Raw genomic sequence first — 48,946 nt, 5'->3', positions numbered from 1 at the left:
CAAATCTTAAAAGCCTCAAATCAGGCATTTAACAAAGAACCCTTGCAGTAACAACTGCAGGGGTTTCTGCGTTATCATAAAGTTGGAGGCACAAAGAGCAAGGAACAAAGACTAAAGGATAAAATGGAAAGCCAATAGGGCCAAAAACGAACTACTACAGACGAAAAACGGATAATGATGCTCAGTTAAAGAGATAAGCGGAAAAGCTAAAGCGGAAATAAAAAATGGAAAATAGATAAATGAAAGGCAAGCGAACCAAAAACGAACTACGACAGACGAAAAACGACTAACGATGCTCAGATAACCCCTCCTCTATCTCCAGGATTCTTCGAAAATAGAAAATGAAAGGCAAGCGAACTAAAAACGAACCACGACAGACGAAAAACGACTAACAATACTCAGATAATCCCTCCTCTATCTCCAGGATTCTTCGTATAATCCCTTCACGCGTCCTCCTGAACTTGTTTCAGGATCTTTTTAAATAAATGCAATACAAAGCAAGGATAACGACAGGCTAACATGCAATTAATAGCTATAATTTTAAAATATAGGTAATATATTAATTCTATAGTATTATGTTTTTCATTGTTAAAAAATGTAAATTATTCAAGTGTCAAGGTAATAAAACCGTATTATTGTAATATTACGTACATCTGGATATGACCAATTTAAACCAAACTAAAGTATTTCTAGTTACTTTTCTTCTCCTCATACAAACTGGTGTTTTTGCACAAAATAAAAATGTAAAACTTCCTGCCAACTGGTTTAATCTAGATTTAACGGAAAACGGATACTTTGGTATCAGCACTGAAAAAGCGTACCGTGAGATTTTGAAAGATAAACAGCCGAAAGAACGTATTATTGTAGCAGTGATTGATGGAGGTATAGATATCACTCATCCTGATTTACAGCCTGCGCTATGGACAAATAAGAAAGAAATTCCAGGCAATGGTATAGATGATGATCGTAATGGATATATTGATGATATTCATGGCTGGAATTTCATCGGTTCTAAAAAAGGCAATCTGGAGTTTGATAATTTAGAACTTATCAGATTACTTAGGATATATACTCCTAAATATCAATCAACCACTAACCTAACCCCACTTGATAGCAATCAAAAGGAAGAGTTTAGGTTATACAAGAAAATGGTTGGCGATTTTGGAAAAAAGTATGAGGATGCCAGTAATACTTTTTCCGTTTTAGTAGCCATCAATAAAGTCCTTGATTCTGTAGCTAAAGGAAGTAACAAAAAGGTTCCTTCATATGAAGATGTAGAAAGGTATAAAGCTGACGATGAGATGGAGGAACAAGTTAAAAATATTATCAAAAAGGGATCGAAAGAAGACGGAGGTTTTGAAAAATTCTATAAGAGTATTAAAGATGGATATAAGCAATATGATGCCATGCTTAAATATAACCTCAATCCTAAGTATGACATGAGGGCAGCGTTAGTTGGCGATGATTATTCAAATAGTAATGAACGCAAATATGGTAACGCTGATGTTAAAGGGCCTGATGCTATGCATGGAACCCACGTAGGCGGAATTATTGGAGCGGATCGAACCAATAATATCGGCATATCAGGAGTGGCGAATCAGGTGAGTATTATGGCTATCCGGGTTGTACCAACTGGTGATGAACGAGACAAAGATGTAGCAAACGGAATCAGATATGCAGTAGACAATGGCGCAAGAGTAATCAATATGAGTTTTGGTAAAGCATATAAATGGGATAAGAAAATAGTTGATGATGCTGTGAAATATGCAGAATTGAAAGGTGTTTTATTAGTTCACGCTGCTGGTAATGACAATCAAAATAACGACATCGAAGAAAATTTTCCTAATAAATATTTTGAAAGTCAGGAGGCAGAAGCCTATAAAGCAGCCCATCGGAAACCCGCCAAACCTGATTTCACACCGCCAAAGCCGGTAAGGCAAAATAGCATGGGAATGAGGCCTCCGGTGAATAGTGCTATTGTTAAGGCTGTTCCATTAGATTCGGCAAAATTTAAGCTTCCAAGTGCCGGTAATTGGATAGAAGTTGGTGCAAGTGCCTATAAGGATGATGAAACTTTAAAAGCAGATTTCTCTAATTATGGAAAATATAATGTTGATGTTTTTGCACCCGGTTTTTTAATTAATTCGACAGTTCCGGATGGTAAGTACGAAGATTTGGATGGGACCAGTATGGCTTCGCCGGTAGTTTCGGGTTTAGCTGCGCTAATTCTAAGTTATTATCCAGAGCTAAAGCCAGTTCAGGTACGGGAAATTATTATGAAATCTGTAACTAAGGTAAATCATAAAGTAAAATACAAAAATGAAAGGGGAGAAAATACCCGGGCTTTGTTTAGTGAAATTTGTGTGAGTGGTGGTATTGTGAATGCATACAACGCTTTAAAACTTGCGGAAACTTACTAAATAGGATTTGAACCCGATAACTTGCCAATGAATTCCTGGAAAGTTCCGAATTGGTAATTTCTGGATTTCATCCAGCTGATTAGGCTATCCATTCTTTTGATCATTTTTAATCCTGTATTTTTTCTCACGTATCCTGGAAAGCCAAACCGTTCAACCTGATCAAGATCAGTAAATTCCCAGGGATGGAAATAGATATTTAAGTACTGGTCTTTTTTATAAGTCCAGGCAGCAAGAAATTTATATAGTGCTAGTGGCAGATTGTGAAAGGAAAGCCAGAATAAAGGAAACCTGATTACAGGGCTGACCGAAGCAGGAATCTGCAACACATTTTGTTTCTTAAAATGTGTTCTCGAAATATTAAAATTATTATACCGCCCTGGTAGATAAGTAGGATTAATAGAGGTATTATAAGTGTAACCTGCTTTTTCTATTTCTTTTTCATCAACAGGCATCATCCTGGCCATTCGATAACCAGTTATTGCCTGTCCGGAAAGTTCTTCCAGCCTCACCTTAGATTGTAACAGATGCTCAGGTTTGAAATTTGAGTGATAGTAGCCGTGCGAAGCCAATTCATGTCCTGTTGTGGTGATCCGTTCAATCAAATCTGGTACATTTTCAGCAAAAGTAACGGTACAGAAAAAAGTTGCTTTGATTTCATGTTGATCCAGTAAATCCAGAATGGCAATTGTGCCTGCTCTTGAAATTGAAATCTGATCAGCAAAAGAAATCTCTTTCCCATACTCAAACGGCATGTCGAATTCTTCAATATCAAAACTTAAAAGAACCATTAGTGCTGCTGAATATTAGTTGAACGAATAATATAATTTGGCCGGTTTTTAGTTTGCATAAACATTTTACCTACGTAGATTCCGATGATACCCAAAATAATCAGTTGGAGGCCTCCAAAGAAAACAATCGTCATCAGCATCGAAGCCCAACCGGAAACCTCCACATTATTTGCAAAGGCATAAATAACATATGGAATATAGAGCACTGACGCAAATGAAAATATGAAACCTAAGTAAACTGCAGAATAAAGTGGTTTTATGCTGAATGAGGTTACACCGTGCAACGCAAGGCGAAACATTTTCTTAACTGTATATTTACTGTTACCTGAAAAACGGGCAGCAGGATTATATTTTATCGCGTGCTGTTTAAATCCAAGCCATTTAACCAAACCCCGGAGGAAGGGTTCATTTTCATGAAAATTTCTAAATACGTTAACCACCTTCTGGTCTAACAAACGAAAATCAGCAGCGCCTGGCTCGAGTTCTATATCCGACAGTAAATTAAGTGTTTTATAAAACAGGTTAGAGGATCCGCGTTTGCCTTTAGAAAGACTTTTATCATCTTCTCTAATGGTGTAAACCACTTCATTACCTTCTTCCCATTTTTTAAGCATTTCAGGAATAAGCGTTGGCGGATGTTGCATATCGCAATCCATTGAGATCACGCAATCGCCAAAAGCATGGTCCATACCTGCTTTAACAGCCAGTTGATGGCCGAAGTTTCTGGAGAATTCAAGAAAGAAAATGTTATCAGCGGTTGCTGCATAATCCTGAATCTTATTTAGGGTAGGGTCTGAGCTGCCATCATCAACAAGGATCACCTCATAATTGAAATTAATTTCAGCAAAAACATTTTTGAGGCTTTCACAAATCATAAAGATATTATCAGCTTCGTTATATGCTGGTATTACGATTGAAACTAATTTTTTCATTTTTCGGTCATGGAATAAGGCTCAAAATCCTCTTTTAGCATTTGGTAAATAATGGTAATCCAAATGATGACACAAGGTAGCGCTTTGAGCGAATATAGACGAATAAATTCTTTGACCGCTCTCGGCAAAACATCAGTTGGCGATAGACTGGTTAGTACAAATGCAAATATAAATAGCGCCATTACCCATGGTTTTTTAGGGTCTTGTTGTACGATAAACCAAATGGCCACGCCAGCAAAAGCGATAATGTAAGTTGGCGATTCAGAACCGCTACTAAAAATGACGGCAAAAATCAATGTGGATGCCAGTAACATTAACCTAAAAGCCAGATATTTGTATTGTTTAATTCGTAAATACGGAAGGGCAAAAAGTACCAGACCCGAAAGTAAAAAAGGGCTATTAGGAATATTCACATTGCCGCTTATCCTCCTGCACATACCCATAATGGAAATATCCTGAAATGAAGTTAAAGATGCATTGGAAGCATTTTTATGTACCAAAGAATGATACCAATCTATATAGGACTGGACCACAAAAGACGGCGATGAGATGGCCATAGGCAACACAAAAAGCAGTAAAAATGCCGCAATCCCTGCAAAAATGAATTTGACTTTGTGGTTTGTAAAGAAGAAAAACGCCAGGCCTACAACCCCGTATAATTTAATCATTGTACCCAAGGCAATGAAAAATGCTGATTTAACTTCTTCTTTTTTGATCAGATAAGAAAAACTCAATAACATCAATCCCGTCAGGGCGATGTTGAATTGAAAGCTAAATAAGGCGGTAAGTGTTTCATGTGCACATATCCAGGCCACTATAGTTCGCTTATTTAAAGAAACAGGTAAACTATAGATTCCCCAAAGCAGCACCAACACATTGGCTATATTCCATAAAATCATTGCCATACCGTCTGGTAGCAGCGCGAATGGCGCAATGATCAGGGAGAAAATTATTCCATAATGATTACTGTCGCCGTAATCTGTATAATTATTGTAAAGATTTTGAAGATCGACGGTATGCCAATAAACATATTTGAAAATGAGGTAATTGTTGTAAGAATGATGCAGATACTGTTTAGTACCGGCTATAATAGCCAGCAAAACATAGATGACTACGACGCATTGTTTTTTCCTTAAAATTGCAAAAATCTTGAGAAAGATTGAGTTTTTTGCTAGGCTCATATGATTAGTTCGGCGAATATAATGAATTTAACTATCCGTTTAATGCGATTCAAAATGGTTTTTCAAACCGTTCTTGAGTTGAATGTCACTATTTATTTATTCGAAAAATGAAAAATCCTTAAAGAAAACAAGGTTAAGTATGAAGTAATAAATCAGATACAGGTTAGATTTTTGCTGGTTTTTACTTTTCGAATGCCTATATTCATTTTTAATTGAACTAATTTGATTTGTTAAATGATTTAATCAGTTAGAATACTGTATTCAGCTTGTCTTTTTAGCGTCGGGTTTAGAAGATTAGATAATTTTTAATTAAAAGGCTATGAAAAACTTTGTAATTTCACATTTTGGCGTTTTTGAGGTTGATAATTATTTAGGTTCTGACGTTAGTAAGCCAATTGTTATTAACGAAAGGGAAAATTATTTCAATCACGACGGTAAAGCACAAAGTAGCTTAGCCCAAAAAAAACCATTTCAATGGTTTTTAAATCTGTTATTTCGAAAATTTTTTTAGCAACCATTTTAAAATTCGCGATCAGTCTCTCATTCAAAATGATCATCTTACTATTTTGCAGTTTACCATAATTAAGCTGATCCTTTACCAATTTTATCTAAATCGGCATAGAAGGTAAACCCTTAATCTTTTAAAGACTATTTTTGATTTACTCCAATCATCATCAGTTTTTAAAGTAAGTAACCATGAAAATCAAGATTAAAGCAACCTTCGGAAACCGGAAACTATTGCTGCAAAATATATTTCTCACCATTTCATTTTTTCTGATTTCGGGACTTGCCGGAGCACAATCACCCTGGCTTAATTTGGCTAAAAAGCCATCTACATTAGGTTTGGAGAATGGCTTAACTTCTTATGATGCCGGTGCTTTTAATTTAAAATTGGTGAAATCATCTCAAACGGTAGCCGGACTTCAGCCAAAAAATGTGAAGGATTTCGATTTCACACCAAGTGATAGTTTGAAAGTCAGGAGTTCGGATGGTTTGTACCATTTGGGTGATATTAATCTAAAAACCAGAACTGGAAGTGATGCAAGCTGGAAAAGTTTTAGCACAGCGGCCAGGCGAATGCCTGTTAAAGCGATTGAAGTAAAGGGTAAAGTACTGGCATCGGCAGATCTGGCTGCTACATTACCAGCAGATATACCGTTACAAATTATCCGTAGCTGGGAAATGAATGATGGTAAACTTACTTTAAAATTCGAAGTTAAAAATAAAACAGCTGGCAATGTAGAAATTGGCGCACTGGGAATTCCAATGATTTTTGATAATATTTTAGAAGGAAGAACCCTGGAGCAAACCCATGCAAAAAATGTTTTTTACGATCCTTACATTGGAAAAGATGCTGGCTACCTGCAAGTAACGAGGTTAAGCGGACATGCTCCTTCACTAATTGTAACTCCAGTTGGGAAAACGCCATTTGAAGCTTATAATCCGTTAAATGATGATCGTACACCGAGAGGAATTGCTTTCGAAGGATTTTATGAGTGGATGGTGTATAGCAAGGCTTACGCCGAAAACGAGTGGAAAAATGCTGACCAATGGAATGTTCCAACTTCTATTACTTTAAAACCAAATGAAACCAAAACTTATGCGCTTCAGTTTATCCTCTCCGGTAGTGCAAAAGACATAGAAAGTAAGTTAACAGAGAACAAACGGCCGGTTGCAGTGTCGGTTCCGGGGTATGTATTGCCTAAAGATGTAGATGCAAAGTTATACCTCAACTATGCGAAAAAAATTAAATCGATAACTTCATTTCCTGCTGATGCATTAATCGTAAATGCCGCGGGTTTTACTAAAAAAGGGTGGAAAAGTTATGCTGTTAAAGGCAATGCCTGGGGCAGAGCCAGGTTAACAATTGTTTATGAGGATGGCCTCGAACAAACGGTTAATTATAAAATTATCGAATCAGAAAGTAAAGTAATTGCCAGCTATGGCCATTTTTTAACAACCAAACAATGGTTTGATCAGCCTAAAGATGTTTTCAAAAGATCGCCATCTGTAATTACTTATGATAATGAAAAACAGCAACAGGTAGTACAGGATAACCGGGCATGGATTGCAGGTTTGAGCGATGAAGGCGGGGCGGGATCATGGCTGGGTGCCATTATGAAGCAGCTGGTAAATCCCGAAAAGGCAGAAATAGATAAGCTGCAAAAATTTGTAGATACAGTAATGTTTGGTAATATCCAGTTAAAAGACGGGCCTCAGAAATATGGCGTAAAGAAAAGTTTATTTTTTTATGAACCAGATTCGATGCCCAAAAATACTTACGATAAAGATATAAACTTTAAAACCTGGTCGGCGTGGCCAGGTAAGGAAGCAAATAACCTGGGCAGGTCATATAACTATCCGCACGTTGCGGCTGCACACTGGATGATGTATCGCCTGGCCAGAAATTACACCGGCCTGGTGGCACAAGACAGCTGGAAACAGCACCTTATCAATGCAGCGGAAACGGGAATGGCCATGGTTAATATTGCACCATATTATGCGCAGTTTGGTCAGATGGAGGGAACCATTTTTTACCTGATTCTAACTGATTTAAAAAATGAAGGTTTAATTGAAGAGGCCAATAAATTATCGGAAGCCATGAAAAAGCGTGCGGATCACTGGCGATCTCTGGAATATCCCTTTGGAAGTGAAATGCCCTGGGATTCTACTGGTCAGGAAGAGGTTTATGTATGGTCTGACTATTTTGGGTATCAGGATAAAGCCAGGGTAACGCTGGATGCTATTCTGGCTTATATGCCGGTAATGCCACATTGGGCCTACAATGGGAATGCCCGCCGTTACTGGGATTTCCTTTATGGAGGTAAGCTTCAGCGGATTGAAAGAATGATTCATCACTATGGTTCAGCTTTGAATGCCATTCCGGTATTGATGGATTACCGCAAAAATCCAAACGACTTTTATTTGCTTCGTGCAGGTTATGGCGGATTGTTAGGTTCCATTTCAAATATTACACAAGACGGCTTTGCGCCAGCAGCTTTTCATGCTTATCCGTCAACACTTAAAAATGACGGCATTACAGGTGATTACGGTTCGGGCTTTTTTGGCTACGCAATAAATACTTCATCTTACATTCTCGAGCATCCTGAATTTGGATGGCTGGCTTTTGGTGGAAACCTAAAGAAAGATAAAAATACAGTTACCGTTTCAATTACTACTGCAGCTAAATCGTCGGTTTACCTTGCGCCAGTCGGACTATGGATTTCATTAGATGCTGGTAAAATAGCGTCTGTAAGTTATGCTATTTCCACCGGAGAAGTCAGGTTAAAATTGGAGAAGGCTGATCAATACACACCAAATGCAGTTATTAGGGTTTCTCAACCAGCTAAACTGCCTGGCGTTGGCACGTACAGTATTAAAACGGCAGGTACAAAAGAAAGAGGCGCTACACTTGTTAATCTTTCTAAAACCGGAACAACTGAAGTGTTGATTCAGAAATAATTTTAGATTTCTTAAACCCTGGGGTTACAGTTTTTTTTTGAGCCCATTGTAGTAGATGCACTGTTTGCTGATTTAAAATGATCCTGGCACTGGTTCGGAAACGAGCGCGAGCTATATCTTAGCGCATGTTTGTAAATGATCGCGAGCTTTATATCATAACAAAAGCCAATTTTCACATTGAAAATTGGCTTTTGTTATGATGAAGAACTTTAAAATTCTTTAATTCACCGGTGTTAAGATGGCACACCAACCACCGCCTTTTTCCATTTTAATATCTATTTTGTCTGCTTTACTCACCTTCAAAGTGGTAATTTTATAATCAGCTGCATGCCTGTCTGCATTAATGCCATCACTTAAGAACTCCATCTGATAGTTCTTACCATCCAGAAAAGAAAGTTTTGATGTCAATGTTCTGGCATTCCAATCGGTCATTCCCGAAATGTACCACTTATCGTCTTTTTTCCTTGCAATTAGTGCGTATTCGCCCACTTGGCCATCAAGGGCAACTGTTTCATCCCAAACAGTAGGGATTTTAGAGATAAACGCTGTATATAATGTATCTTTCAAATAATTAGAAGGATTATCCGCAAGCATTTGTAACGGACTTTCATACATTACATACATGGCGGCCTGGTGTGCCCGGGTTCCCATACTCATGGGCTCGCTAAAAACAATATTGAAATTCTTTTTATTGGCATTAATCATCGCTCCGGGCGTATAATCCATTGGGCCGGCAGCCATTCTGATAAATGGCAAAGTTACATTGTGGGTAGGCGTAATCTCTGCACTCCATTTATTATTTTCCGCTCCCCGTACCCCCTCATAGCTCATTACATTCGGATATTTATGGTTCAAACCTACAGGCTTGTAAGCGCCATGCAAATCAACCATCAATTGATATTTCGCCGCAGTGGCCGCTACCCGCTCATAAAAGTTAACCATATATTGATCTGCTCTTGCCATAAAATCGATCTTAATTCCCACCGCTCCCCACTTTTTATATTTGGATAAGATGTTATCCATATCCTTATCCAAAGGCCCCCATAAGGTCCAAAGCCAAACGCCTACATTTTTTGATTTACCATAATCTATAATTTCCTGCAGGTTGATATCTGGCGTGGTATGAGTGAGGTCTGTAGTAGTTTTGGTCCAGCCTTCATCCAGCATAATGTACTCCAATCCAAATTTAGCCGCAAAATCGATGTAATATTTATAGGTTTTGGTATTGATGCCAGATTTAAAATCAACCCCGTAGATGTTGTTGTCATTCCACCAGTCCCAGGCTACTTTGCCAGGCTTAATCCATTTTAGGTCATTAATGACCGATGGACTTGATAACTTATAAGTGAGATTGGTAACGAGTAAATCCTTATCCTCAGCACAGATTGCAATACTTCTCCATGGAAATTTACGCTGGCCTGTGGTTTTTGCAATGTGACTTTCCAATTTGGTGATTTTGATATCACGATCTCTTACAGGTGTGCTTTCTGCAATATTTTTCGGATGCGCAGCAGTGAGTTTTCCGGTTCCGGTACCAAATAAAAACAGGTTTGGATAATCATAAAGATCGGCCTCGCTCACCAGCATTTTAATGCCAGATTTAGCATAAACCAGCATGGGTAAAGCAGCATGTTGCTGATTACTAAAAGCATTTAAAGTAGAATCTTTATATAAACTTTCGAAATGTGATAAATAGTTTGGATCACTTTCCTGGGGCCAGAATACGCGGTTATTTGTTCCAAAATCAAAATCTGCAATTTCATTTTCAACTTCTATCGTTTGCTTTCCGAGTGCTGTTTCAAAGCGATAAGCCACCCCATCATCGTATGCCCTGAAATAAATGCTGTAATTGCCTTTGAAAGTCAGTTTTAATTCATTGTAATTGTTGTTTATCTTTTTACTTTTTACCGGAATTTCAGCTGTCAGCACCTCCGCATGCATACTTTGCTTTTGATTGATTAAAGCCGGATTTACGCCTAGCTGAATATTGTTTTTAAGCAGCATCGCCAGCTGGCTCGGTTGCAGAATTGTGGCTGAACCATATTTAATGCTCCAGGTAATTTTCTGACCTAAACTGATATGAATTTTTATCTTCTTATCTGGAGAACTGATCTGGAGGTCTTTTCCAAATGCAGTTCCAAAAATGAAGATAGTGAAAAGAAAAGCAATGAGTTTTTTGTTCATAATGTTGTTTCTAAATGGATGATTGGAGGGGGATAATTTGCTCGCTGTAACTGATATTTGGTTAATTTGATTACGCCCTAAATTAGATAAAAGGAAGGGATTAGAAATGACTATAATTTGCAATTGTTGGGCGTATTTTAACCCAAATTTTTAACTATTGCTCAATTTTAAGTGATTTTAGTACCATAGTTCTTACCAATAATTGGCTAATTCATGCCGTATTTTATCCGATTAGATCAAAAATTATTTATTAAACACTGCTTTAGTCATCTTTGTATTTACAAACCTCATCACCATACTTTGTTTAATTCTTCTATGATGAAAAATTCGATACGTAGCATTCTGATCCTGATCATATTTTTCTGCAACCTTACTGCTTTTGCTCAGGTTAAGGAGCGCAGTTATTCACGGGCCGATACCCTTAGGGGAAGCCTGAATGCAGAAAGAACCTGGTGGGATGTTCAGCGGTACGAACTCGCCTTTAAGCCAGACTATACCCATAAAACAATATCAGGTTCAAATGAGATTTTGTACAAAGTGGTTATGGCGAATGATGGGAAGATCAGGATGCAAATTGATCTTCAGGAGCCGCTGACGATAGATAGCATCTGGTACAATGAAAAATCTAAGCTCCGGTTTGAACATGTTGGAAGTGTATGGTATGCAGATGTTCCGCCTCAAAAAAACACGGCATTAAACTGCGTAAAAATATTTTACCATGGTGCTGTTCACCAGGCGAAACGTGCGCCCTGGGATGGTGGATTTATCTTTACTACAGACTCATTGTCGCGGCCCTGGATGACTGTTGCCTGCCAGGGTTTAGGTGCTTCGGTTTGGTATCCTAACAAAGACCATCAAAGCGATGAGCCAGATTTGGGTGCATCTTTAACCATGACTATTCCTGATACACTTGTTGGCATTGGGAATGGAAAGCTCATTTTTAAAAAGAAAAATGATGATGGCACCGTAACCTATAAATACAACGTACAAAGCGCAATCAGTAACTATTGCATCATTCCTTATATCGGTAAATATGTTAACTTTAAGGAAGAATATCCGGGTGAAAAAGGAAAGCTCAATATTAATTACTGGGTGTTGGATTACAACTATAATAAGGCTAAAACTTATATGCCGGATCAGGTTCATAAAATGATGAAAAGTTTTGAGCACTGGTTTGGTCCATATCCTTTTTACGAAGATGGTTACCAGTTAATTGATGCTTCACACACAGGTATGGAACATCAGTCGGCTGTTTCTTACGGCAACAAATATAAGTTTGGCTATTTAGGAAGGGATATGTCTGGCAATGGCTGGGGTATAAAATGGGATTTCATTATTATTCACGAAAGCGGGCACGAATGGTTTGGCAATAACATTACCACCAAAGACCTTGCGGATATGTGGGTGCACGAAGGCTTTACCAACTATAGTGAAACCCTTTTTGTTGATTATATTTTTGGTAAGCAGGCAGGGAACGAATACAATTACGGCATTAGAAAAGGCATTAGGAATGATAGTCCGGTTATTCCTGCATATGGCGTAAATGCCCAGGGGAGTGGAGACATGTACCCAAAAGGCGGAAATATGCTCCACGCCATTAGGCACAGTATGGATAATGATGAACTTTTCAGATCTATATTGAGGGGTTTGAATAAAACTTTTTATCATCAAACTGTAACCACTGCGCAGATAGAAAATTATTTTTCAAAACAGGCAGGTTACGCTTACGCTAAAGTTTTCGATCAATATTTACGGACCACACAAATTCCGGTTTTTGAATATTATATTAAGAATAATGAAGTATTTTATCGCTATACAAATTGTGTAGACGGATTCAACCTGCCTTTAATCCTCAAGAAAGAAGGGGTTAAAACTTTAAAAATCATTCCAGCTCAAGAGTGGGGACATTTAAAATTATTACCCGGACAAGAATCTTTACTGGAGAAATCAGCAATTGAATTGATGTATTATCTCGGCGTAAAAAACAAGAATTAGATTTTAACTCAAATGGTCTATTTATAGTTGGTATCGGTTAAAATCTAACAATTGCGCCCTGAAGCTATGCCGTAACTTTGAAAATAATCGGGGATATCTAAGTAAAGAGACAGGTCTGGTATTATTAAAGTCCCGATGAATATTTCATCAGCAATCAAAAATAACATATATAAAATTAGATATAAAAATGGCAATAAAATGGACAGGGGTTTTCCCGGCTGTAACCACAAAATTTACAGCAAATGATGAATTAGATTTTGCAGCTTTTGATTTAAACATCGAGGCACAATTAGAGGCCGGAGCAAATGGGATCATCCTAGGCGGATCATTAGGCGAAGCCAGTGTACTTACAGATGATGAAAAATTTGGATTATTATCTCATACTTTAGCGGTAGTAAACGGTCGTGTGCCTGTTTTATTAAATATTTCAGAATCTACCACAAAAAAAGGAATTGAAGTTGCCAAAAAAGCAGAATCTTTAGGTGCGCAGGGATTAATGCTTTTACCACCAATGCGTTATTATGCTTCGCCAGATGAGACATTAGCATTTTTTGGTGCCATTGCAGAATCTACGGAGCTGCCCATTATGATTTATAACAATCCTGTTGACTATAAAATTGAAGTAACACTGGATATGTTCGAAGCGTTGACAAAATATCCAAATGTGCAGGCGATTAAAGAATCTACGAGAGATGTTTCTAACGTAACCAGGTTAATAAACCGTTTTGGCGATCGTTTCAAAATCTTCACCGGTGTAGATCCGTTGGCCATGGAAAGTATTGTAATGGGTGCTGATGGATGGGTAGCTGGCTTGGTAGATGCTTTCCCAAGAGAAACAGTTGCAATTTTTAACCTGATTAAAGAAAACCGGATTGCTGAAGCATTAACCATTTACCGCTGGTTTTTACCCGTATTGGAGCTGGATATTCACCCAAAACTCGTTCAGTACATCAAACTTGCTGAAGTAGCAACAGGTTTAGGAACAGAAGCCGTTAGGGCACCACGTTTGCCAATTGAGGGCGCAGAAAGAGAGCGGGTATTAAAGATTATTAACGACGCATTAGCGGTTCGCCCGGAATTACCTGCAGGAAGCTGGGGTAAATAAAAACACCAAATATGAACGGAAAAAATATTGTTGCCAGTGAATTTGTAAACGGTAATGAAGTTAGCCTGAAAGCAGTAAACCCAGCAACGGGTTTATTGCTTGACGGAGATTTTGTTAAAGCCGGAGAAAAAGAGATTAATGAAGCTTTGGTTTTGGCAACTGAAGCATTTGAAGTTTATAGAAATATCAGCAAGGATAAAAAGGCTGCATTTTTAAATGCCATTGCAGATGAAATCGCTGCGATTGGCGAAACATTGGTGGCGCGTGCCTCTGCAGAAAGTGGCCTGCCTTTGCCCAGATTGCAGGGGGAGTTGGGTAGAACAACCGGCCAGCTGAGGCTTTTTGCCAATCTTGTAGCAGAAGGATCATGGGTAGATGCCATCATTGATACGGCTTTACCAGAAAGGCAACCGCTACCCCGGTCGGATATTCGCCGGATGCTGATCCCAATTGGCCCCGTGGTTGTTTTTGGAGCCAGTAATTTTCCCCTGGCCTTTTCTGTTGCAGGGGGAGACACCGCTTCTGCGCTGGCTTCTGGTTGCCCGGTAGTGGTTAAAGCACACCCGGCACATTATGGAACAAGTGCTTTAGTGGGTGAAGCCATTATCAAAGCTGTTGAAAAAACAGGTATGCCTAAGGGTGTATTTTCAATGCTTTATGATGATGCTTACCAGGTGGGTACAGATTTAGTGTTGCATCCCTTAACGAAAGCTGTAACCTTTACAGGCTCTTATCATGGTGGAATGGCTTTGGTAAAACTTGGCCAGGAACGCAAACAGCCTATTCCGGTTTTCGCCGAAATGGGAAGCATTAACCCCATCATATTTCTTCCCGAAGCGATTGAAAATCAAGCCGAAGAACTGGCTAAAAAATATGCCGGCTCTATCACGCTAGGTGCCGGTCAGTTTTGTACCAACCCTGGTTTGATGCTCGCTATTGCTTCACCAGGATTAGAAAAGTTTGAGGAAACGCTTTCTGCAGCAATTGCCGTTGTTCCATCTGCAACAATGCTTACCGAAGGAATTTCTAAAAATTATACAAAGCTTTCTGGAAACATTATTTCAGAAGCTGGCGTTGAGTTGCTTGCCGTTTCAGAAGTGAAAAATGCGGAATTAAAAAATCAGTCTGAAGCGAAAGTAGCCCAGGTAGATGCTGCAAGTTTTATTGAAAATCCTACACTTCACGAAGAAATTTTCGGTCCGTATTCCCTTTTAGTGGTGGCAAAAGATCAAAAAGAACTGGAAGAAGTGATTTCGGTATTGCAGGGCCAATTAACGGTTACGCTTATGGCTGATAAAAATGAACTTGGCAGGTATCAGTCACTTATCCATAAACTGACAGATAAAACTGGTCGCATTATTCTTAATGGCGTACCAACCGGTGTAGAAGTTTGTGCGGCAATGCAACATGGCGGGCCGTTTCCGGCAACCAATGACAGCAGATACACTTCTGTAGGATCTACTGCGATATATCGGTTTGTTCGTCCGCTGGCTTATCAGGATTGGGAGCAAGGGCTTTTACCAGATGAATTGAAAGACGGCAATCCATTGGGTATTTTTAGAATGATTAATCAGCAATTTACGAAAGACATATGAGTAAAACCTTTTTTTGTGTAGATGCGCATACTTGCGGAAACCCGGTAAGGTTGGTCGCTGGCGGCGGACCACAACTGGTGGGCGCCAACATGAGCGAAAAACGACAACACTTTTTAAGGGAGTTCGACTGGATCAGAACGGGGCTGATGTTTGAACCCAGGGGACATGATATGATGTCGGGTAGTATACTTTATCCACCTCACGATCCTGCAAATGATGTGGCTGTGTTATTTATCGAAACCAGTGGCTGCCTGCCCATGTGCGGTCATGGCACCATCGGCACCATCACAATTGCCATAGAAGAAGGTTTAATCCAGCCGAAAATCCCTGGTGTAATCAGGATGGAAGCACCGGCAGGCCTGGTTCAGATTGAATACAAGCAGGAAGGTAAGAAAGTTAAATCTGTTAAGTTAAAAAATGTGGCTTCCTACCTTGCTGCAGAAAATATGGAAGTGGAATGCCCGGATTTAGGAACGCTTACTTTCGATGTGGCCTATGGTGGGAATTTTTATGCCATTGTAGATCCGCAAACCAACTTTCCAGGCCTGGAAAATTATACCGCCTCGCAATTAATTACCTGGAGTCAAACCATCAGGAAACGCATTAACGAGAAATACACTTTTGTTCATCCACAGGATTCGACCATTAATGGCTGTAGCCATGTGCTGTGGACAGGAACCACTTTAGACCCAACCTCAACCGCAAGAAATGCTGTTTTTTATGGGGATAAGGCCATTGATCGTTCACCATGTGGTACGGGTACATCTGCCCGTATGGCACAATGGCATGCAAAAGGGAAGCTCAAAAAAGGAGAAGATTTTATCCATGAAAGTTTTATCGGGAGCAAGTTTACCGGAAGGGTAGAAGAAGAAATTGAAATGGGTGGTTTTAAAGCCATCATTCCAAGTGTGGAAGGATGGGCAAAGGTTTTCGGTTACAATACAATAAAAATAGATGCCGAAGATGATCCGTATGCATATGGATTTCAGGTGATTTAGTAGGGTGTTTTCATAGAAGAGGAAAAATATAATGTCGAAAGTATTAGTTATAGGTGGAGGAATTGTTGGACTTACGTCGGCATATTATCTTCAAAAAAAAGGATTTGAGGTAACCGTTTTAGATAAAGGCGATTTAAGTGATAATTGTTCTTTTGGAAATGCAGGCATGATTGTACCGAGTCATTTTATTCCTTTGGCTGCACCGGGAATGCTGAGCAAAGGCATCCGGTGGATGTTCAATAGTAAAAGTCCTTTCTATGTTCGTCCGTCTTTAAATCCAAGCCTTATTGGCTGGGGACTCAAATTTATGAAACATGCAACAGAAAAGCATGTAACGCAATCTGCAGAACCGCTTCGCGATTTATCATTACTCAGCAAAAAACTTTACGAAGATTTATCTAAAGAGCCAAACTTCAATTTTGAACTCACCAATAACGGAATTTTAGCTTTTTACAAAACTGAGCAGGCTGCTGAAGAGGAAGCACACCTTGCCGATAAAGCCAAAACACTTGGATTGGATATGGCCGTGTTAAGTGCTGCGGAGTGTAAAGCGCTGCAGCCAAACTTAAATCTTGATGTTCTCGGTGCAGTTCATTATCGTTGTGATGCGCACCTTTATCCTGGCAAATTGATGAATGCTTTACTTACCTATTTAAGGGGTAATGGCGTTTCTTTAATCAGCGGAAAAGAAGTAGATAAGATCGAATCAGAAGGAAATAGGATTACTAAAGTTTTCACCGGCACTACGGTTTGGGAAGCCGATCAATATGTAATTGCAACAGGATCATGGTCGCCTGCGGTGGCGAAAATGGCTGATTTAAACATTTCTTTGATGCCAGGAAAAGGTTATTCTTTTATGGAACCAGAGCCGCAACAACGCTTAACCATTCCGGCTTTACTTTGCGAGGCAAGGGTAGCCATTACACCGATGAATGGCGGTATTCGCTATGGCGGTACAATGGAGCTCGATCGGATTAACACCAAAGTAAACATGCAGCGGGTAAAGGGAATTGTGGAATCTGTTCCAAAATATTTCCCTGATTTACATCCTGCGCTTCCGAACGAAAAGGAGATCTGGTATGGCTTCAGGCCATCATCACCTGATGGGTTACCTTATATTGGGCGCAGCACCCACAGAAAAAACTTAATTATTGCTACTGGCCACGGCATGATGGGCTTAAGTCTTGGGCCGGCAACGGGTTTATTGGTAAGTCAAATTATCGCCGAAGAAAAGCTCGAAATGGCAGTGGATTCTTTCGCTGCGAACCGATAAATTCAGGTAGCTGGAAAGGTGTGTTTAAATACAGTAGCTGGCAAGTTCTAACGTTGAAAGAGGCGGTTTTTGTTGAATATTATCGTATTGTAGCAGGATTTTAACCTAATAAAGGTTTTTTTGAATTTTTACAGTTAATATCCTTATATTGAATCATAATCAACAAACCAACCAACCAAACCAATCAACATGAAAGTATTGCCATTTACCATGCTTGTGCCTGATGACAAAAGTGTTATTTCTGAGCACGTAGAATTGCCTTATTTTTATCAATATCTGCACAGACACGATGAATGGCAGATTACTTACATTGAAAGGGGCGAAGGGACGCTAATAGCGGGAAGTGATATGCATGCTTTTCGGCCGGGAGACATATTTGTAATCGGCGCAAAGCTTCCGCACCTGTTTAAAAGCAATCCCGAATATTTTGAAAGTAAAAGCGAGCGATCTGTTGCGGCATATTCTGTTTATTTCAATTCAAACGGAACGTTAGGGCCACTGTTTTCTCTTCCGGAAATGAAGATGGCCACTGCTTTTCTGGCTAAAAATAAACATGGTTTCAAAGTGCCTTTTAAGCATACCGAAGAAGTATTAAGTAAAATGGTGGCTGTGCATGAGGCATCGGGTACAGATCTTTTGTTTGCATTTGTTAAATTAATGGTCACCCTGCAATCCATCGGCGATGATACCATTCCATTATGTTCTGATTTGTATTCATCAAACGTGAGCGAAAATGAAGGCATGCGTTTGAGTAAAATCATCGGGTATATTACCGAAAATTATAATAGCCAAATCACGCTGGAAGATGTCGCAAATGTTGCTTTTATGACACCACAGGCCTTTTGCAGGTATTTTAAGAAACATACCGGCCATACCTTTGTATCCTTTCTTAACGAAGTAAGAATTAACGACGCCTGTAAAAGCTTAATCTCTGGTGAAAAAACGGATTGTATTTCTGGCGTGGCTTATAAAGCCGGTTTCAATAGCATTACCAATTTTAACCGGGTATTTAAAAGTATTATCGGTCAGTCGCCAAGGGCTTATGTAGATACCTATAATACAGTAAGTAGGGTAAGTTACATGGGGGCGTAAGGTTCACAAGTCATTTTTTTCTAATAAAATGATCTGATTTTTTTAATCGGAGTTAATTGCTATTGTTCAGTTTAAACGATTCACTATGCGTAATAATCTACTTTTTGGCACTCTTTTTTTTATAAGTTTTAGCACGTTTCTATCCTCCAGGCTGAGTGCCCAAAGCCCCAATGCTGTCCTTTACGAACAAACCAGCGAAATGGGGACACTAATTGTAGGTTACCAAAGAGATGTCGATGCCATTAACGATTTTTATTATCCTTTTTCGGCAGGCGGCTACTATTCTGCGCCACTCACAACTCTTAAAAGCCCTGTTCAGCGTAAGCGTTTGCAAGAAATTAATAACGACTATCTGCTAAAACTAAAATCTGCAGGTTTTAATACATTTAGTATAAACGGAAAAGTAGATTATATACTTTTAAAAAAACAAATTGAAGCTTCTGTTTTTCTGCTTAATCAGGAAGAGCAAAGTTATAAGTCGCTGGTAAAGTATTTTCCTTTTGCAGATACCGTTTACAGTCTGGAAAATCTTAGAAGAAGGGGTACTTACAAAGATGGCGCGCTTATAGCTGCCGAACTGAACGCTACAGTGAAGATAATTGATTCGGTATCTTTAGATTTAAATAAAACAACCAAACTTAGTTTAGATCAGCTAAAAACAGCATCTAATATTGCCATTAGTTTAAAGCATCGTTTAAAAGGATTTTATCAGTTTTATATGAATTACGAACCTACTTTTACCTGGTGGGTACCTAAGCCTTATGAAAAAGCTGATCTTGCTTTAGATAATTATGCTAAACAATTTTCAGCTAAACAAGATAGTTTGATGGCTGCCAATCATGATAAGCTGGGTATAAAAGGTTTGCCAATCGGGCGTGATGAATTGATCAGACAGTTAAATGCAGAGCTGATTCCTTATACCCCAAAGGAACTCATCGAGCTTGCTGAAAAAGAATTTAAATTTTGCGATGCTGAACTGTTAAAAGCTTCAGCTGAAATGGGCTTTGGGAAAGATTGGAAAAAAGCACAGGAAAAAATAAAAAACAGCTACGTGCCACTAGGTAAACAACCTGAATTAATTGTGAAATTACAGGATGATGCACTTAAGTTTATTAAGGCTAACGATCTAATTGATATTCCGGCGTTGGCAGAAGAGACCTGGGGTATGGTTATGATGTCTGCAGAACGACAATTGGTAAATCCTTTTTTTACCGGAGGAAGAGAAATTAGTATTTCGTACCCAACCAATACCATGGAAGAAGATGATAAGCTGATGAGCATGAGGGGGAATAATCCATATTTTTCAAGAGGTACCGTTCAGCATGAGCTTTTACCTGGCCATCATTATGAATATTACATCAACAACCGGTATAAGAGCTACCGCGATCCTTTTAAAACACCTTTTAGTATAGAAGGCTGGTCTTTATATTGGGAGCTTTTGCTTTACGATAAAGGTTTTGCCAAAACACCAGAAGAAAAAATGGGAATGTTGTTTTGGCGCATGCACCGATGCGCAAGGATCTTGTTTTCGCTAAACTATCACCTGGGTAAATGGACACCACAGCAAAGTATAGATTTTCTGGTTGATCGTGTTGGGCACGAACGTGCAAATGCAGAAGGTGAAGTTCGTCGTTCGTTTCAAGGCAATTATAGCCCGCTATATCAGGTGGCTTACCTTACCGGAGGCCTACAGCTTTTTGCTTTAAAGAATGAACTTGTTGATGGTGGCAAAATGAGTTTTAAACAATTTCATGACGCTGTAATTAAAGAAAACCTTATTCCTGTTGAAATGATTAGGGCAACTTTAATCAATCAGCCACTTACAAGAGATTTTAGCACTTCGTGGAAGTTCTACGACAAAACGTCTAAACCTTAATCAATTCTGAACCACAAAATTAAGATACCAAATTTATGAAAGAAGAAACCACACACTTTAAACCCTCACTTAAATTATTAGATGCAACGATGCTGGTTGCCGGAAGCATGATCGGATCTGGCATTTTCATTGTCAGCGCAGATATCACCAGAAATGTAGGCAGTGCAGGTTGGTTATTGGTGGTTTGGTTGATAACAGGGTTTATGACACTTACCGCGGCATTAAGTTATGGAGAATTGAGTGCCATGTTTCCTAAGGCTGGCGGACAATATATTTATTTAAAGGAAGCATATAATCCATTGGTTAGCTTTTTATATGGCTGGAGCTTTTTTACCGTTATTCAAACTGCAACTATCGCCGCTGTTGGCGTAGCATTTGCAAAATTCACCGCTTATTTATTGCCGTCTTTTAGTGAAGATCTGGTGGCCATAGATTTAGGCTTCTTCACCATTTCTCCGGCCCAGCTGCTGGCTATCGGCATTATAATTTTACTCACCTACGTCAATAGCCGTGGTGTAAATGCTGGAAAAGCCATTCAAACCACCTTCACGGTAGCCAAATTGCTCAGTCTTTTTGGCTTAATCGTATTCGGCTTATTTTTCCTCGATAAAGGAATCTGGAAGGCCAATTGGGAAAACATGTGGCATCTAGGCGCTTTAAATACAGACGGAATCATTTCGCCATATACCACCTTAGCGGCTTTTGGTGCCATTGCTGCGGCAATGGTGGGCTCAATCTTCAGCAGCGATTCCTGGCATAATGTAACATTCATTGCAGGAGAAATTAAAAATCCGGCACGCAATATCGGGCTAAGTCTGGCTTTGGGAACCATTATTGTAACCGTGCTTTACCTGCTCACCAATGTGATGTATACCGGTGTTTTAAGTTTGCATGATATCGCTTATGCCGATAAAGACCGGGTGGCCGTTTCTGCAGCCGGTCATATTTTCGGCACTGCCGGAACCATGATCATCGCAGTTATGATTATGGTTTCTACCTTCGGTTGTAATAATGGGTTAATTATGGCTGGCGCAAGGGTTTACTATTCCATGGGTAAAGATGGCTTGTTTTTTAAAAAAGTTACGCAATTAAATAAAAATGCCGTTCCCGGTTTTGGTTTGTGGATTCAGTGCGTTTTTGCATGTTTATGGTGCTTAAGCGGGAGATATGGCGATTTGCTTGATATGATTTCCTTTGTGGTAGTCGGCTTTTATATGCTCACCATCTTTGGGATTTTTATCCTCCGCAAAAAGCGTCCGGATGCTGCAAGACCATATAAAGCATTTGGTTACCCGGTTTTACCGGTCATTTACATCTTGATGGGTTTGGCTTTTTGCATTCTCCTCATTGTTTTTAAACCCAAATTTACCTGGCCTGGATTAATCATCACCTTAATCGGGATTCCAGTTTATTATTTAGTCAGAAAGGTAAACACAGTAGCTCCCGTTGAATAAGAACATCAGTAGGTTAAAATATTCGCGTTATGCATCAAAATACAGCGGAAATTTGCTGACCTGTTGAATTATATTTACAGCTTAACACTGCAAGATGAAAATAAGTTCTCTGATCCAAAAATTCGCTGTTACCTCCTTTTTTACCGCAAGTTGTTTCTCTTTAGCGGCACAACAAACGCCCTATTCCCCTACAGCTATAGATATTGTTCAGGCTTACCAGCGGGCTGGTAAACTGGATACGGCGCTACGGAACATTCCAACCAATAACGACATTGTTCCGATCTGGAAAAAGGATGGATCTGCATTTTGGTATAAGAAAAATCTCCCGAATAAAAACTGGGAATACACGTATGTCGATGTGGCTTCCGGAGTTCGCAAAAAGGCATTTGACGCCCAGAAGTTAGCTCAAAATCTTGAAAAGGTAAGCGGGAAGAAGCAATCTGCTATGCGCTTAACGTTTGCAGAACTTTATTTCACTGATCAAAATAATGTAAAGCTAAAATCTGAAAACAAATGGTACCAGGTAAACCTAACGGATTATGGCATCGTACCAGCTGCCGATACCACGATATTTAAATATAATCCGAAAATGCCTTTGCAGCGAAAACGTTCTCGTTGGGAAGGAAGCAGAACCGTTCGGCTATCACCGGATGGGAAAAACGAAATCGAAATCCGTGGCGGTAACTTAATATTAATTGATGTTGCATCGAAAGCGGAGACGCCCTTAAGTAAAGATGGCTCTGCCGATAAACCTTATGGAAATTTTGAATGGTCGCCTGATGGAAAAACGGTTGTAGCCTATAAAACCGACCCTAAGGAAATAAAAAAAGTTCATTACCTTTTAAGTTCGGTTCCAGGCACCACCAGAGGTGAATTGAAGTCTCGCGAGTATGCACAACCCGGAGATGAGTTTACTTCCTATCAGCCTTACATTTTTGATCTCACCACTAAAACTTCAAGAAAAGTAGAAGTAGAAGCGACTGATTTTTTCGATCCGCAGCCTTTGCATTGGCGCAACAACAGCTATTATACATATGAAAAGGCAGATCGGGGTCACCAACGTTTTAGGGTGATTGAAGTTGATGTGCAAACGGGAAAGACAAAAAACATCATTGATGAAAAAACGAAAACTTTCATTTACGAAAACAGGATTTATACCCGCTATCTGCCCAAAACAAATGAAATTCTTTATACAAGTGAGCGCGATGGCTGGCAACACCTTTATCTGGTAAATGGCTTAACAGGCAATCAGAAACTAATAACCAAAGGAAATTGGGTGGTTCGGGATATTGATAGCGTAGATGTGGTTAAGCGCCAGGTTTGGTTTAAAGCCAGCGGCATGAATAAAGAGGAAGATCCATATTTTATCCATTATTATCGAATCGGTTTTGATGGAAAAGGACTGGTAAATTTAACGCCAGAAACGGGGAATCATAACCTTACCTTTTCACCAGACCGGAAATACTATATAGATACCTATTCACAGGTTAATATAGCACCGGTTACAAAGTTAAAGATTACTGCAAGCACTAAATCTGTGCAGGAAATAGAGCATGGAGATACCGCAACGTTTTTAAAAACAGGTGTAAAGTTGCCGGAAGTTTTTGTAGCCAAGGGAAGAGACGGATCAACCGATATCTGGGGTGTGGTTTGCATGCCTTCTGCGATGGATGCAAACAAGACCTATCCCATCATCGAGAATATTTATGCTGGTCCGCAGGATAGTTTTGTGCCTAAAAGTTTCTTGCCGGCTAGTGAAATGCAAAGTCTTGCAGAATTGGGGTTTATTGTAGTGCAGATTGATGGCATGGGAACAGCTAACCGGTCAAAAGCTTTTCATGATGTTTGCTGGCATAACCTGGCAGATGCGGGTTTCGAAGACCGGATTTTATGGATGAAAGCCATGGCTAAAAAATATCCAAACGCAGACATTAATAAAATTGGTGTTTATGGAACTTCTGCCGGTGGCCAGAATTCTACCGGCGCCTTACTTTTTCATCCCGAATTTTATAAGGCTGCAGTTTCTGCTTGTGGCTGCCATGATAACCGCATTGATAAACAATGGTGGAATGAGCAGTGGATGGGTTACCCGGTTGGCGAACATTACGATGCGCAATCGAACATTACCAATGCAGCAAAACTTCAGGGGAATTTGTTTTTAATCGTGGGCGAAGCTGATGAAAATGTACCACCAGAATCTACTTATCGTTTGGCTGATGCCTTAATTAAGGCCAATAAAGATTTTGATATTTTGAGTATTCCCGGAATGGGACATAGCGATGGAGGTGTTTACGGCAGAAGACGGAAAAGAGATTTCTTCATCAGGCATCTGTTAAATGCTGAAACGCCAAACGTAAACTCGGTTTCACCAACAAAATAGCACCATACTGCTGCGGTTTTAATCCGCTAATCTCCAAACCGCCGGATGGGGAAATAGAAGTGTATAAGTTTCCTCTTTATTTCCGGTAAGGCTTGCCCTAAGGGTGAGGTTAGTTTTTTACCTAAATTCATCATTATGAAAAACGTTTTTCTCAAGTGCCTGCTTCTGTTTATTTTAAGCGGTATTTATCAGTTGGTACCGGCACAAACCCAACACCTGAAAAAGGGGAATGGCAACCCGGTTATTCCAGGTTATTTTGCCGATCCTACGGTGAAAAAATTTGGTGATACCTATTACATTTATGCCACAACAGATGGCAATGGGGCGGTTTTGGACCTTCACAGGTTTGGACATCGAAAGATTTTGTGAACTGGACCATGCAGGATATGAACTGGCCAACTACCCATCATTATTGGGCGCCGGATGCTACACTGGGGCCAGATGGAAAATACTACCTTTATTACTGTCAGCCTGTAGAAATTTTTGGCGCTTCATCCGCTACGCCAGTTGGCCCATGGACTCCTTTATTAGACCCTGGCAAACCGATTGTGCCCAACTTTTTAGTCCCAAATGTGATTACGCTTGATGGCCAGACATTTAAAGATGATGACGGGAAATATTATATGTATTGGGGCACCTGGGGCATTTATCCAAATCACGGTTGTGGCGTTGGGCTGCTCAATGCAGACATGAAATCGTTTGCCAAACTGGCGCAAATTCCCAATACGGATGCAAAAGATTTTTTCGAAGCGCCTTTTGTTTTCAAGCGGAAAGGAATTTATTACTTCACTTATTCGTCAGGATATTGCGAAGATGGAACATATCGGGTGCAATATGCAACGGCAACAAACCCGATGGGGCCTTTTAAATATGCTGCTGAAAATCCGGTTTTAGCAACCAATGCCGATGGAACGGTACATGGTCCGGGTCATCAATCTGTTTTGCAGCAAGGCGATGATTTTTATTTAATCTATCATAGGCATAATAATCCACATAATGATGGTGGTTACCACAGACAAGTTGCTGCCGATAAAATTGTTTTTGATAATAAAGGAAACATCCTCAAACTTGTTCCAACGCACAACGGAATCGGCTATCTGGCTAAAAACGCAAATCCGCATGATAACCTTGCTTTGGGCAAAACCGTAACAACTTCTTCCGATTACGATCAGGATTTTAAAGGAGAATACGCAGTAGATGATAACAACGGCACGCTCTGGAAACCTAAAAACAATATCGGTCCATCGTGGTTGCAGATCGATTTAGGCAAGGTAAATCAGATTAAAAGTGTACATACCCAGTTTGAATATGCTACCTGGTATTACCAGTATAAAATTGAATATTCCATTGATGGGAAAAACTGGAAACTATATGCCGATAAAAGTAAAAATACCCGGCATGGCAGTCCGATGATTGATATAGGAAACGTTCAGGCCAGGTACCTGCGAACTACTATTTTACACACGGAATACCCAGGGCTTAATAAGGCAATCTGGAATGTTAAAGTTTTCGATAATGCAGCATACCATCCCGCAATGAATACCAAAATCAAAAAGTGGGAGTCTCTGCAACGTTTTGATTCAAAAGGTCTGTTGGTAGATTTGAATTTCGGCAAGTTTCGTATCGGATCAACCGTTCAAAGTATTCCAAATAATGGAAAACTCGCAGGTACTTTCGCTGCTGTGGGAACCGCAAAACCTATTGTATCCATGATTAATGGAAAGAAAGCCCTTGTTTTTTCCGGAAAAGAGCGTTTAGCATCTTCGAGTCTGGCGCCACCGTCTTTATCAGGAAACAGCAGTTATAGTGTAAGCATGTGGGTGCTTAATCCGGAGGTTGACAAGGAAGAAAGCATCGTTTCGTGGACAGCGCGGGGAGGTGATAACTTAACGAATGTTGGGGTAGGGTATGGCTCGGACAAAAATGCTGGCGCTGCTGTTCACATGGGCTGGGCAGATTTGGGTTACAAAAATGTTCCGAAAGCAAATGAATGGCATCACATTGTGATGGTTTTCGATGGAACAATGGAACGTATTTACGTTGATGGGAAATTGGATCGGGCAGATAGAAGAATGCTGTTTATAAAAAAACTGTCCCGCTTTGTTGTTGGAGGATTTGAAGATGGAAGTGCAGGATTCTCTGGTGCACTTGCTTCGTTAAAAATATTTGACCGGCCTTTAAGTACGGAAGAAGTTACCGCAACATATGGTAAAGGAATGAATAGCAATACGGTTGTTTATACCGATGCTAAGCATTTAGCCTATGGAAAATTAAAGGAATGGAATAACGACGGAGCAGCGTTGGGTAAGTTGAAAATAAATGGGGATGCTGAAGTGGCTGATGTGAACGGTAAGCTAGCGGTATCACTAAGTAGCGGAGCAAAGCTTTCTTTAAGCGATGAAAGTTTTAAAATGGTCAATTTCGCTAAACCCTTTAGTGCAGTATTTTCAATTCTTTCAGCAAAGGGCTCAAAGACTAATTTGTTTTTCGGGCCAGGAAAAGCCGCCAGTATTTCGGGAAACGGAACATGGCAGCAGGTAATTTGTAATTATATCAATGGTAAGTTTCAGGTTCGTTTAAACGGAATACCAACCGCTAATTTCTCCTCATCAGTAAAACCAAAAGATCCTCAGCTGTTATTAGAAACCGCTGCGCAAACAGCCATTTCTTCTGTTTTAATTTATAGTGAAGGGCTTGATCAGGCAGCCCTTGCAGAGGAATTTAATTTTTGGAAGAGAACACAAGCTACGGAGAATGCACAGGCTACATTTGCATCGAAGCCAGCTGCCGTAACACCAAATATGGTTTACATGGTTGCCGGCTTGCCTCAACTTCCGGGCAATACCTTCGAATATTCCTTTGCCAGGGATCACGGACAGGCATCTTCCAAATGGCTGCGATCTCCGGATTTTTTAGATTTTTCCGTAAAACCGGAAAGCAATTACCAATACACCGTAAAAGTGAAAGACAATTTTGGAAACGTAACCCGGGCTTCATTGCCTTTTCCTGTTCAAACAGATACTGCTTTATTTACGATTAAAAAACAAAGTGGAACAGCTCAGTCTATCCCAGCTAATAAAAACGGACTATCAGGAACTTCCTGGGATGGTTTAATGGGAACAGCCGACACGGTTTCTCAACAAAACGGTGTGCTCAAAATGGTTTCTCACCATACTTTATGGGATGGCTCCGCTTCAACCGGTCCATTCGCTTATCATCATATTAAAGGAGATTTCGTTGCAGAGGTGGTGCTTTCTGATTTATTGGGATTAACTCAAAAGAAGGCTTATGGAGCGAATGAAGCCGGAATTATGGCGAAATTGCCAGGGAATAACAGTATGCTTGTTCAAAACGGCATTATGCCAGGTTGGGGCGTGGGCAATATTGTAACAGATTTAAGGAGGACGGGCAGAAGGCAATTGAATAATTTATCGGGTTGGGCTTTTTACAGGCATTTACAGATCCAACGGCTAGGAAATACTTTCTTTATGCGTGGAAGCAGTGATGGAAAAACCTGGATTAATTTGCCCGGCAGTCCGATAACACGTGATGATTTCGCAAATGAGGTTTTGGAGGTTGGGGTTTATCATGCTACTTATGGAGATATTTCTGGTTATGCCGCATTTGAAAGCTTTACGGTTTTTCAGAAGAAGTAATCCTGATATTGATCGCTATTCCCATCCTTTTTGGGGAGGGGTGTCGGTAGGGCGGGTTGTTAATACATCTTTTCTTTATTACTTCCGTCCTTGCGAGAAGGCTCCTTCTGCCGACGAAGCAATCTATCCTGCTAAAAAGATTGCTTCGTGCCTCGCAGTGACGACCGTTTATGATATCGATCGCTATTCCCATGATTTTTAAGGAGGGGTGCCCGTAGGGCGGGTTGTTAATTCATCTTTCTTTAATACTTCCGTCATTGCGAGAAGGCTTTTTCAGCCGACGAAGCAATCTATCCTGCTAAAAAGATTGCTTCGTGCCTCGCAATGAAAACCATTATATAACGCATTCGCTCCTCCAACTATGGGCACTTCATACCACTTATCCCATCACTAAAATCTTATCAATGCTTCACCGTAGCTCCACCAAAAGAAATATTCTTTCCATAATAAACATCAGCCGGGATATGATGACCGGCATAAACCTGAGCAAGAATATCATATAAAACAGGATCATAAGCCTTCAAATCATCGGGCGTTTGAACTTTTACCTTGCCATCATTAAACTCGAAGTTAGACCAAAACCACCACTGGCTCCCTTCTGCCCAATACTCTGCAACCGTGTTAATGGCATACTGATCTTTATACATCCCTTTTTTCTTCGCCTCCTGGTACGCCACATCAATCTGTTTGTAAAGTTCCGGATCAGCCTTCCGCAACGCAGACATCACATTGTGGCTCCACTCATGCACCATAATGTTCTCCCCATAATATTTAGTTCCGGGAAAGCCTAACAGATTTTCTTCTGCACAAGAAGTTTGAATTCCGCCCATTCCGCGCGCGCGCTGATTCCAATAACCTTTATCTGTCAGGCTCGCTATTCCGCCGGGCTTATTATAATTTTCCCTTTCCGTTGGTGTGAGGCGCCCATCAGTAAGTGCCGGTTTTTTCCAGTTGCTATATTCAGGCAGGTCGGTTTGCATTTCAGACCAGGCCATGATCGATAAGCGGGCTTTCATGCTGATCATCGCACTGCGAATATCCGGCCTCTTCACTAACATATAATTAATGATATCCCGCGCGACTAATATTGCCGCATCAGATACCTTTGCCGACGAAACTACAGGAATTCCAAAGGCATCTGTATATTTTTCATAAAATTCCGGATAACCTAAAGAATCTGGCGGACGAGTAATTAAAAGCTGATCCAGGCTGGTAGCCAGCGGTTTTGCATCGCTTTTTTGTTGCTGCGCATGGGCGCCTGCCGTAAACAGAAGCCCCGTTATTGTGATCATTAACCGGGAAGTGCGTCGTTGTTTTTTAGATAGCAGACTCATCATATTTGTTAATTTAATTCAGGTTGAATGGGTGGAATAGTATCATTTTCCTGTCTTTCTTTAATCCTTGGAGAAACAAAAAGGTATACAACAATGAAGAAACAAAGCAGGCCGATAAAGAACCAGTAATAATCAGCACCCTTAAACTGCGCAAAGAAACCGCCATTAGAAATGCTTCTGTTAACTAAAGCGGTGAAGAGATTTCCTAATGCTGTAGTAAGGAGCCAGATGGCAATCATGGTACTTTTCATAGATTTACTGGCCTGTGTATAGGCGTATTCCAATCCGGTAATGGAGACTAAAACTTCAGCAGCAGCTAAAATAGCGTAAGCCAAAACCTGCCATCCGATGGAAGGCGTAGCACCACCATCAATGCTGGTCTGGATTAATGCAATAATTACAAATGAAACAGCAGTAAGCACTAATCCTGCGCCTATTCTGCGTAATGGGGTGGTTTTTAATCCCTTTTTATCCAGGAACGGATAGAGCCAATAATTAAAGATCGGGATAAATACCAGTAGAAAAAACGGATTTACGGTTTGGATTTGTTCAGGCAAAAGGTTAATTCCAAGAATATGGCGATCCATTTTCGTGGCCTGGAGCACCCATTCTGATAAGTTCTGATCCCAAAGTGCCCAAAAAACCGGGATGAAGGCAAATACAGCTAATACATTGTAGACAGTTTTTACATCTTCCACTTTCTGCGGATCAAACTTCAGCTTTGCTACATCTAAGAGTGATTGTTTTGGCTGCTTTAACCTCCAGTTAAACAGTGCATAAAGAGAAATAAAAACGAAGTTATTTTTATTAACACCCGATGGCGGAACATTGACGTAAGTTTTCCTCCCCAGAAAAAATATTGCCGTGGCAAGTGCCATCAAAATTCCAGGAATTCCAAAAGCCCATTTTGCACCGTAACGATCATAAACTAATGGAATAAGAATGGTTGATAGTACTGATCCGGCGTTGATGCTGAAATAAAACCAGCCATAAACTTTCGACATCAGGTGTTTGTTTGCCGAAGTAAACTGATCACCAAGGTTTGCCGAAACGCAGGATTTGATTCCTCCGGCGCCGATAGCAATCAGAATCAATCCATATTTAAATTTCTCCAGGTCGTGATCAAACAAAGCCAGGCATAAATGGCCAATACAGTATACGACCGACACATAGATGATCACTTTATATTTTCCAAAAAACCAATCGGCCACCAGGCCACCGATAAAAGGAAGTGCATAGGCAAGCGATACAAAAAAGTGTGTGGTTTCGTTTGCTTTTGCCTCTGCGGTAATCTGCAAAGCCGGGATCATGTTTGGATTAAAAAAATGGAAGACCAAAAAGGTTGCTAAAATAGAACGCATGCCGTAAAAACTAAAGCGTTCTGCCCCTTCGTTGGCAATAATGTATCCGATACTTTTAGGGTAGCTGCTTTTTTCTGATTCCATTTTATCCATTCGCTAATTTGGGGTAATTCACTGGATCAGTCTTTACTAATTTTCACCCTATCGGGCAATATCTTACCCTCTTTGAGATTGTGACTTAAATGGGGAAACATTTTTTGTCGCTTTTGTTACTTTTGATCAAATTTTATTATCCATTAGTTCAAAATAAAGCAAATGTTTCAAACAAGTGTTTACGTCGAAAGAAGAGCAGCGCTGGCTCAAAGGTTAAAATCTGGCTTACTTATATTTTTTGGTAACAACGAAAGTCCGATGAATTATGCCGATAATACCTACAGTTTCAGGCAAGACAGCACGTTTTTATACTATTTCGGGATTGCACATCCGGGCCTGGTGGCAGTGATCGATATCGATGAAAATCGGGAAATTGTTTTTGGGAACGAAATGAGTATCGATGATATTGTTTGGATGGGCAGGCAGCAAACCATTGAGGAAAAAGCAAACCTGGCGGGTATCTCCCAGCTTCAGCCTTTTAACGAGGTATTCAATTATATTAAACAGGCCGTTTCGAAAAATAAAACCATTCACTTTCTGCCCCCTTATCGGGCTGATAATAAAATTATACTATCGCAATTATTAGGTCTTCCCGTTAACGATTTAAAACCATCTGCTTCAGTGCCTTTTATAAAAGCAGTTGCGGCACAACGGGCCATTAAATCGGCTTTGGAAATTACCGAAATAGAGCGGGCTGTTAACCATACTATTGATATGCATTTACTGGCCATGCGTAACACCAAACCTGGGATGAAAGAGGAAGAAGTTGCGGCTTTAATTCATGGTGAAGCATTAAGAACCGGTGGGAATCTGGCCTATCCAATTATCCTGACCATTAACGGACAGATTTTACACAACCATTTTCATGGAAACGTGATGCAGGAAGGGCAGCTGGTGTTAAACGATTCAGGGATGGAAACCGAACTGGGCTATTGCGGCGATTTAACCAGAACCTTTCCTGTTGCAAAGAAATTCGACAGCAGGCAACGCGAGGTATATACCATTGTTCAATCTGCGCTTCAACGTGCAGAAGCAGCTTCAACGCCAAACGCAAAATATATAGATGTTCATTTTGAGGCTTGTAAAGGTTTGGCCGAAGGGATGAAAGCGATGGGTTTAATGAAAGGAGATGTAGCAGAAGCGGTGGCTGCAGGTGCGCATGCATTGTTTTTTCAATGTGGTACCGGCCACATGATGGGGCTCGATGTGCATGATATGGAAGATCTGGGTGAACAATATGTGGGTTATGATGATACTTTGAAGAAAGAAACCGAACTCTTCGGATTAAAATCTTTAAGACTGGGCAGGGCGTTGGAGCCAGGCTATGTTTTTACTATTGAGCCGGGGATTTATATGATTCCAGAACTGATTGATCTATGGAAATCTGAACGGAGATTTGAGTCTTTTATTAATTATGAAGCCGTAGAGCAGTTCAAGGATTTCAGCGGAATCCGGTTGGAAAATAACTACGCAATGACCAATGATGGTTTACAACTATTAGGAAAACCACTGGCCATTGAAATTGATGAAGTGGAAGAAATTAGAAACAGCGCTTATTAAATAATATGACCTACCAGGAAAAATTAGCTGCCATCCGGGCGAAAATGTTAACAAATGGAGTGGGTGCTTACATCATTCCGTCTTCTGATCCGCACATGAGTGAGTATGTGCCAGATCGTTATAAGTGCATTCAATTCGCATCTGGCTTTACAGGTTCTGCCGGAACATTAGTCATTACAGCAGGATTTGCAGGCCTTTGGGCCGATTTCCGATATTTTGAACAGGCTACCCAACAACTCCGGGAAAGCGGATATGAACTGGTGAAGTTGAAGGTGCAGCACACGCCTGAATATATTGCCTGGTTAGATGAACAATTACCTGCCGGATCTATTGTGGCGTTTGATTATCAGCTGATGTCGATGGTTTTGGGCGAAGAAATTAAAGAAGCTTTATCGGTAAAAGAGATTGCCGTTCAAGATCTGGATTTGCTGGCGGAAATCTGGGAAAACAGACCTGAATTGCCTGACGATCTTGCCGTTTTATTACCTGAAAAAGACTGCGGACGGGATTTCAAAAGTAAATTATCTGATCTTCGGCTAGGGTTGCAAAAAGCTAAAGCTGATGTTCATGTAATCTCCAGTTTGGATGATCTTGCCTGGCTTTTCAATATCCGCGGGAAGGATGTAAGTTACAATCCGGTGGTGCTTTGCTATGCTTTGATTACTGCTGCTGAGGTGAGGTTATACCTCCATGATGGGAAATTATCTTCAGGTGATTTGAACTTGCTGGCTGAAAGAGGCGTAACCGTAAAGCACTATCAAAAAATTACAACTGATATTCAAGAATTAAAAAATTGTACCATTTTACTGGACGGAAAGCGGACTTGCTATCAGTTCTTAACCCAGTTATCGCCATCGGTTCGCATCATTAAGGAAACCAACCCGGTTGTGTTTTTGAAGTCGGTTAAAAACGAAACTGAAATACAAAATACCCGGGCCGCGATGGTGAGTGACGGTGTTGCGCTCACCCGTTTCTTTAAATGGCTGGAAGAAAATATTGGTAAAACAGAAATTACAGAACTATCGGCTTCACAAAAGGTAAAGGAGTTTCGTGAACGTGGTAAAACATTTGCAGGAATAAGTTTCGCCTCTATTGCAGGTTACGGTTTACATGCTGCACTTCCACATTATTGCCCGGACGAAACCAACAATCTCGAATTACTTCCTAAAGGCCTTTTTCTACTCGATTCTGGCGGACATTATTTTTACGGCACGACTGATATTACCAGAACAGTTCCGTTAGGCGAGACAACGGAAGAAGAAAAACTGGATTATACAATGGTGCTTTCTGCCATGATTTTTGGTTCTGCGGCAAAATTCCCCAAAGGGACAAGAGGTTATCAAATAGATGGGATTGTTCGTCAGCAGCTCTGGCAGCAAGGTATTAACTACGGGCATGGCACCGGCCATGGCGTAGGATATTACCTTAATGTGCATGAGGGTCCGCAAAATATTGGCCCTTCAAATGCTGCGGTTGCGATCGATCAGGGAATGATTACCTCCATCGAGCCTGGTATTTACAGACCCGGGAAGCATGGGGTCAGGATCGAAAACCTGGTGCTTACCATTCCGGGTGCAACTACTTATTTTGGCGAATTTCTTCAGTTTGAAACGATGACGCTGGCTTATATCGATACTTCGATTGTGGTTACAAAATGGCTGCTTCCTGAGCAGATTAACTGGCTGAATGCTTATAATCAGCTGGTTTATGAGCAATTGAAACCAGAATTGAGTGAAGATGAAGCATTATGGCTGGCAGGTAAGTGTAGGGCAATAGCAAATCAGTCTACCATTTGAGCTCATTAAAATAGGCCAGGTGTACCTGTCGTGAAGTAAAATCACAGATAAACAACCTGGCTATCTATTCAAAATAGATAGCCAGGTTCAATACATATTAAATCAATCGTTTGTAATCGAATTTTACTCCACCGAAGTAAAAACCGGTCGTTTGACCTGGAACATATTCAATTGCATTTAATTTAATCACATACAATACGTTGGTTTTAAGGATGCTATCGCCTTTAAAAAGCACCAGGTAGCGGTCTTTTACCGGGATCATACCGTATTGTTTACCATCACTAAATGTGAACCAAGTCTGTCTTTTATCATTTGATTTATCTGTATCAGAGTCTACAGCATTAAGATTTGCTGCGCGTATTTGGGCTAACCCGATGCCTGATATCGAAGTGCCCGAAACATCTGCATATTTAAGCGTATAACCCTCTACTACATGTATTTCCCGGCATAAGTTGCCGTCAAATCTGAGCAGAACTGAATCTCCATTAACCCGGTTTGCATTGAGGTCATAACTTATTTTTCCCCATTTATTTTCCATGATGCTTGCAGCTGAGTCTGGAGTGGTAAAGTTAGCGTGCGCAACGGAGTTTGCTAACAGCTGTTCGCCGTTTGTGCCGGTAATGGGTTGTTCAGCGATTATTTGTTTTTTACAGCTGCTAATGAATGCCAAACCAATAAGCAGGCAACAGATCAGCAGGAATTTATTGTTCTTCATAGGATATCATTTAAAATTATACATGTTAGAAATTGATTTTGCAATAGCGAAATAATTAGTAATAATAAGCGGTGTTTCTGAATCCCTTGTTTAGCCAATCGTTAATCAGGCTTACCGGCTCATCTGTAGTCATCCAGTGTACACCCATAGAGGTGAGCCACTGCCAGCTTCCGCGGTTATCCTCGGTGTCTGCCTTGCCTGATTTAGATTTATAATAAAGGCTGCTTAGCGTATAGCAGCAGGTCCCGTTAGCATAGTTAAAGTTGTTTCCGCCGGCATCAGGTATGGCATTAAAGCAGCAAACTGTCTTCCCATCTCTCCAGGCCTGGTCCATGATATCCTGATGAATACCATTTCGTTGTTTAATATTAATTTCAACGCCAATAAAATAAGGCTTGTTCTTATACGAATTGTACTGTGCCATACAATTGATCTTATCTACCATGTTGGTGGTATAAACGGGCACAAATCGAAAATCGTTATACCTGCTTCCGCTTAATCCCAGGTGTTTTTCCAAATCAGCAGGGCCATTATAAACTGTCGCGTTAAGCTTGAAGATTGTCCATTTCGCGGCGGGATTTCCCCAATGATTCTTCCAACCCCCACCTTCATTCATAATATGCCAGCAAGCCCATGCCGCATTTTTATCTTTAATGTCTAATGCCAATACTATCGCGATATTGTGATCACGAATAAAAGAAAGCACCTGTCTGAATGTAGGCAAATGCTCATTTGTTAACCTTCCGTTTTTGTCTTTTAAACGCAGGGTTTGTAAAGCGCCATTATACCAGCTGCTTACCAGGTCATTTCTACCCATTCCCAGCTCTGTCGTCCGGCCCAGGTTCCAGTCATGCATCAGCACCGGTTCTCCGCCTTTGTCTAATTTGATATCGATCTCTACCATCTCGATTTTCATGTCGGCAGCCCGTTTAATGGCCAGTAATGAGTTTTCCGGAACTCCATTTTCACGCCAATAACCCCTGTGGGCACAAACTGCAACCAAGTCATTCTTTCGGCCAAATTTTAAGGTATTGATGACCTTGTCGGTATTTATAAGTTGTGCCTGTAAAAAGCCGGCCGTAAAGACCAGTAATAATGATAAACTAATTTTTTTGATGTTCATGATGTTCTTTTTTGTTTATTTAAGGGTAGTTGCTGTTGCCTGACCACCATACGGGCCTTCGTGAAAAATAACCTATGCAAGTTTATTAACCAGATTAGAACTTGCTGTTTTGAAAATATCATAGCTATAAAATTTTTATGCCATAATCTCAATATATTTTCAAAGGCAACTTCATCACTTGATTTTAGTGCTTTAAGGAATTTGACATCTTGTCCGTAAAAGTAAATTTGCCATATCAACAGAATATTAAAATTTTGTTAAATGTGTAGTAGTAAGAGTAGAAGATTTTACCGAATAAGAATACATAATTACATATTTACACCTACTATGCTATGTATTATAAGTATTATGTTAATAGATCTTTAAAAGCTGGGAGTGCGGGCCATCAAATAAAAGGTTATCGCAGAGGCGCGAAGCAGTCTTTATCAGGATAGATTGCTTCGTCGGCAGAAGGAGCCTTCTCGCAATGACGGAAGTATTAAAGAAAAGATGAATTAACCACCCCGCCCTGGGGGCACCCCTCCTTAAAAAAGGAGGGGAGTAGCGAGTGCCACATAAATGGGCGTCATTTGTGCGGCACAAAGAAATCTTTATCAGGATAGATCGCTTCGTCGGCAGAAGGAGGCTTCTCGCAATGACGGAAGTATTAAAGAAAAGATGAATTTAACCACCCCGCCCTGGGGGCACCCCTCCTTAAAAAAAGGAGGGGAGTAGCGAGTGCTATAAAAACCGCGATAGCTTGAAAACACTGTCAAGGCTTAATAGCAACAACGTTAAAAATTACTCTTAAAGCTGGTATGCGGATAAAATAGTTGATTAACTACAACAGCGTCGTTCCTGTAAGTCTGATTTTATACGGCCATTGTTCATCATTCTCCTCTTTTCCATCTGTAATGTGCTCCCAATGGGTAGCAGGCGCGCCACTCACCACCAACCATAAATACTGCGTTTCTTTAGGCATAACGAAGTCGACAGCGCCATCTTGATAGGCATGAATCTGCCCATAAACACGTTCGCCATTTTGCTTCACTGCCAGGAAACTGTATCGCCAGCCGGCATCTGCAACATTTATTTTTCTAAAACCGTCACCTCCTGCCAGGCCTTTAAACTCCAGTTTGATTCTTGTTTTCCCGGCAGGTACTTTGAGTTGAATACCATTATAGCCATAATTCTGCGGACAGTTACCTGCCAAAACCTGAAACCAGCCGTCTGCCTTCGCCTCTAAAAGTGTTCGATGTTGATTGGCATAAGACCTTTCCGTTTTTTTTGCCTGATCCAAATCCCAGGTTATAAATTTTGCCGCAGCCTGGTGCATTTCGTCATTAAATTTGCTTTGACTGGTATTTGTAATTCTCTTGTAGGTCATCACCGGATCTTCACCCTTAACGGCTTGTTGCCATAATTTGCCGATAAATTTTAAACCATGCTTGTTCGACCAATACTCCAGTACATAAGGTGAATGATATTGATTGGTTTCATGCAGAAAAGCATAATGTGTTTTCTTTAAATAATCTTGCAGGTGATAGTTTTCAAATGTCATCCATTCCGGATAAACGTGCCAAAGCATATATTGAGAAGTCATTTCAAAAATGGGTTGCCCGTGGCTTCCTTCCGCAGCAGAGGTAAACGCCCAGGCACCATCAGCATGAACCAGGTATTGAAAAGAGTGACCGATTTCATGCGCCAATGCACCGTATGGTGCTTTTGTGATCCGGGCGAGGGGAGTCCAGACAATACCCACTTTTTTATCTTCGCCGCCACCGAAAGCGGTGTTTTCTTTGCCTTTAAATACGAATGCCAGCAGCTTGTATCGATCGGTAACCGAACGGCCCTTATTTACGAAGCCCAAACTATCGACATAAAAGTTATAGAATCTATTACATTCTTTTAAAATTTGCTTCAAATCCAACCGGACAGATGAATCCGTGTTTTTGGAAAGATCAGTGCCGAATTCCTTCGACCAATAAATGGCGACATCATTGGACTCGACCATTCTTTTGTTGCTAAACTCACTGCTGTCATTTGTAAAATCATTCCCTTTGGGTACCATCCATATATTTTCCGGAAGGTAGCGCTGCTTATCAACAGGCGCCCGGTTCGGTTTTGTCTTTGCGTTTTTAACCTGAAAACTGCTGCAGGCCGACATTGCCAAACATGCAAATAGGAGCATTGACAAGATCACACGCGGAAGAAAGCCTAATGCCTGTTTTTTTCTATGCCAGGAGGTAATGTTTACTGCAAAATGTATCATATTGTGGAACGCGGTCGGAGATGTAAAAATCAATAAAAAACCCAGCATCGGTATCATCCGATCTGGGCTTCAAAACTAAACTAACTATTATGGCTTTTTGGTAATGGCAGGAATTTGAATCGTTAATGTGTAACTGCCAGCTGATAGTGCTTTAAAACCGAAGAATACCGGATTCACATTTCTGTTTTCTACCGTAAACCTCCCCGGAATTCTATAGTAATTACCTGTTCCATTATTGCCATCTTTGATTGGGAAACCGTTAGGGAGGTCGATAAAATCCCATTCCATGGCAGTAGTAGTCCTAACCAATGGGAAATAAGGATTCATTTGGGAGAAATTACCCCGGTCTCCTCTGGTAACTACCTGTCCGGCGGATGGATTGAAGGCCGTTCCATTTTTATCTAAAAACACAAATCTGATTTTATTGGCTCCCTTGCTATCATAGGTAATGGTAACAGGTAAAGGGGTTTGGCCGCTAAAACCGGTTTCCGCATCAGGATCTGAAGTGGTGAAAAATGGCCCTGCATCTAAGGTAAAATTCGCTCTGGGAAGCAATTGAATTTTGCAGGCATTCATAATATCGCGGGTGCCTTTAACATTGGTTACCTGAACATCAATCACATAATTGCCAGTCGCTACATTCGCTGTAGCCTGCGAAAGGGTTATCCGCCCGCCTATTTCACTTATTTCTAATGGAAGAGCAGGTTTTAACACAATTTTCTGGTTCACCAGTGCCACTGTTGAATCGGCAGCGGTAATCTGTCCTAAAAATTGTTTAATGGTAAATTCTTTGAGCATATCCGGTGCAGGCTGGCCAGTGTCTGAATTTCTAACCGCCAGTAATTTAACTTTCACCGGGCCCGTAGTACCGTCTAGCTCAAGTGCTTTAGAATTAACCACATTGCCCTGCGTAGCGATGAGTGGATTAGGGCTATAGTACATATAATCACTGATAAAGCCAGGAGTTACTTTTTCGCAGCTAAACAAGATGCCTACCAAAGCCAATGCAGATAGAGATGAAATGATAAATCTTTTTTTCATGATTGTTTCTGTTGCCATTCTTAGTTAGAATCTGATGAATATATGGTTGTTGTTTAAAACATGTAACATGCCGCCAGAAGAGGGTTCTATCCCTGTGGTTTGGCACTGTGCCCGTAAATCTATGTTTGGATCGTTGGGCTCTGGTGTTGCATTTGGAGGGTCAAGACCACCCCTAACCTTGATGTAGAAGAGGTAATAGATCGGTGCCGACGACCAGGATTCGGCTGGTTTTGGTTGTAAAACACGCTGAATAGCCGTTTGTGTATTTGCAGCATTGGCCACAATTAACGGCTGCAGTGGTGCAGATGTTAATTCTATCCTTGATTTTGAGATGTAAAGGCGTAAAGAATCTGCCGTAATATTCTTATACATATCTTCCAGGGTGTACTTATTATTTTCATCAATCTTACGAACAGAATCCCGCTTCACCCTGATGTAATTATTGATCGAATAATTGGTTGGTGCAAAGAAGGTAGCCGCACCGTTTACTTCATTCTTCATGTTGTAGTGATCAATAACCATAATCAGCGTATCAAACAAATGGTATTTATGCTGTTTCAGGTAATCATAGGTGGTGAGTGGTGTTTTCGCCTCGCTAAGGCCACCATCGGTTAAGTATTCACTTTTTTTGCAACTGGTAAAATATGCCAGCCCCAGGCCGACTATTATAAAATAGAGGAGTTTATTTTTCATCATTTACATCTTTGAACTCCAGAAAGGAGTTTGAGTCAATTTTTTGTTAATGTTCATCAATGCCGGATCCAGCGGCCAGTAGTATTTACCCGCATCAAAATCGCTTTTATTCATTTTTTCAGCGCCAAATTTCATGATCCCTGTTTTTTTACCAAGCCTGACCAAATCGTAATAGCGGTGCCCTTCTAAAAAAAGTTCCCTTCCACGTTCATCGATTATCCCTTCAAATAAATTGGCATTTGTACCTGCCCAGGCGCCTAAGCCTGCGGTGGCGCGGACTTCGTTTAATGCAGTTCTGGCCTGGTCAAATTGATTTAAGGCGGCAAGTGCTTCTGCTTTGAGCAAAGCGATATCTGCAAGCCTGAAAATGATAATGTTGTTTCTGGATATGGCATTCACCACATTTTGCCCGTTCACATAAGTGATGTTCGAATACTTGATACAAATCGGATCGGTAGAATTGGTTAATGCAAAGGCCGTTGTAAATCGCTTATCAGTTGGTGTATCAAACAAGGTTGTTAAAGTGTTTGAGTTAAGCGTAAATATAGCAGTTCCGGTATTGGTAGTTAAATAGGGGCTTTTTAAAGTGTAGTAAGCAATGTTGAATGAGTTGCCTTCATTTTCATCACTTTGTGCGATTTCAAAAATCCCTTCACTGGATTTACCTTTGAAAATGTTTAGGTAGTTATCGCGGTCTACATACTGATAAAAGTTTTGACTGAGGATTTTATCGGCTGTTAAACTACAGTTTTGATAATCGCCTTGCCAGGCATAAATATGCGCCAATAGCGCTAAGGCGGCACCTTTATTTGCCCTGACTGCCCGGTTACTGGTATTGGCATAATCCCAGCTTAACAAGTTTATTGCCGTGTTTACATCGCTGATGCATTGTGCTAAAACTTCAGCAGCTTTTGTACGCGGTATATCTACAGCATCGAGCACATTAACAGATTCTACTACCAATGGTACATCACCCCAAATCCTGGTCATGTAGAAATAGTTAAAAGCCCTTAGAAAATAAGCTTCGCCCAACAGATTGTTTTTAGAGGTAGTGGAAGCAAATTTATCATCGCCAATAGTGGGGATAAATTTGATGCATCTGTTCGCCTGATCAATCGCACTGTAAAAGGTGTCATATCTTCTCATTTGCATCATTCTATCGCCCGTTTCTGCACTGCCAACCGGAATAGATAAGTCCATTCTGTTTATCTCACTAAATCTATTAGCGGTAGCTGCCGAAAATTCATCAGTAGGCAAATCGCCGTAAGCATAAAAACCAAGTCCATCAGCCTTATTTAATGTTTTTCTTAGCAATGCGTAGCCACCTGCAACAGCCTTATCGGCATCGCTTTCCTTTTTCCAGAATGTTAAATCGGTAGAAACGCTAATGGGTTCCTCATCTAAGAATTTTTTACATGAGGTGGCCATGCTTATTCCGATTGCACAGCATATATATATGGTAAGTTTTTTCATTGTAGTCAGGTTAAAATGTTAAATCAAAGCCGAAAGTGTACTTTTTAGGGATTGGATAATCATTCCCTCCAGAGTAGCCCGTTACATCTACAGCTTCCGGATCAGGGACGGTAGATCTTGACCAAACCTTCACATTATCCATCACCCCATAAAATCTAACCATACTTAAGCCGATTTTTTTTGTGAATTTCTGAGGCAACATATAGCCCAGTCTGATATTTTTTATTCTTAAGAAGCTAGCATCTTCAATGTAAGTGCTCTGGCCAATGTGCCATTTATCCACGTTGTTGGTAATCAGGCCAGGGTATTTTGCAATATCACCGGGTTTAGACCAAAAATCTGCCACATTGAAATTAGATGCCGGGCCTGAACGCGGGCCCCATAAGAAATAGGGATCAGAGGTGCCAGCATCCTGAAACTTGTCAGACAGGTATCCATTCCGCAAGCTGCGGCCGGAAACAAAGGTTAGCAATACGTCAAGAGAGAATCCTTTATAAGAAAAAGAATTTAGCATCCCGCCGGTAATATCCGGATTTGGATTCCCGTAAGATACATAATCGTTATAATCGATATTGTAGTCACCATTTTGATCCATTCTTGCCGGGTCACCAGCAGCGTATTGTGCACCACCAAAATTGGTAATTCTTTTACCTGTTTTTGGATCAATCGGAACATCGGCATCAGTAGCATAAATTTTGTTTACTTCCCATACTTTGAAAGTGAATAATGGCTCGCCTACACTCAGGGTTTGTTGTAGCCAGGGCGGGCCAAAGGTGAAATCTCTTCCACCGTTCGGCAGTTTGGTAATGTAATTATCGTTATAGGCAATGTTGAAATTAGTCGTCCATTGAAATTTTGAAGTAGGTGCTAAATTTCGGGTAGTCAGCGTAAATTCGATTCCGGTATTGCGTAAATCTACATAGTTGTTTGACGTTTGAGAATAACCAGTTGTTAAAGGCACGCCAACTTGAAATACCTTGCTTTTCGAATCTCGGACATAATAATCAGCTGTTAAGGTAATCCTGTCTTTTAATAAACCCAGATCTAAGCCCGCATTAAACTGAGGACTTCTTTCCCAACTGATAGAAGTAGAGGATGCTGCATTATAATAATCCGGATAGAGCACCTGCGTACCGTTATAGGTGGTTTGTGAGCCGTTTTGCCCGTTTCCCAGTACTGAGGTTGGGTAATTGGCATTTGCAATTAACGATTGATATTGTGCATAATATGCACCAGGGTCGTTCCCGGTGATCCCATAACTGGCCCTGAATTTTAGGTAAGAAACTACGTTTTTTACCGGCGTGAAGAAACTTTCTTCTGATGCATTCCAACCCAGAGAAACGGATGGAAAGGAGCCCCATCTGCTATCTGCACTATACCTGGATGATCCATCGGTACGGTACACTGCTTGCAGTAAATATTTCCCCTTATAATCATAAACAAAACTTCCCATCCAGGATAATCGCGAACGCTCCTGAATATCATTACTTACAAATAAATTAGGACCTGAAGCGATGCCGGTAACGGTTTTAACTGCATCATCATTGCCTATACTGGAGCTATATGTATTATTTAAAATATTTTTTTCCATCCCCTGAAGCAACACCACGTTAAAGTTATGTCCGCTTTTGAGTGATTTCGTATAGTTTAAGGTGTTTTCCAATTCCCAGCGATTGGTTTGATAAATATACCCTGTAGCTTCATTTTGTCCACTTCCACTTAATACGCTCGGTTTAAAGTAACTTCTTGTGTTGTTAGTGATGTTATACGAGATGGTACTTTTTAAGTTTAAACCTGGCAGGATGGTATATTGAGCCATGGTGTTTCCATTTAAACTGGTGGTTTTATCATCATCACGAAGTTCATCATACCGGCCACTATACAATTCTTGCTCCGTTGTGCCAATATTCCAGAAAGACGATGGGAAACCCCACGTAGTGAAAGGATATTTAGTTCTATCGGGATCGCCCAAGCCATGTTTCGCCTTGGTGAGGCCTACAAATAAATTGGTTTGAACCAATAATTTTTTGGTTGGGTTTACCTGAAAAAACAAGCTGGGGGTTATTCTGGTAATGTCATAACCTTTCATTACCCCTTCTTCATAATAGCGGTTAAAAGAGAACCGTTAAGAATACTTATCGGTTGCACCAGCAATACTGGCATCAACATTACTGATGTTTCCGGTCTGAAGAAAAAGACCCTGCCAATCGGTATTGTTATTGAATGCGCTGTTTAAACTATCGGTAAGCATCATGTTCAGATTTCTTAAGCGATCATATTGTGCATTGCCTCCGTAGAGTAAATCCATTTTTAACCTTCGTTCGGCTGCCCCGGTTTGAATAGGCTTTAGCGCCGGCTTATTGGCAATTCCGAAATAACTGGAAACCCTGATCTGCGGTGGCGCACCAACAATGGCACGCTTCGTTTTTACGATAATTACACCGTTTGCTGCACGTGCCCCATATACTGCCGAAGCAGATGCATCTTTCAAAACATCAACCGATTCTATATCATTGGGGTTAATGGCCTGGAGCGGACTGCTGCCGTACGCCGAACCGATATCATTTACATCGTAAATTACCCCGTCAATAACATATAATGGAGAACTGCTTTGATTAAAATTTACGTTGCTCGCACCGCGGATATTTACAATGTTGTTTCCCCCTGGTTCTCCGGAAGTACTTAAGATGGTTAAACCGGCAACCCTACCCTGCAACATGGCATCGAATGTTGAATAAGGCGTGTTTTCGAAATCTTTTCCTTTAACGGAAGAAATTGCACCTGCCGTATTTTTCCGCTGGATGTTCTGGTAGCCGATGGCCACCACTTCATCCAAAGCATTATCATCTTCGGCTAACGTTACCTTAATACTTGTTTTCCCCGTTGATGAAATTTCTCTGGTTTTATAGCCTACAATGCTAACGGTGAGTATTGGCGATCCTTCTTTCAGTGTAAGGGAGAATGCTCCATTATTATCAGATGATGTTCCGTTTGTGGTGCCTTTTTGTTTAATGGAAGCCCCGGGTATGGGCTCATTTTTACCATCGGTTACCGTACCGGTAATTCTGGTTTGTGCCAGGGTAATAAAGGGCAGCAAAAAAAGGAGCATGATGCCGAGTAACTTACCTCGCTTCAAAGTAAAGTTCAAATTCATTAGCTTGTTGGTTAGTTTAAGTGTTGGGTTAACGTTTATAAATTTACCGTTGTAATGACTTTTTAATGACGAATATTTTACCTGATTAGCATCGTTTTTTAACCTATCTGCAATAAAAAACAGCAAAATCTGTTAATGGAAAATTTTTGCGTGAAGAGTGTTATAGCTTCTTAGCTGAAGTTTGAAATAATATCAGTCAAATGGTGCCTGATTTTTTATTAGTAAATTGATTATTAATAAGTTGGTTTTTTAAATGCGTATTTTTTTTAAGCAGTATTTTTGTGCTTAAAATGAAAAGCTTCCGATCACATGATGTGAAAACGGAAGCTTTTTTAAGAAAAAACAGCTTAATATCTATTATTTAACAGCCCACTCATGTACGCCGGTTGCGTGCTCTTTTGGAAGTTGAATTTCCATTCGGAGCGCGGTAGTGTTTACCGGTTTAAATTTTAAGGTATTGAATTTATCTTTGCTGATTTGGTAAGGAGCAGTTTCTTCAACCGGTAACCATTGATCTCCTTTTTTATACAACAATTTGTATGAAACCGGAATCCTGCATCCGCCCCACGGGCTATCATCATACCAGTAAATTTTAGATTCGCTCACCGTTTGAGCGGAATCAAAATCGTACTGAATAAATTCTTTGGTATCTTTTGCCGGCCACCAGTGCAGGTATGGGAAATTGGTGTCTTTAGAATCGGCTGGTTCATACTGATCTTTAATGGCAGAGAACATTCGCTTATTTTTCAGAGATGCAGATACGGTGCTTTTGCTGGCAATGGTTGGCGCAGGTTTTGGCCTGGCGGCCGATTGTTCATAGGGAATCCAAACGGTCATTTCACTTGGTCCGCGGTTAGCCCAGGCATAATAAGGAATGGCTTTTACATTTTGATTTACCACCAAAAGGCTGTCGCTATTTAATTGTCTTTTGGTACTTTGGCCAGCAATATTGATTACGCCAACACCATTTAAAAGGTTAGCATCGTATTGCGCAGTGGCAATGGCATTTTTATCAACCATAATGTTCTGCACCAGGCTATCTTTGTTATCAGGCCCTTCCAGGCAATACACCATCGGACCACGTTCCAAAACAAAACGGGATAAATCATCTTTCACACTTTTGTTTGCAATTACCTTATCCGTTTCCATTGGGAGGCTCAGCGAAACCAGGTCGCCTTTTTTCCATTTTCTGGTCAACACAGCATAACCCTTATCAGTGATGAAAGTAGTGGCCTTTCCATTAATCGAAATCGTAACCGGAAGGGTTTTCTTATCTAAAAAGGCATATAAATCGCCTGGAGAAGCTTCCTGATTTGCCCAGCCCGGAATCCTGATTTTTAAAGTGAAATCTGCCGTTTTCTCCGGATTGATTCCAATCGCTACCTCACCTTTCCAGGGGTATTCTGTGGTTTGCGTAATTTCTACATTCGTAGCATCGAGGGCAATTTTGCTCGTATTGCCCATAAATAAATTAACATAAAGATTGTTTTTATCCTGCGCGTACACGTAACCAGGTAAGGAAGGTAAAAATCTGGCCATATTGCTGATGCAGCAGGCACAACTAATCCAGGCGCTGCGCTGGTGTTGAAACATCGAGGCCAAAGGATTGGGATAGAAAAAACGATCGCCGCTTAAAGAAACGCCAGACAATAAACCATTGTATAAAGTTCTTTCCAGTACATCAATATATTTAGAATCGCCATGCAGTAAAAACATCCTTTCATTCCAGTAAACATTCCCAATGGCTGCACAGGTTTCTGCATAGGCAGACATATTTGGCAGTTGATAAGCTTCACCGAAAGCCTCGCCAGCGCCGGTTGCGCCGATTCCACCGGTAATGTAAAGTTTTTTGTCGACTACATCTCCCCAGATATCATCAATCGCGGTAAGGTATTTTGTATCGCCGGTCAGCGCTGCAATATCTGCCATTCCGGTATACATATAAGCGGCCCGAACCGCATGGCCAACGGCCTGGTGCTGATCAATCACTTTTTTATCTGCCTGGTTGTATGCATCGCCTTTCGGTCCGCGAACATCTAGAAAGAACTTGGCCAGGTCCAGGTATTTTTTATTGGCCGTAACGCGGTACATTTTAGAAAGGCCAATTTCTACAATCTGGTGGCCGGGATATTCTTCAATTTTACCGGGACCAAAAGTTTTAACCAAAAGGTCGGCATTTTTAATGGCAATGTTTAACAGGGATTTCTTACCCGTTGCTTGATAATGGGCAACCGCGGCTTCGTAAAGGTGACCGGCATTATACAGCTCGTGACTTAAAATTTCTTCTTTTTCCCAACGTTTAGATCCGATCCATTCATGAGGTTGTTTCGCATTTACCGTTCTGAAGGTAAATAGATAACCATCTGGTTCCTGTGCATCTCCAATAATGGTGATGAGGGTATCGATATATGCTTCCAGCTTCGGGTTCGCTTTATTTTGAATGGAGTAAGATGCACCTTCTATCGCCTTGTAAACATCGGTGTCATCAAACGGGAATTCGCTCATTTTGTCGCCACTTAATTTTTTGCCTGCACGTAAAAAATTGTCCATCCGGCCATTGGCTTTGCATTGCGCAATTACATAGGGAATGGTTACGTTGGCATTCACCTCCATTTTTGGCTGCCAGAAATGATCGTGTACATGCACTTTGGTAAAGGCAACAGGTTGAATAGGATAGTCTTTTTGCTGTGCAGACAGCGTTGTTGCAATTGCGGTAAGGCCGGTAATAAAAACTGTTAATCTTTTTATTTTTTTCATGAATAGAATGCGTTTGTGTACTACTTTTTCCAAGTGTTAATCTTTACCCGCTTCAAAAATCTAATAAACGATGATCTGATCTGCAGCAGTTTTTTCTAAAAAGAACTGGTGATGTAATTGGTTTAAGACTATTTGGTTCGGGTTTATTCAGTAGTTAACTGATGATACTAAATTAGCGGTAATGAGTGGTTGTAGGTTGATGGTATTTTGCAAGTGTTAGCCGTATTTTAACTTATTTGGTTCCAATACAGATGATTTAACGGTGGGTTAAAGCGGTCGTCTTCTTGAACTTGATTCAGAACCTAAATTTTTTCTTTTTCGGGACAAGGTGCCGCGAGGCGGATCAGAGCTTTTGTATAAAACTATGAGGGGAACTCCCCTCCTAATTTAGGAGGGGCGGGGGTGGTTAGTTTCTAAATAAAAATCTTTTTTCCTCCCTTCATTTATCGGCTGGTGTCATCACCTGCCGAAAAATTTCCCGCTGCGCTGGCTTGCCTCGGCTGGCCGCCGAAGGGCTATCTTCTTTTTCTTGACAAAAAGAAGCAAAACTCAAGGCTTGGAACTGATGTCGGATAAATTCGTTAAAGCTTTGTTTCGGCAGCACAAGCACCCGATGAAGAATCGGGAGAGGACGCGCTGCCTTGGGTTGTGGGGGGTTGAAAGATTGTGGGAGAAGCTTTAAACGTTTTCTCCTTCCATCATTTCCCAGGCCGGGTAGCAGGGAGGTGATAGCGGGATGCCATCAATAAGTCGTCCTTGCGAACTGAAGCGGAGGTTGAGCGAGGGCGTGAAGCAATCTATCATGTTGTGGCTTATCAATCATTTTCCCGCTGCGCCGGCTTGCCTCGGCTGGCCGCCGAAGGGCCCTTACTTTTTTGCTTGATCAAAAAAGTAACAAAACCGAGCTTTTCTGCGAGCTCATGAATGCCTGTAAAAACATGAACAACTTATGAATAAAATCAAGGCTTGGAACTGATGTCGGATAAATTCGTTAAAGCTTAATTTCGGCAGCACAAGCACCCGATGAAGAATCGGGAGAGGACGCGCTGCCTTGGGTTGTGGGGGGTGAAAGATTGTGGGAGAAGCTTTAAACGTTTTCTCCTTCCATCATTTCCGAGGCCTGTGGCCAATGTCATTAAGTTAAGGATTTTTATATTGCATCTTTTTGATTTTTAGTTACTTTAGGTTTCACTCTGGCTCTGAA

30 protein-coding genes and 1 pseudogene are annotated in these 48,946 nt (G+C 40.6%); 16 read left to right on the top strand and 15 right to left on the bottom strand.

From position 1 onward, the window contains the following. Nucleotides 1–659: 659 nt before the first annotated feature. Nucleotides 660–2,420, top strand: coding sequence for a S8 family peptidase (locus tag GJU39_RS17905; protein WP_154282369.1), 1,761 nt, complete (start codon nucleotides 660–662; stop codon nucleotides 2,418–2,420). On the opposite strand, the gene GJU39_RS17900 is transcribed toward GJU39_RS17905, so the two are convergent. Genes GJU39_RS17900 through GJU39_RS17890 form a run of 3 tightly spaced genes read right to left on the bottom strand, consistent with a single transcriptional unit; the run spans nucleotide 2,417 to nucleotide 5,321 of the window. Beyond that, entirely contained in the window at nucleotides 2,417–3,208 is a 792-nt protein-coding gene (locus tag GJU39_RS17900; RefSeq protein ID WP_154282368.1) for a polysaccharide deacetylase family protein, read from the bottom strand. The two genes, GJU39_RS17905 and GJU39_RS17900, sit on opposite strands and share 4 nt — an antisense overlap. Next, nucleotides 3,208–4,140 (bottom strand): glycosyltransferase family 2 protein, encoded by a 933-nt coding sequence (locus GJU39_RS17895; protein ID WP_154282367.1) that lies wholly within the window; start codon nucleotides 4,138–4,140, stop codon nucleotides 3,208–3,210. Before GJU39_RS17895 ends, GJU39_RS17900 begins: the two co-directional genes overlap by 1 nt. Continuing rightward, entirely contained in the window at nucleotides 4,137–5,321 is a 1,185-nt protein-coding gene (locus GJU39_RS17890; protein ID WP_154282366.1) for a glycosyltransferase family 87 protein, read from the bottom strand. Before GJU39_RS17890 ends, GJU39_RS17895 begins: the two co-directional genes overlap by 4 nt. A 319-nt stretch (nucleotides 5,322–5,640) precedes the next feature. On the opposite strand from GJU39_RS17890, the gene GJU39_RS17885 reads away from it, so the two are divergent. Next, complete coding sequence (locus GJU39_RS17885) at nucleotides 5,641–5,832, top strand: hypothetical protein (protein ID WP_154282365.1); 192 nt, start codon at nucleotides 5,641–5,643, stop codon at nucleotides 5,830–5,832. A 185-nt stretch (nucleotides 5,833–6,017) separates the two neighbouring features. Beyond that, complete coding sequence (locus GJU39_RS17880) at nucleotides 6,018–8,783, top strand: DUF5695 domain-containing protein (RefSeq protein ID WP_209437682.1); 2,766 nt, start codon at nucleotides 6,018–6,020, stop codon at nucleotides 8,781–8,783. A gap of 219 nt (nucleotides 8,784–9,002) precedes the next feature. Here the strand turns inward: GJU39_RS17880 and GJU39_RS17875 are convergent, their stop codons facing one another. Next, a complete protein-coding gene (locus tag GJU39_RS17875) occupies nucleotides 9,003–10,967 on the bottom strand; it encodes a glycoside hydrolase family 97 protein (RefSeq protein WP_154282364.1) in 1,965 nt (654 codons plus the stop codon). 315 nt (nucleotides 10,968–11,282) lie between these two features. Between GJU39_RS17875 and GJU39_RS17870 the strand changes: the two genes are divergently transcribed. From GJU39_RS17870 to GJU39_RS17820, 11 genes are all read left to right on the top strand, one after another. After that, on the top strand, nucleotides 11,283–12,962 hold the full coding sequence (locus tag GJU39_RS17870) for a M1 family metallopeptidase (RefSeq protein WP_209437681.1): 1,680 nt from the start codon (nucleotides 11,283–11,285) through the stop codon (nucleotides 12,960–12,962). 187 nt (nucleotides 12,963–13,149) lie between these two features. Next, complete coding sequence (locus tag GJU39_RS17865; protein ID WP_154282363.1) at nucleotides 13,150–14,067, top strand: dihydrodipicolinate synthase family protein; 918 nt, start codon at nucleotides 13,150–13,152, stop codon at nucleotides 14,065–14,067. Nucleotides 14,068–14,078: 11 nt separating this feature from the next. Further along, a complete protein-coding gene (locus tag GJU39_RS17860; protein WP_154282362.1) occupies nucleotides 14,079–15,662 on the top strand; it encodes an aldehyde dehydrogenase (NADP(+)) in 1,584 nt (527 codons plus the stop codon). Next, the gene (locus GJU39_RS17855; protein ID WP_154282361.1) at nucleotides 15,659–16,660 is read left to right on the top strand and encodes a 4-hydroxyproline epimerase; all 1,002 of its coding nucleotides are present in this window, start codon (nucleotides 15,659–15,661) and stop codon (nucleotides 16,658–16,660) included. The genes GJU39_RS17860 and GJU39_RS17855 overlap by 4 nt, the downstream gene beginning before the upstream one ends. Nucleotides 16,661–16,691: 31 nt before the next feature. Next, nucleotides 16,692–17,933: an NAD(P)/FAD-dependent oxidoreductase gene (locus GJU39_RS17850; RefSeq protein WP_154282360.1), complete on the top strand. Its 1,242-nt coding sequence runs from the start codon at nucleotides 16,692–16,694 to the stop codon at nucleotides 17,931–17,933. A 189-nt stretch (nucleotides 17,934–18,122) separates the two neighbouring features. Then, on the top strand, nucleotides 18,123–19,025 hold the full coding sequence (locus GJU39_RS17845; protein WP_154282359.1) for an AraC family transcriptional regulator: 903 nt from the start codon (nucleotides 18,123–18,125) through the stop codon (nucleotides 19,023–19,025). 85 nt (nucleotides 19,026–19,110) lie between these two features. Beyond that, entirely contained in the window at nucleotides 19,111–20,901 is a 1,791-nt protein-coding gene (locus tag GJU39_RS17840; RefSeq protein ID WP_154282358.1) for a DUF885 family protein, read from the top strand. A gap of 35 nt (nucleotides 20,902–20,936) precedes the next feature. Continuing rightward, on the top strand, nucleotides 20,937–22,355 hold the full coding sequence (locus tag GJU39_RS17835; RefSeq protein ID WP_154282357.1) for an APC family permease: 1,419 nt from the start codon (nucleotides 20,937–20,939) through the stop codon (nucleotides 22,353–22,355). A gap of 94 nt (nucleotides 22,356–22,449) precedes the next feature. Continuing rightward, nucleotides 22,450–24,735 carry a S9 family peptidase gene (locus GJU39_RS17830; protein WP_154282356.1) on the top strand — a complete coding sequence of 762 codons (2,286 nt, stop codon included), beginning with the start codon at nucleotides 22,450–22,452 and terminating at the stop codon, nucleotides 24,733–24,735. 135 nt (nucleotides 24,736–24,870) lie between these two features. Next, nucleotides 24,871–25,104 (top strand): hypothetical protein, encoded by a 234-nt coding sequence (locus GJU39_RS17825; RefSeq protein WP_154282355.1) that lies wholly within the window; start codon nucleotides 24,871–24,873, stop codon nucleotides 25,102–25,104. Then, nucleotides 25,101–28,391 (top strand): family 43 glycosylhydrolase, encoded by a 3,291-nt coding sequence (locus GJU39_RS17820; RefSeq protein WP_154282354.1) that lies wholly within the window; start codon nucleotides 25,101–25,103, stop codon nucleotides 28,389–28,391. The genes GJU39_RS17825 and GJU39_RS17820 overlap by 4 nt, the downstream gene beginning before the upstream one ends. A 401-nt stretch (nucleotides 28,392–28,792) precedes the next feature. On the opposite strand, the gene GJU39_RS17810 is transcribed toward GJU39_RS17820, so the two are convergent. Both GJU39_RS17810 and GJU39_RS17805 read right to left on the bottom strand, forming a co-directional pair. Further along, on the bottom strand, nucleotides 28,793–29,728 hold the full coding sequence (locus tag GJU39_RS17810; protein WP_209437680.1) for a glycoside hydrolase: 936 nt from the start codon (nucleotides 29,726–29,728) through the stop codon (nucleotides 28,793–28,795). Between the two features lie 5 nt (nucleotides 29,729–29,733). Then, complete coding sequence (locus tag GJU39_RS17805; RefSeq protein WP_245227993.1) at nucleotides 29,734–31,170, bottom strand: POT family MFS transporter; 1,437 nt, start codon at nucleotides 31,168–31,170, stop codon at nucleotides 29,734–29,736. A 171-nt stretch (nucleotides 31,171–31,341) separates the two neighbouring features. Here GJU39_RS17805 and GJU39_RS17800 point away from each other — a divergent pair, with 171 nt between their 5' ends. Both GJU39_RS17800 and GJU39_RS17795 read left to right on the top strand, forming a co-directional pair. Continuing rightward, on the top strand, nucleotides 31,342–32,739 hold the full coding sequence (locus tag GJU39_RS17800; protein ID WP_154282351.1) for an aminopeptidase P family protein: 1,398 nt from the start codon (nucleotides 31,342–31,344) through the stop codon (nucleotides 32,737–32,739). A 5-nt stretch (nucleotides 32,740–32,744) separates the two neighbouring features. Continuing rightward, on the top strand, nucleotides 32,745–34,535 hold the full coding sequence (locus tag GJU39_RS17795) for an aminopeptidase P family protein (protein WP_154282350.1): 1,791 nt from the start codon (nucleotides 32,745–32,747) through the stop codon (nucleotides 34,533–34,535). Between the two features lie 97 nt (nucleotides 34,536–34,632). Here GJU39_RS17795 and GJU39_RS17790 read toward each other — a convergent pair whose 3' ends face one another. From GJU39_RS17790 to GJU39_RS17750, 9 genes and pseudogenes are all read right to left on the bottom strand, one after another. Next, entirely contained in the window at nucleotides 34,633–35,250 is a 618-nt protein-coding gene (locus GJU39_RS17790) for a hypothetical protein (protein ID WP_154282349.1), read from the bottom strand. Nucleotides 35,251–35,305: 55 nt separating this feature from the next. Next, the gene (locus GJU39_RS17785) at nucleotides 35,306–36,373 is read right to left on the bottom strand and encodes a glycerophosphodiester phosphodiesterase family protein (protein ID WP_154282348.1); all 1,068 of its coding nucleotides are present in this window, start codon (nucleotides 36,371–36,373) and stop codon (nucleotides 35,306–35,308) included. An 820-nt stretch (nucleotides 36,374–37,193) separates the two neighbouring features. Then, nucleotides 37,194–38,624 carry a DUF6055 domain-containing protein gene (locus tag GJU39_RS17780; protein ID WP_154282347.1) on the bottom strand — a complete coding sequence of 477 codons (1,431 nt, stop codon included), beginning with the start codon at nucleotides 38,622–38,624 and terminating at the stop codon, nucleotides 37,194–37,196. A gap of 87 nt (nucleotides 38,625–38,711) precedes the next feature. Beyond that, nucleotides 38,712–39,665, bottom strand: coding sequence for a hypothetical protein (locus GJU39_RS17775; RefSeq protein WP_154282346.1), 954 nt, complete (start codon nucleotides 39,663–39,665; stop codon nucleotides 38,712–38,714). 24 nt (nucleotides 39,666–39,689) lie between these two features. Continuing rightward, nucleotides 39,690–40,361: a hypothetical protein gene (locus GJU39_RS17770; RefSeq protein WP_154282345.1), complete on the bottom strand. Its 672-nt coding sequence runs from the start codon at nucleotides 40,359–40,361 to the stop codon at nucleotides 39,690–39,692. Beyond that, nucleotides 40,362–41,831, bottom strand: a complete 1,470-nt coding sequence (locus GJU39_RS17765; RefSeq protein WP_154282344.1) for a RagB/SusD family nutrient uptake outer membrane protein — start codon at nucleotides 41,829–41,831, stop codon at nucleotides 40,362–40,364. A gap of 10 nt (nucleotides 41,832–41,841) precedes the next feature. Continuing rightward, a pseudogene (locus tag GJU39_RS17760) lies at nucleotides 41,842–43,941 on the bottom strand (SusC/RagA family TonB-linked outer membrane protein); the annotation flags it as partial. Between the two features lie 15 nt (nucleotides 43,942–43,956). Then, nucleotides 43,957–44,985, bottom strand: a complete 1,029-nt coding sequence (locus tag GJU39_RS17755; RefSeq protein WP_154282342.1) for a TonB-dependent receptor plug domain-containing protein — start codon at nucleotides 44,983–44,985, stop codon at nucleotides 43,957–43,959. A gap of 357 nt (nucleotides 44,986–45,342) precedes the next feature. Beyond that, nucleotides 45,343–47,742: a glycoside hydrolase family 127 protein gene (locus GJU39_RS17750; RefSeq protein WP_154282341.1), complete on the bottom strand. Its 2,400-nt coding sequence runs from the start codon at nucleotides 47,740–47,742 to the stop codon at nucleotides 45,343–45,345. Nucleotides 47,743–48,946 lie beyond the last annotated feature (1,204 nt).

It is taken from the genome of Pedobacter petrophilus (genome assembly GCF_009674725.1).
In the GTDB taxonomy this organism is placed as follows: Bacteria; Bacteroidota; Bacteroidia; order Sphingobacteriales; family Sphingobacteriaceae; genus Pedobacter; species Pedobacter petrophilus.
This window is presented reverse-complemented; position numbering and strand designations above follow the sequence as displayed.

Excerpts from the sequence above, each read along its gene's own strand:
- GJU39_RS17905 (WP_154282369.1), top strand. The coding sequence starts at position 660 with ATGACCAATTTAAACCAAACTAAAGTATTTCTAGTTACTTTTCTTCTC.
- GJU39_RS17900 (WP_154282368.1), bottom strand. The coding sequence starts at position 3,208 with ATGGTTCTTTTAAGTTTTGATATTGAAGAATTCGACATGCCGTTTGAG.
- GJU39_RS17895 (WP_154282367.1), bottom strand. The coding sequence starts at position 4,140 with ATGAAAAAATTAGTTTCAATCGTAATACCAGCATATAACGAAGCTGAT.
- GJU39_RS17890 (WP_154282366.1), bottom strand. The coding sequence starts at position 5,321 with ATGAGCCTAGCAAAAAACTCAATCTTTCTCAAGATTTTTGCAATTTTA.
- GJU39_RS17885 (WP_154282365.1), top strand. The coding sequence starts at position 5,641 with ATGAAAAACTTTGTAATTTCACATTTTGGCGTTTTTGAGGTTGATAAT.
- GJU39_RS17880 (WP_209437682.1), top strand. The coding sequence starts at position 6,018 with ATGAAAATCAAGATTAAAGCAACCTTCGGAAACCGGAAACTATTGCTG.
- GJU39_RS17875 (WP_154282364.1), bottom strand. The coding sequence starts at position 10,967 with ATGAACAAAAAACTCATTGCTTTTCTTTTCACTATCTTCATTTTTGGA.
- GJU39_RS17870 (WP_209437681.1), top strand. The coding sequence starts at position 11,283 with ATGATGAAAAATTCGATACGTAGCATTCTGATCCTGATCATATTTTTC.
- GJU39_RS17865 (WP_154282363.1), top strand. The coding sequence starts at position 13,150 with ATGGCAATAAAATGGACAGGGGTTTTCCCGGCTGTAACCACAAAATTT.
- GJU39_RS17860 (WP_154282362.1), top strand. The coding sequence starts at position 14,079 with ATGAACGGAAAAAATATTGTTGCCAGTGAATTTGTAAACGGTAATGAA.
- GJU39_RS17855 (WP_154282361.1), top strand. The coding sequence starts at position 15,659 with ATGAGTAAAACCTTTTTTTGTGTAGATGCGCATACTTGCGGAAACCCG.
- GJU39_RS17850 (WP_154282360.1), top strand. The coding sequence starts at position 16,692 with ATGTCGAAAGTATTAGTTATAGGTGGAGGAATTGTTGGACTTACGTCG.
- GJU39_RS17845 (WP_154282359.1), top strand. The coding sequence starts at position 18,123 with ATGAAAGTATTGCCATTTACCATGCTTGTGCCTGATGACAAAAGTGTT.
- GJU39_RS17840 (WP_154282358.1), top strand. The coding sequence starts at position 19,111 with ATGCGTAATAATCTACTTTTTGGCACTCTTTTTTTTATAAGTTTTAGC.
- GJU39_RS17835 (WP_154282357.1), top strand. The coding sequence starts at position 20,937 with ATGAAAGAAGAAACCACACACTTTAAACCCTCACTTAAATTATTAGAT.
- GJU39_RS17830 (WP_154282356.1), top strand. The coding sequence starts at position 22,450 with ATGAAAATAAGTTCTCTGATCCAAAAATTCGCTGTTACCTCCTTTTTT.
- GJU39_RS17825 (WP_154282355.1), top strand. The coding sequence starts at position 24,871 with ATGAAAAACGTTTTTCTCAAGTGCCTGCTTCTGTTTATTTTAAGCGGT.
- GJU39_RS17810 (WP_209437680.1), bottom strand. The coding sequence starts at position 29,728 with ATGATGAGTCTGCTATCTAAAAAACAACGACGCACTTCCCGGTTAATG.
- GJU39_RS17805 (WP_245227993.1), bottom strand. The coding sequence starts at position 31,170 with ATGGAATCAGAAAAAAGCAGCTACCCTAAAAGTATCGGATACATTATT.
- GJU39_RS17800 (WP_154282351.1), top strand. The coding sequence starts at position 31,342 with ATGTTTCAAACAAGTGTTTACGTCGAAAGAAGAGCAGCGCTGGCTCAA.
- GJU39_RS17795 (WP_154282350.1), top strand. The coding sequence starts at position 32,745 with ATGACCTACCAGGAAAAATTAGCTGCCATCCGGGCGAAAATGTTAACA.
- GJU39_RS17790 (WP_154282349.1), bottom strand. The coding sequence starts at position 35,250 with ATGAAGAACAATAAATTCCTGCTGATCTGTTGCCTGCTTATTGGTTTG.
- GJU39_RS17785 (WP_154282348.1), bottom strand. The coding sequence starts at position 36,373 with ATGAACATCAAAAAAATTAGTTTATCATTATTACTGGTCTTTACGGCC.
- GJU39_RS17780 (WP_154282347.1), bottom strand. The coding sequence starts at position 38,624 with ATGATACATTTTGCAGTAAACATTACCTCCTGGCATAGAAAAAAACAG.
- GJU39_RS17775 (WP_154282346.1), bottom strand. The coding sequence starts at position 39,665 with ATGAAAAAAAGATTTATCATTTCATCTCTATCTGCATTGGCTTTGGTA.
- GJU39_RS17770 (WP_154282345.1), bottom strand. The coding sequence starts at position 40,361 with ATGATGAAAAATAAACTCCTCTATTTTATAATAGTCGGCCTGGGGCTG.
- GJU39_RS17765 (WP_154282344.1), bottom strand. The coding sequence starts at position 41,831 with ATGAAAAAACTTACCATATATATATGCTGTGCAATCGGAATAAGCATG.
- GJU39_RS17755 (WP_154282342.1), bottom strand. The coding sequence starts at position 44,985 with ATGAATTTGAACTTTACTTTGAAGCGAGGTAAGTTACTCGGCATCATG.
- GJU39_RS17750 (WP_154282341.1), bottom strand. The coding sequence starts at position 47,742 with ATGAAAAAAATAAAAAGATTAACAGTTTTTATTACCGGCCTTACCGCA.